60 protein-coding genes and 1 pseudogene (1 of these 61 cut by a window edge) are annotated in these 55,282 nt (G+C 62.7%); 51 read left to right on the top strand and 10 right to left on the bottom strand.

Annotated elements, in window-relative coordinates; translation table 11 throughout:
- The 26 genes from rplB to dsbD form a co-directional block, all read left to right on the top strand.
- Nucleotides 1–474: the 3' portion of a 50S ribosomal protein L2 gene (gene rplB, locus AC3WOS_RS20395; protein ID WP_492718026.1), read on the top strand. It extends 354 nt beyond the left edge of the window; only the last 474 of its 828 coding nucleotides appear in the window; its start codon lies off the left edge, out of view; its stop codon occupies nt 472–474.
- Nucleotides 475–483: 9 nt separating this feature from the next.
- Nucleotides 484–759: a 30S ribosomal protein S19 gene (gene rpsS, locus AC3WOS_RS20390; RefSeq protein WP_008444295.1), complete on the top strand. Its 276-nt coding sequence runs from the start codon at nt 484–486 to the stop codon at nt 757–759.
- Nucleotides 756–1,088, top strand: coding sequence for a 50S ribosomal protein L22 (rplV, locus tag AC3WOS_RS20385; RefSeq protein WP_182151929.1), 333 nt, complete (start codon nt 756–758; stop codon nt 1,086–1,088). Before rpsS ends, rplV begins: the two co-directional genes overlap by 4 nt.
- 9 nt (nt 1,089–1,097) lie before the next feature.
- A complete protein-coding gene (gene rpsC / locus AC3WOS_RS20380; protein WP_492718024.1) occupies nt 1,098–1,913 on the top strand; it encodes a 30S ribosomal protein S3 in 816 nt (271 codons plus the stop codon).
- A gap of 2 nt (nt 1,914–1,915) precedes the next feature.
- The gene (rplP, locus tag AC3WOS_RS20375) at nt 1,916–2,335 is read left to right on the top strand and encodes a 50S ribosomal protein L16 (RefSeq protein ID WP_056404292.1); all 420 of its coding nucleotides are present in this window, start codon (nt 1,916–1,918) and stop codon (nt 2,333–2,335) included.
- 12 nt (nt 2,336–2,347) lie between these two features.
- Nucleotides 2,348–2,539, top strand: coding sequence for a 50S ribosomal protein L29 (gene rpmC / locus AC3WOS_RS20370; protein ID WP_182151373.1), 192 nt, complete (start codon nt 2,348–2,350; stop codon nt 2,537–2,539).
- Nucleotides 2,536–2,808, top strand: a complete 273-nt coding sequence (gene rpsQ, locus AC3WOS_RS20365) for a 30S ribosomal protein S17 (RefSeq protein ID WP_182151372.1) — start codon at nt 2,536–2,538, stop codon at nt 2,806–2,808. Before rpmC ends, rpsQ begins: the two co-directional genes overlap by 4 nt.
- A gap of 264 nt (nt 2,809–3,072) precedes the next feature.
- A complete protein-coding gene (rplN, locus tag AC3WOS_RS20360; RefSeq protein WP_008444317.1) occupies nt 3,073–3,441 on the top strand; it encodes a 50S ribosomal protein L14 in 369 nt (122 codons plus the stop codon).
- A 9-nt stretch (nt 3,442–3,450) separates the two neighbouring features.
- Entirely contained in the window at nt 3,451–3,765 is a 315-nt protein-coding gene (gene rplX / locus AC3WOS_RS20355; protein ID WP_176655252.1) for a 50S ribosomal protein L24, read from the top strand.
- A gap of 6 nt (nt 3,766–3,771) precedes the next feature.
- Nucleotides 3,772–4,311 carry a 50S ribosomal protein L5 gene (gene rplE / locus AC3WOS_RS20350; protein ID WP_492718020.1) on the top strand — a complete coding sequence of 180 codons (540 nt, stop codon included), beginning with the start codon at nt 3,772–3,774 and terminating at the stop codon, nt 4,309–4,311.
- Between the two features lie 7 nt (nt 4,312–4,318).
- Nucleotides 4,319–4,624 (top strand): 30S ribosomal protein S14, encoded by a 306-nt coding sequence (gene rpsN / locus AC3WOS_RS20345; protein ID WP_008444324.1) that lies wholly within the window; start codon nt 4,319–4,321, stop codon nt 4,622–4,624.
- A 14-nt stretch (nt 4,625–4,638) separates the two neighbouring features.
- A complete protein-coding gene (rpsH, locus tag AC3WOS_RS20340) occupies nt 4,639–5,034 on the top strand; it encodes a 30S ribosomal protein S8 (protein ID WP_093556907.1) in 396 nt (131 codons plus the stop codon).
- A 10-nt stretch (nt 5,035–5,044) separates the two neighbouring features.
- Nucleotides 5,045–5,578 (top strand): 50S ribosomal protein L6, encoded by a 534-nt coding sequence (gene rplF / locus AC3WOS_RS20335; RefSeq protein ID WP_492718018.1) that lies wholly within the window; start codon nt 5,045–5,047, stop codon nt 5,576–5,578.
- Between the two features lie 13 nt (nt 5,579–5,591).
- Nucleotides 5,592–5,954, top strand: coding sequence for a 50S ribosomal protein L18 (gene rplR, locus AC3WOS_RS20330; protein WP_492718016.1), 363 nt, complete (start codon nt 5,592–5,594; stop codon nt 5,952–5,954).
- Nucleotides 5,955–5,963: 9 nt separating this feature from the next.
- Nucleotides 5,964–6,482 carry a 30S ribosomal protein S5 gene (gene rpsE / locus AC3WOS_RS20325; RefSeq protein ID WP_492718015.1) on the top strand — a complete coding sequence of 173 codons (519 nt, stop codon included), beginning with the start codon at nt 5,964–5,966 and terminating at the stop codon, nt 6,480–6,482.
- Nucleotides 6,483–6,492: 10 nt separating this feature from the next.
- Nucleotides 6,493–6,672 (top strand): 50S ribosomal protein L30, encoded by a 180-nt coding sequence (gene rpmD, locus AC3WOS_RS20320; RefSeq protein WP_492718013.1) that lies wholly within the window; start codon nt 6,493–6,495, stop codon nt 6,670–6,672.
- Between the two features lie 27 nt (nt 6,673–6,699).
- Entirely contained in the window at nt 6,700–7,131 is a 432-nt protein-coding gene (rplO, locus tag AC3WOS_RS20315; protein ID WP_492718012.1) for a 50S ribosomal protein L15, read from the top strand.
- Nucleotides 7,132–7,163: 32 nt separating this feature from the next.
- On the top strand, nt 7,164–8,498 hold the full coding sequence (gene secY / locus AC3WOS_RS20310; protein WP_492718011.1) for a preprotein translocase subunit SecY: 1,335 nt from the start codon (nt 7,164–7,166) through the stop codon (nt 8,496–8,498).
- Nucleotides 8,499–8,519: 21 nt separating this feature from the next.
- Nucleotides 8,520–8,738: a translation initiation factor IF-1 gene (gene infA, locus AC3WOS_RS20305; RefSeq protein ID WP_005663428.1), complete on the top strand. Its 219-nt coding sequence runs from the start codon at nt 8,520–8,522 to the stop codon at nt 8,736–8,738.
- Nucleotides 8,739–8,770: 32 nt separating this feature from the next.
- Nucleotides 8,771–8,884, top strand: a complete 114-nt coding sequence (gene rpmJ / locus AC3WOS_RS20300) for a 50S ribosomal protein L36 (protein ID WP_005663407.1) — start codon at nt 8,771–8,773, stop codon at nt 8,882–8,884.
- A 27-nt stretch (nt 8,885–8,911) separates the two neighbouring features.
- A complete protein-coding gene (gene rpsM / locus AC3WOS_RS20295; protein WP_008444337.1) occupies nt 8,912–9,277 on the top strand; it encodes a 30S ribosomal protein S13 in 366 nt (121 codons plus the stop codon).
- A gap of 14 nt (nt 9,278–9,291) precedes the next feature.
- Complete coding sequence (rpsK, locus tag AC3WOS_RS20290) at nt 9,292–9,696, top strand: 30S ribosomal protein S11 (protein WP_008444339.1); 405 nt, start codon at nt 9,292–9,294, stop codon at nt 9,694–9,696.
- Nucleotides 9,697–9,949: 253 nt separating this feature from the next.
- A complete protein-coding gene (gene rpsD, locus AC3WOS_RS20285) occupies nt 9,950–10,573 on the top strand; it encodes a 30S ribosomal protein S4 (RefSeq protein ID WP_492718008.1) in 624 nt (207 codons plus the stop codon).
- Between the two features lie 207 nt (nt 10,574–10,780).
- On the top strand, nt 10,781–11,758 hold the full coding sequence (locus AC3WOS_RS20280) for a DNA-directed RNA polymerase subunit alpha (RefSeq protein ID WP_008444343.1): 978 nt from the start codon (nt 10,781–10,783) through the stop codon (nt 11,756–11,758).
- A gap of 240 nt (nt 11,759–11,998) precedes the next feature.
- Nucleotides 11,999–12,394 carry a 50S ribosomal protein L17 gene (gene rplQ / locus AC3WOS_RS20275; RefSeq protein ID WP_492718005.1) on the top strand — a complete coding sequence of 132 codons (396 nt, stop codon included), beginning with the start codon at nt 11,999–12,001 and terminating at the stop codon, nt 12,392–12,394.
- Nucleotides 12,395–12,539: 145 nt separating this feature from the next.
- Nucleotides 12,540–14,558 carry a protein-disulfide reductase DsbD gene (gene dsbD / locus AC3WOS_RS20270; RefSeq protein ID WP_492718004.1) on the top strand — a complete coding sequence of 673 codons (2,019 nt, stop codon included), beginning with the start codon at nt 12,540–12,542 and terminating at the stop codon, nt 14,556–14,558.
- 52 nt (nt 14,559–14,610) lie between these two features.
- On the opposite strand, the gene AC3WOS_RS20265 is transcribed toward dsbD, so the two are convergent.
- The gene (locus AC3WOS_RS20265) at nt 14,611–15,090 is read right to left on the bottom strand and encodes a Spy/CpxP family protein refolding chaperone (RefSeq protein ID WP_492718003.1); all 480 of its coding nucleotides are present in this window, start codon (nt 15,088–15,090) and stop codon (nt 14,611–14,613) included.
- Nucleotides 15,091–15,287: 197 nt separating this feature from the next.
- Here AC3WOS_RS20265 and AC3WOS_RS20260 point away from each other — a divergent pair, with 197 nt between their 5' ends.
- The 7 genes from AC3WOS_RS20260 (at nt 15,288) to AC3WOS_RS20230 (ending at nt 25,442) form a co-directional block, all read left to right on the top strand.
- Nucleotides 15,288–16,016 (top strand): response regulator, encoded by a 729-nt coding sequence (locus tag AC3WOS_RS20260; protein ID WP_492718001.1) that lies wholly within the window; start codon nt 15,288–15,290, stop codon nt 16,014–16,016.
- Nucleotides 16,013–17,371 (top strand): ATP-binding protein, encoded by a 1,359-nt coding sequence (locus tag AC3WOS_RS20255; RefSeq protein ID WP_492717999.1) that lies wholly within the window; start codon nt 16,013–16,015, stop codon nt 17,369–17,371. The genes AC3WOS_RS20260 and AC3WOS_RS20255 overlap by 4 nt, the downstream gene beginning before the upstream one ends.
- 120 nt (nt 17,372–17,491) lie before the next feature.
- The gene (locus AC3WOS_RS20250) at nt 17,492–18,655 is read left to right on the top strand and encodes an efflux RND transporter periplasmic adaptor subunit (RefSeq protein ID WP_492717998.1); all 1,164 of its coding nucleotides are present in this window, start codon (nt 17,492–17,494) and stop codon (nt 18,653–18,655) included.
- A complete protein-coding gene (locus tag AC3WOS_RS20245) occupies nt 18,652–21,783 on the top strand; it encodes an efflux RND transporter permease subunit (protein ID WP_492717997.1) in 3,132 nt (1,043 codons plus the stop codon). Before AC3WOS_RS20250 ends, AC3WOS_RS20245 begins: the two co-directional genes overlap by 4 nt.
- Before the next feature lie 77 nt (nt 21,784–21,860).
- A complete protein-coding gene (locus AC3WOS_RS20240) occupies nt 21,861–23,831 on the top strand; it encodes an FAD/NAD(P)-binding protein (protein WP_492717995.1) in 1,971 nt (656 codons plus the stop codon).
- A 207-nt stretch (nt 23,832–24,038) separates the two neighbouring features.
- A complete protein-coding gene (locus AC3WOS_RS20235; protein WP_492717993.1) occupies nt 24,039–24,908 on the top strand; it encodes a hypothetical protein in 870 nt (289 codons plus the stop codon).
- 402 nt (nt 24,909–25,310) lie between these two features.
- On the top strand, nt 25,311–25,442 hold the full coding sequence (locus tag AC3WOS_RS20230) for a hypothetical protein (RefSeq protein ID WP_492717991.1): 132 nt from the start codon (nt 25,311–25,313) through the stop codon (nt 25,440–25,442).
- A 259-nt stretch (nt 25,443–25,701) separates the two neighbouring features.
- On the opposite strand, the gene AC3WOS_RS20225 is transcribed toward AC3WOS_RS20230, so the two are convergent.
- Nucleotides 25,702–26,787 (bottom strand): hypothetical protein, encoded by a 1,086-nt coding sequence (locus AC3WOS_RS20225; RefSeq protein WP_492717989.1) that lies wholly within the window; start codon nt 26,785–26,787, stop codon nt 25,702–25,704.
- Nucleotides 26,788–28,395, bottom strand: a complete 1,608-nt coding sequence (locus AC3WOS_RS20220) for a DUF3696 domain-containing protein (protein WP_492717987.1) — start codon at nt 28,393–28,395, stop codon at nt 26,788–26,790.
- A 285-nt stretch (nt 28,396–28,680) separates the two neighbouring features.
- Between AC3WOS_RS20220 and AC3WOS_RS20215 the strand changes: the two genes are divergently transcribed.
- Genes AC3WOS_RS20215 through AC3WOS_RS20205 form a run of 3 tightly spaced genes read left to right on the top strand, consistent with a single transcriptional unit; the run spans nt 28,681 to nt 29,591 of the window.
- The gene (locus tag AC3WOS_RS20215; RefSeq protein WP_492717985.1) at nt 28,681–29,190 is read left to right on the top strand and encodes a hypothetical protein; all 510 of its coding nucleotides are present in this window, start codon (nt 28,681–28,683) and stop codon (nt 29,188–29,190) included.
- Nucleotides 29,153–29,350: a transposase gene (locus tag AC3WOS_RS20210; RefSeq protein ID WP_492717983.1), complete on the top strand. Its 198-nt coding sequence runs from the start codon at nt 29,153–29,155 to the stop codon at nt 29,348–29,350. The genes AC3WOS_RS20215 and AC3WOS_RS20210 overlap by 38 nt, the downstream gene beginning before the upstream one ends.
- A gap of 46 nt (nt 29,351–29,396) precedes the next feature.
- Nucleotides 29,397–29,591: a hypothetical protein gene (locus AC3WOS_RS20205; RefSeq protein WP_492717981.1), complete on the top strand. Its 195-nt coding sequence runs from the start codon at nt 29,397–29,399 to the stop codon at nt 29,589–29,591.
- 737 nt (nt 29,592–30,328) lie between these two features.
- Here AC3WOS_RS20205 and hemB read toward each other — a convergent pair.
- Nucleotides 30,329–31,345, bottom strand: coding sequence for a porphobilinogen synthase (hemB, locus tag AC3WOS_RS20200; RefSeq protein WP_492717979.1), 1,017 nt, complete (start codon nt 31,343–31,345; stop codon nt 30,329–30,331).
- A gap of 24 nt (nt 31,346–31,369) precedes the next feature.
- Nucleotides 31,370–32,128 (bottom strand): ribosome biogenesis GTP-binding protein YihA/YsxC, encoded by a 759-nt coding sequence (yihA, locus tag AC3WOS_RS20195; RefSeq protein WP_492717977.1) that lies wholly within the window; start codon nt 32,126–32,128, stop codon nt 31,370–31,372.
- A gap of 169 nt (nt 32,129–32,297) precedes the next feature.
- On the opposite strand from yihA, the gene AC3WOS_RS20190 reads away from it, so the two are divergent.
- From AC3WOS_RS20190 to msrQ, 5 genes are all read left to right on the top strand, one after another.
- Nucleotides 32,298–32,978 (top strand): c-type cytochrome, encoded by a 681-nt coding sequence (locus tag AC3WOS_RS20190; protein ID WP_492717975.1) that lies wholly within the window; start codon nt 32,298–32,300, stop codon nt 32,976–32,978.
- Between the two features lie 141 nt (nt 32,979–33,119).
- Complete coding sequence (locus AC3WOS_RS20185) at nt 33,120–35,201, top strand: cytochrome c biogenesis protein ResB (RefSeq protein WP_492717973.1); 2,082 nt, start codon at nt 33,120–33,122, stop codon at nt 35,199–35,201.
- Nucleotides 35,202–35,227: 26 nt separating this feature from the next.
- Nucleotides 35,228–36,385, top strand: coding sequence for a c-type cytochrome biogenesis protein CcsB (gene ccsB / locus AC3WOS_RS20180; protein ID WP_492717971.1), 1,158 nt, complete (start codon nt 35,228–35,230; stop codon nt 36,383–36,385).
- A gap of 134 nt (nt 36,386–36,519) precedes the next feature.
- Nucleotides 36,520–37,497: a protein-methionine-sulfoxide reductase catalytic subunit MsrP gene (gene msrP, locus AC3WOS_RS20175; protein WP_492717969.1), complete on the top strand. Its 978-nt coding sequence runs from the start codon at nt 36,520–36,522 to the stop codon at nt 37,495–37,497.
- Between the two features lie 4 nt (nt 37,498–37,501).
- On the top strand, nt 37,502–38,179 hold the full coding sequence (msrQ, locus tag AC3WOS_RS20170; RefSeq protein WP_492717967.1) for a protein-methionine-sulfoxide reductase heme-binding subunit MsrQ: 678 nt from the start codon (nt 37,502–37,504) through the stop codon (nt 38,177–38,179).
- Nucleotides 38,180–38,227: 48 nt separating this feature from the next.
- Here the strand turns inward: msrQ and lysA are convergent, their stop codons facing one another.
- Both lysA and lptM read right to left on the bottom strand, forming a co-directional pair.
- Nucleotides 38,228–39,505 (bottom strand): diaminopimelate decarboxylase, encoded by a 1,278-nt coding sequence (gene lysA / locus AC3WOS_RS20165; protein ID WP_492717965.1) that lies wholly within the window; start codon nt 39,503–39,505, stop codon nt 38,228–38,230.
- A 3-nt stretch (nt 39,506–39,508) separates the two neighbouring features.
- Nucleotides 39,509–39,691, bottom strand: a complete 183-nt coding sequence (gene lptM / locus AC3WOS_RS20160) for an LPS translocon maturation chaperone LptM (protein WP_492717963.1) — start codon at nt 39,689–39,691, stop codon at nt 39,509–39,511.
- Between the two features lie 41 nt (nt 39,692–39,732).
- Here lptM and cyaY point away from each other — a divergent pair, with 41 nt between their 5' ends.
- Nucleotides 39,733–40,068 (top strand): iron donor protein CyaY, encoded by a 336-nt coding sequence (gene cyaY / locus AC3WOS_RS20155; protein WP_492717962.1) that lies wholly within the window; start codon nt 39,733–39,735, stop codon nt 40,066–40,068.
- Between the two features lie 79 nt (nt 40,069–40,147).
- On the opposite strand, the gene AC3WOS_RS20150 is transcribed toward cyaY, so the two are convergent.
- The gene (locus AC3WOS_RS20150) at nt 40,148–42,493 is read right to left on the bottom strand and encodes a penicillin-binding protein 1A (protein ID WP_492717960.1); all 2,346 of its coding nucleotides are present in this window, start codon (nt 42,491–42,493) and stop codon (nt 40,148–40,150) included.
- A 352-nt stretch (nt 42,494–42,845) separates the two neighbouring features.
- Between AC3WOS_RS20150 and AC3WOS_RS20145 the strand changes: the two genes are divergently transcribed.
- From AC3WOS_RS20145 to AC3WOS_RS20105, 9 genes are all read left to right on the top strand, one after another.
- Entirely contained in the window at nt 42,846–43,922 is a 1,077-nt protein-coding gene (locus AC3WOS_RS20145) for a pilus assembly protein PilM (RefSeq protein WP_492717958.1), read from the top strand.
- A complete protein-coding gene (locus AC3WOS_RS20140) occupies nt 43,922–44,599 on the top strand; it encodes a PilN domain-containing protein (protein WP_492717957.1) in 678 nt (225 codons plus the stop codon). Before AC3WOS_RS20145 ends, AC3WOS_RS20140 begins: the two co-directional genes overlap by 1 nt.
- A gap of 13 nt (nt 44,600–44,612) precedes the next feature.
- A complete protein-coding gene (locus AC3WOS_RS20135) occupies nt 44,613–45,275 on the top strand; it encodes a type IV pilus inner membrane component PilO (RefSeq protein ID WP_492717955.1) in 663 nt (220 codons plus the stop codon).
- The gene (locus tag AC3WOS_RS20130; RefSeq protein WP_492717954.1) at nt 45,272–45,817 is read left to right on the top strand and encodes a pilus assembly protein PilP; all 546 of its coding nucleotides are present in this window, start codon (nt 45,272–45,274) and stop codon (nt 45,815–45,817) included. The genes AC3WOS_RS20135 and AC3WOS_RS20130 overlap by 4 nt, the downstream gene beginning before the upstream one ends.
- Complete coding sequence (locus AC3WOS_RS20125) at nt 45,814–48,000, top strand: type IV pilus secretin PilQ (protein ID WP_492717953.1); 2,187 nt, start codon at nt 45,814–45,816, stop codon at nt 47,998–48,000. The genes AC3WOS_RS20130 and AC3WOS_RS20125 overlap by 4 nt, the downstream gene beginning before the upstream one ends.
- A gap of 57 nt (nt 48,001–48,057) precedes the next feature.
- Nucleotides 48,058–50,265: an Ig-like group 1 domain-containing protein gene (locus tag AC3WOS_RS20120; RefSeq protein ID WP_492717951.1), complete on the top strand. Its 2,208-nt coding sequence runs from the start codon at nt 48,058–48,060 to the stop codon at nt 50,263–50,265.
- Nucleotides 50,266–50,273: 8 nt separating this feature from the next.
- Nucleotides 50,274–51,920, top strand: a complete 1,647-nt coding sequence (aroKB, locus tag AC3WOS_RS20115) for a bifunctional shikimate kinase/3-dehydroquinate synthase AroKB (protein ID WP_492717950.1) — start codon at nt 50,274–50,276, stop codon at nt 51,918–51,920.
- Entirely contained in the window at nt 51,920–53,056 is a 1,137-nt protein-coding gene (locus AC3WOS_RS20110; RefSeq protein ID WP_492717949.1) for a deoxyguanosinetriphosphate triphosphohydrolase, read from the top strand. The genes aroKB and AC3WOS_RS20110 overlap by 1 nt, the downstream gene beginning before the upstream one ends.
- Nucleotides 53,057–53,148: 92 nt before the next feature.
- Nucleotides 53,149–53,445: a hypothetical protein gene (locus tag AC3WOS_RS20105; protein ID WP_492717947.1), complete on the top strand. Its 297-nt coding sequence runs from the start codon at nt 53,149–53,151 to the stop codon at nt 53,443–53,445.
- Here the strand turns inward: AC3WOS_RS20105 and mutY are convergent.
- The gene (mutY, locus tag AC3WOS_RS20100) at nt 53,442–54,614 is read right to left on the bottom strand and encodes an A/G-specific adenine glycosylase (RefSeq protein WP_492717945.1); all 1,173 of its coding nucleotides are present in this window, start codon (nt 54,612–54,614) and stop codon (nt 53,442–53,444) included. The genes AC3WOS_RS20105 and mutY overlap by 4 nt on opposite strands.
- Nucleotides 54,615–54,622: 8 nt before the next feature.
- Nucleotides 54,623–55,282, bottom strand: a pseudogene (locus tag AC3WOS_RS20095) (GTPase); the annotation flags it as partial.

Here is a 55,282-nt window from a genome sequence, read left to right as displayed (position 1 = left end):
GGTTCGGAAGCGCCTATCAAGTCGGGCAACTGCCTGCCGATCCGCAACATCCCGGTCGGTACCGTGATGCACTGCGTGGAAATGCTGCCAGGTAAGGGTGCGCAAATCGCCCGTACCGCCGGCGCCGGCGTGGTCCTGATGGCCCGTGAAGGCACCTATGCTCAAGTGCGTCTGCGCTCGGGCGAAGTGCGCCGCGTGCACATCGAGTGCCGTGCAACCGTGGGTGAAGTCGGCAATGCCGAACACAGCCTGCGTAAGATCGGTAAAGCTGGTGCCATGCGCTGGCGCGGTGTTCGTCCTACCGTGCGCGGTGTGGTCATGAACCCGATCGACCACCCGCACGGTGGTGGTGAAGGCCGCACTGCAGCGGGCCGTCACCCAGTGTCGCCATGGGGCCAGCAGACCAAGGGTAAGAAGACGCGCAGCAACAAGCGCACTTCTTCGATGATCGTCTCGCGCCGCGGCAAGAAATAAGGATAAATCATGACTCGTTCATTGAAAAAAGGGCCGTTCTGTGACGCCCACCTGGTGAAGAAAGTCGAAGCCGCGCAAGCTGCCAAGGACAAGAAGCCAATCAAAACCTGGTCCCGTCGTTCGACCATCATGCCTGACTTCATCGGCCTGACGATCGCTGTGCACAACGGCAAGCTGCACGTGCCAGTGTACGTCTCCGAGAACATGGTTGGTCACAAGCTTGGCGAATTCGCGCTGACCCGCACGTTCAAGGGCCATGCCGCTGACAAGAAGGCGAAGAAATAATGGAAACTAAAGCTATCCTCAAGGGTGTGCGCTTGTCGGATCAGAAAGGCCGCCTGGTGGCGGACCTGATCCGCGGCAAGAAGGTTGACGCTGCGCTCAACATTCTGCAATTCAGCCCGAAAAAAGGCGCGACCATCATCAAGAAAGTGCTGGAGTCCGCGATTGCGAACGCCGAGCACAACGATGGTGCCGACATCGACGAACTGTTCGTGAAAACGATCTACGTCGAAAAGGGCCCGATCCTGAAGCGCTTCACCGCGCGTGCAAAAGGTCGTGGCGATCGTATCTCGAAACAATCGTGTCACGTTTACGTGACCGTCGGTAACTAAGGAGCCACGATGGGTCAGAAAATTCATCCAACTGGTTTCCGCCTGGCGGTTACCCGTAACTGGGCCTCGCGTTGGTACGCGGGCAACAGCAACTTCGCTTCGATGCTGAACGAAGACTTGAAGGCACGCGCCTACCTGAAGACCAAGCTGAAGAACGCTTCGGTCGGCCGCATCGTCATCGAGCGTCCAGCCAAGAACGCGCGCTTCACCATCTACAGCTCGCGTCCAGGCGTCGTGATCGGCAAGAAGGGCGAAGACATCGAAGTGCTGAAGTCGGCCCTGACCAAGATCATGGGCGTGCCGGTGCACGTCAATATCGAAGAGATCCGCAAGCCGGAAATCGACTCGCAGCTGATCGCCGACTCGATCGCCCAGCAGCTGGAAAAGCGTATCATGTTCCGCCGCGCCATGAAGCGTGCGATGCAAAACGCCATGCGTCTGGGTGCCCTGGGCATCAAGATCATGTCGTCGGGCCGTCTGAACGGCATCGAAATCGCCCGCAAAGAGTGGTATCGCGAAGGCCGCGTGCCACTGCATACCCTGCGCGCTGACATCGACTACGGCACCAGCGAAGCGTCGACCACCTACGGCATCATCGGCGTCAAGGTGTGGGTCTACAAGGGCGACCGCAACGCCGCCGGCGAAGCGCCAGTCATCGAGACTCCAGCTGACGAGAAGAAGAGCCGCGGTCCACGCCGCGACGACGGCAAGCCTACCGGCCGCCCACGTCCAGCCGGTGCGAAACCATCCACAGCACCAGGTGCTGCCCGTCGTGCCGCCAAACCGGCCGCCGCTGCTGCGCCAGCTGAGAAAGCAGGAGAATAATCATGCTGCAACCAGCACGCAGAAAGTATCGTAAAGAGCAGAAGGGCCGTAACACCGGTATCTCGCACAGCCGCGGCACCGCCGTGTCGTTCGGCGAGTTCGGTCTGAAAGCCGTTGCCCGCGGCCGTATCACGGCCCGTCAAATCGAGGCAGCACGTCGCGCCATGACCCGTCACATCAAGCGTGGTGGCCGGATCTGGATCCGCGTGTTCCCGGACAAGCCGATCTCGAACAAGCCTGCCGAAGTCCGTATGGGTAACGGTAAGGGTAACCCCGAGTACTACGTCGCCGAAATCCAGCCAGGCAAAGTCCTGTACGAGATGGATGGTGTCGCAGAAGAGCTGGCGCGCGAAGCGTTCCGTCTGGCTGCTGCCAAACTGCCGCTGGCTACCACCTTCGTGGTGCGCCAGGTTGGCCAATAAGAGGAGTGAAATATGAAAGCATCTGAACTCCGCGGCAAAGACCAGGCAGCTCTGCAACAAGAGCTGAACGATCTGCTGAAGGCCCAGTTTGGTCTGCGTATGCAAGTGGCAACGCAACAGCTGAGCAACACTTCGCAGCTCAAGAAGGTACGCCGCGACATCGCGCGTGTAAAAACGGTAATGAACACCAAGGAAGCCAAATGACCGAACCAGTGAAAAAGCCGCTCAAGCGCACGCTGATCGGTAAAGTGGTGTCCGACAAAATGGACAAGACCGTAACCGTTCTGATCGAACGTCACGTCAAGCATCCTTTGTACGGCAAGATCATCGTGCGCTCCAATAAGTACCATGCGCACGACGAGACCAACCAGGTGAAAGCCGGTGACACGGTGGAAATCGTGGAAGGTCGCCCGATCTCGAAGACGAAGGCATGGACTGTGACGCGTGTGGTGCAAGCCGCACAAATCGTTTAATTAGAAAAACCTCCCGGCCGGCAACGGTCGGGGGGTGTTTTTAATTAGTTCTTGCAAGCCCGCAAATTGTATGTAATACTTGCGGGCTTCGTTCATGTAACGCCGCAAAGTGTCTGGCCACAGACGCAGAACGCGCGGTCAGTGCAGTACGAAGGTCAAGCACCCAAACATCGGGGCCCGGCATGGGCGCCGCTGGCGGGACCAAGACTGACCGCGGGTCCGCATTGTGTGGATTCTTCGGCTTAAGTTGGGAAAGAGAATACTATGATTCAAACTGAAAGCCGGCTCGAAGTGGCCGACAATACCGGTGCCAAAGAAGTCATGTGCATCAAGGTATTGGGCGGCTCCAAGCGCCGTTATGCTGGCATCGGCGACGTGATCAAGGTAACCGTCAAGGTTGCTGCGCCACGCGGCCGTGTCAAAAAAGGTGAAATTTATAACGCCGTGGTTGTGCGCACCGCCAAAGGTGTGCGTCGCCAAGACGGTTCCCTGGTCAAGTTCGACGGCAATGCCGCCGTACTGCTGAACGCCAAGCTGGAACCGATCGGTACCCGTATTTTTGGACCAGTGACGCGCGAACTGCGCACTGAAAAGTTCATGAAGATCGTGTCCCTGGCACCGGAAGTCCTGTAAGGAGTCGTAATGGATAAGATTCGTAAAAACGACGAAGTCATCGTGCTGACCGGGAAAGACAAGGGCAAGCGTGGCGTCGTGCAGCAGCGTATCGATGCTGAACACGTCGTGGTTGAAGGCATCAACGTCGCCAAGAAAGCGACCAAGCCTAACCCAATGACTGGCGTACAAGGTGGTATCGTCGATAAGACTATGCCGATTCACGTGTCCAACGTTGCATTGTTCAATGCAGCGACTGGCAAGGCAGACCGCGTCGGTTTCAAGGAAGTGGATGGCAAAAAAGTCCGCGTCTTCAAATCGTCCGGCGAAGTAGTGAAGGCTTAAGAAATCATGGCACGTCTCCAAGAATTCTATAAAGAAAAAGTCGTCGCCGACCTGACCGCGAAATTCGGTTACAAGTCGGTGATGGAAGTTCCTCGTCTGACCAAGATCACCCTGAACATGGGTGTCGGTGAGGCGATCGCCGACAAGAAAGTGCTCGAGCACGCTGTTGGCGACCTGACCAAGATCGCTGGCCAAAAGCCAGTGACCACCAAATCGCGCAAGGCTATCGCGGGTTTCAAGATCCGTGAAGGCTACCCGATCGGTACCATGGTCACCCTGCGTGGCGCTCGCATGTACGAGTTCCTGGATCGCTTCATCACCGTGGCCCTGCCACGCGTGCGCGATTTCCGCGGTGTGAATGGCCGTTCGTTCGATGGTCGTGGTAACTACAACATCGGCGTGAAAGAGCAGATCATCTTCCCGGAAATCGAGTACGACAAGATCGATGCGCTGCGTGGTTTGAACATTTCGATCACCACCACCGCCAAGACCGACGACGAAGCGAAAGCTCTGCTCGCCGCCTTTAAATTCCCGTTCAGGAACTAAGAAGATCATGGCAAAACTCGCACTGATTAACCGTGAGCAGAAACGTGTCGACCTGGCAAACAAGTTTGCCGCCAAGCGCGCTTCGCTGAAGGCCATCATTGATGACCAGTCGAAATCGGAAGAAGAGCGTTACGAAGCGCGCCTGAAACTGCAGGCACTGCCACGTAACTCGGCTCCGACTCGCCAGCGTAACCGCTGCGCCGTCACCGGTCGTCCACGCGGCACTTTCCGTAAATTCGGTCTGGGCCGTATCAAGCTCCGTGAATTCGCCATGCGTGGTGAGATCCCGGGTATGACTAAAGCAAGCTGGTAATAGGAGAATAAGCAATGAGTATGAGCGATCCTATCGCCGATATGCTGACCCGCATTCGCAACGCCCAAGGCGTTCAAAAAACGACCGTGGCCATGCCATCGTCGAAAGTCAAAGTAGCGATTGCCAACGTCCTCAAGGACGAGGGTTACATTGAAGATTTCGCAGTTGCCGAAGCTGGTGGCAAAGCGGAACTGAAAATCGGTTTGAAGTATTATGTTGGCCGTCCCGTCATCGAGCGCCTTGAGCGCGTGTCCCGTCCGGGCCTGCGCGTCTACAAGGGCAAGGACGAGATCCCTACTGTGATGAATGGCTTGGGTGTGGCGATCGTGTCGACTCCGCAAGGCGTCATGACTGACCGCAAAGCACGCGCTACCGGTGTCGGCGGCGAAGTTATTTGCTACGTCGCATAAGGAGTTAGACATGTCTCGTGTAGCTAAAATGCCAATCGCTGTGCCAGCTGGCGCTGATGTCGCCATCTCCGCACAAGCGATCACCGTCAAGGGCCCGCTGGGCGTGCTGACCCAGGCCCTGAACGGCCAGGTCACGGTGGAAAACAATGCAGGAACCCTGACTTTCGTCGCCGCCAATGACAGCCGTGAAGCCAATGCCATGTCCGGCACGCTGCGCGCCCTGGTCAACAACATGGTGACCGGCGTCACCAAGGGTTTCGAGAAAAAGCTGAACCTGGTCGGTGTGGGTTACAAGGCGCAAGCGCAAGGCGACAAGCTGAACCTGTCGCTGGGCTTCTCGCACCCTGTCGTGCACTCGATGCCAGCCGGCGTCACCTGCGCTACCGCAACGCCAACGGAGATCGTCATCAAAGGCATCGACCGTCAGCAAGTGGGCCAAGTGGCTGCTGAAGTTCGCGCTTACCGCTCCCCTGAGCCTTACAAGGGCAAGGGCGTCCGTTATGCGGACGAAGTGGTTAAGATTAAAGAAACCAAGAAGAAGTAACTAGGGGCTGACGATGGACAAGAAAGAATCACGTCTGCGCCGCGGACGCCAAACCCGGATCAAGATCGCGCAACTGAAAGTAAATCGCCTGTCGGTGCACCGCACCAACCTGCACATTTACGCGAACCTGATCTCGCCGGATGCCAAAATTCTGGTATCGGCCTCCACGGCAGAAGTCGAAGTGCGCAACGAACTGGCTGGCAAATCGGGCAAGGGCGGCAACGCTGCCGCTGCCGCGATCGTCGGCAAGCGCGTCGCAGAGAAAGCACTGAAAGCAGGAATCACCGAAGTCGCGTTCGACCGCTCCGGTTTCCGTTACCACGGCCGTGTGAAGGCGCTGGCAGAAGCCGCGCGCGAAGCCGGTCTGAAGTTCTAAGGAACGATCATGGCAAAAATGCAAGCAAAAATGGCAAGCGACAAGCCGGATGACGGCATGCGCGAAAAAATGATCGCGATCAACCGCGTGACCAAAGTGGTCAAGGGTGGTCGTATCATGGGTTTCGCCGCGCTGACCGTGGTTGGTGACGGCGATGGCCGCATCGGCATGGGCAAGGGCAAGTCGAAGGAAGTACCGGTCGGTGTGCAGAAGGCAATGGAAGAAGCCCGTCGCAACCTGATCAAGGTACCACTGAAGAACGGCACCCTGCAGCACACGGTATCGGGTCGCCACGGCGCCTCGAAAGTGATGATGAGCCCAGCCAAGCCTGGTACGGGCGTCATCGCCGGCGGCGCAATGCGCGCAATCTTCGAAGTAATGGGCGTGACGGACGTGGTGGCGAAATCCACCGGTTCCTCCAACCCTTACAACCTGGTGCGTGCCACGCTGGACGGTCTGGCAAAAATGAGTACTCCTGCTGACATCGCCGCCAAGCGCGGTAAGTCGGTAGAAGAGATCCTGGGCTAAGGTGGACATCATGACGAAAACTGTCAAAGTACAATTGGTCAAGGGCTTGATCGGCACGCGTGAAGATCACCGTGCCACCGTACGCGGCCTGGGCCTGCGTCGTGTCAACTCGATTCGCGAGTTGCAGGACACCCCATCCGTGCGCGGCATGATCAACAAAGTCTCGTACCTCGTTAAAGTTGTTGCGTAAGCCCCCCGGCTTACGTACGGAGAAAACATGGAACTGAATACCATACAACCAGCCGAAGGCGCCAAGCACTACAAGCGTCGCGTCGGCCGCGGTATCGGCTCCGGTCTGGGTAAAACCTCGGGCCGTGGTCACAAGGGTCAAAAATCGCGTTCGGGCGGCTTCCACAAAGTCGGCTTCGAAGGCGGTCAGATGCCGCTGCAACGCCGTCTGCCTAAGCGCGGTTTCAAGTCGCTCAACGCCACCTTCAAAGCTGAAGTGCGTCTGTCCGACCTGAACGCCCTGGCCGTTGGCGATGTCGACATCCTGGTGCTCAAGCAAGCTGGCGTGCTGAACGTGCTGGCCCGCGACGTGCGCGTCATTCTGTCCGGCGAGATCACCAAAGCGGTGAACCTCAAAGGCCTGAAAGTGACGGCCGGCGCGAAGGCAGCCATCGAAGCAGCTGGCGGCTCGGTAGCCTGAGTTGACCGCTAACAGCTTGATCGGAGCGAAAATTGGCGACTAATCCACAACTTGCTAAAAGTGCAGCAGCCGGGTTCCCCTGGGGCCGGCTCTGGTTCTTGCTTGGCGCATTGGTGGTTTATCGTATCGGCGCTCACGTCCCGGTCCCCGGGATCGATCCGGTACAATTAGCCGCACTGTTCAAGTCGCAAGAGGGGGGCATCCTGGGCATGTTCAACATGTTCAGCGGTGGCGCGCTCTCGCGCTTCACGGTGTTTGCGCTGGGTATCATGCCTTACATCTCGGCCTCGATCATCATGCAATTGCTGTCGATCGTGTCGCCGCAGATGGAAGCGCTCAAAAAAGAAGGCGAAGCAGGCCGGCGCAAGATCACCCAGTACACCCGGTATTTCACGGTGGCACTGGCGATGTTCCAGGCGTTCGGTATCGCAGTCGCCCTGGAATCCCAAGCCGGCCTGGTGCTGGATCCGGGCCTGGGGTTCCGCTTCGTGACGGTCGTGACGCTGTTGACCGGCACCATGTTCCTGATGTGGCTGGGGGAGCAAATTACCGAGCGCGGCTTGGGTAATGGCATCTCCATCATCATTTTCGCCGGTATCGCCGCCGGTCTGCCGAACGCTCTGGGGGGCTTGTTCTCCCAGGTGGCCAACGGTTCGATCGGCAGCTTCTCGGCGATCGTCATCGTGATATTGGTGGCGGCGGTAACGTTCTTCGTGGTCTTTGTGGAACGTGGCCAGCGCAAGATTCTGGTGAATTACGCAAAACGCCAGGTCGGTAACAAGATCTACGGTGGTCAAACGTCGCACCTGCCATTGAAGTTGAACATGGCTGGCGTGATTCCACCGATCTTCGCTTCGTCGATTATCTTGTTCCCGGCAACGATCCTGGACTGGTTCGCCAAGGGTGCCAATCCGGCCAACCCGGTGATCCGCTTCCTCAAGGATGTGGCAGCATCGATGGGTCCAGGCGAGCCTATGCACGCCCTGTTGTACGCCATTGCAATCGTGTTTTTCTGCTTCTTCTACACCGCTCTGGTGTTCAACAGCAAGGAAACCGCGGACAACTTGAAGAAGAGCGGGGCCTTCGTGCCAGGGATACGTCCCGGTGAGCAGACAGCCCGTTACATCGACAAGATCCTGACCCGATTGACACTGGCTGGCGCAATCTACATCACGTTGGTGTGTTTGTTGCCGGAATTCATGCAAGCCGAGTGGAAAGTGCCTTTCTATTTTGGCGGCACTTCTCTGTTGATTATTGTGGTTGTGACCATGGATTTCATGGCGCAAGTGCAAAACTACGTGATGTCGCAGCAATATGAATCGCTGCTGCGCAAAGCAAACTTCAAGGGCGGAATTCCGACGCGATAAGCGCGGTTTCAAACATACCGAATGGCAAAAGACGACGTCATACAAATGCAGGGCGAGATTCTCGAGAATCTGCCTAATGCAACATTTCGAGTGAAGCTGGAAAACGGACACGTGGTGCTCGGCCATATTTCGGGTAAAATGCGGATGAACTATATCCGCATTCTTCCTGGCGACAAGGTGACGGTAGAGCTGACACCTTATGACCTGAGCCGAGCCCGCATCGTGTTCCGGACCAAGTAACATAAAACATTGAACCAAGAAGAGAGTGCAAAATGAAAGTTAACGCCTCAGTCAAGCGGATCTGCCGCAACTGCAAGATCATCAAGCGCAAGGGTGTCGTTCGCGTAATCTGCGTCGAACCACGTCACAAGCAGCGTCAAGGTTAATAACCGTTATTTATCGAGGAATAACGAATGGCACGTATTGCAGGGGTTAATATCCCAAATCATCAGCACACCGTTATCGGCCTGACGGCCATCTACGGTGTAGGCCGCCCGCGCGCAAAGTTCATCTGCGCCGCAACGGGCATTGCGACCAACAAGAAGGTCAAAGACCTGGACGATAGCGAACTGGAAAAGCTGCGCGATGAAGTAGCAAAATTCATCGTTGAAGGCGATCTGCGTCGCGAACTGTCCATGAACATCAAGCGTTTGATGGACCTGGGTTGCTACCGTGGTATGCGTCACCGTAAGGGCCTGCCGGTCCGCGGCCAGCGTACTCGCACCAACGCACGTACCCGCAAGGGTCCGCGCAAAGCCGCACAATCGCTCAAGAAATAATCTAGGGAAATCACATGGCTAAGCAACAAAGCAGCGCAGCAGCAGCTCGCGTTCGTAAGAAGGTCAAGAAGAACGTTGCCGAAGGTATCGCACACGTTCACGCTTCCTTCAACAATACCATCATCACCATCACCGACCGTCAGGGCAACGCTCTGTCGTGGGCAACCTCCGGTGGTGCTGGCTTCAAGGGTTCGCGTAAATCGACCCCGTTCGCAGCGCAGGTTGCGGCTGAAGCAGCTGGTAAAGTCGCCGTCGAATGCGGCGTGAAGAACCTGGAAGTGCGTATCAAGGGCCCAGGTCCTGGTCGCGAATCCGCAGTGCGCGCACTGAACAACCTGGGCATCAAGATCACCGAGATCCAGGACGTGACCCCAGTACCGCACAACGGCTGCCGTCCTCCGAAGCGTCGTCGTATCTAAAGCACAGTCGGCGGCGGCGGGCATGCCCGTTCGCCAGCCTTCTGTCCTGCAGGAGCCGTTTCACCAGCCGTAAAAAAATCGCTGGAGCAGGGAGCCGGAAACGGTTATACTGCCCGGCTATTGACGCCTGTCGAACCCGTTCGGCGGGTTTTTCGTTTTCAGCCACCGTCTGGCCAATCGCGGACCAGACTAGCGCCTAACTGCATGCCAGTCGTGTAGCTGGGGCGTTATTATTTTAAAAAAAGGATGCATCGTGGCACGTTATATCGGACCAAAAGCAAAACTGTCCCGCCGTGAAGGTACGGACCTGTTCCTCAAGAGCGCACGCCGCTCGCTCGACAGCAAGTGCAAACTGGACGTCAAGCCAGGCCAGCACGGCGTCAAATCGGGTGCCCGCACCTCGGACTACGGCAACCAGCTGCGCGAAAAACAGAAGGTCAAGCGCATGTACGGCGTCCTCGAGCGTCAGTTCCGCCGCTACTTCGCTGAAGCCGACCGCCGCAAGGGCAACACCGGCGAAACGCTGCTGAAGCTGCTGGAAACCCGTCTGGACAACGTCGCTTACCGCATGGGCTTCGGCTCGACCCGCGCTGAAGCGCGTCAGCTGGTATCGCACAAAGCCTTTACCGTGAACGGCCAGGTGGTCAACATCGCTTCGTACTCGGTCAAAGTGGGCGACGTCATCGCCGTGCGCGAAAAGTCGAAGAAGCAGACCCGTATCATCGAAGCGCTGTCGCTGGCTGAACAAGTCGGTATGCCAGCCTGGGTGTCGGTCGATGCCAAGAAAATGGAAGGCACCTTCAAGTCCCTGCCAGAGCGTAACGAAATCGCTAACGACGTCAACGAATCGCTGATCGTCGAACTGTACTCGCGTTAATCGCAGTCGGTAGTATCCCCGCCCACTCCTCGGAGTGGGCGTTTTCACTAAGAAGTCGTTTCAAAATGACCGTGGCCAGGCGTGGCGCCGAAGACAGTGCGCCTGCACGGCAAGGCGCCACAACGACGCCATGGGCTTTTTGAAACGACTTTTAATGCCATCAGCCTTATCGGCGTAACGAGCCGAGGGTATTGAAAAGGACATTTCATGCAAAACAGTTTGTTGAAGCCACGTATTATCGATGTCGAGGCGCTGGGCGCCGGCCATGCAAAAGTCGTCATGGAGCCGTTCGAGCGCGGCTATGGCCACACATTGGGTAATGCGCTGCGCCGCGTGCTGCTGTCGTCGATGGTGGGCTACGCGCCGACCGAAGTGACGATCGCCGGTGTCGTGCACGAATACTCGTCCCTCGACGGCGTGCAGGAAGACGTCGTTGACCTGCTGCTGAACCTGAAGGGCGTGGTCTTCAAAGTCCACAACCGTGACTCCGTCACCCTGACCCTGAAAAAGGAAGGCGAAGGCGCCATCCTGGCTTCGGACATCGATCTGCCACACGATGTGGAACTGATCAATCCGGACCACGTGATCGCTCACCTGACCGCCGGCGGCAAGCTGGACATGCAGATCAAGGTCGAAAAAGGCCGCGGCTACGTGCCTGGTAACGTGCGCCGCCTGTCCGAAGACACCAACAAGACCATCGGCCGCATCATCCTGGACGCTTCGTTCTCGCCAGTGCGCCGCGTGTCGTACTTCGTCGAGTCCGCCCGCGTCGAGCAGCGTACCGACCTGGACAAGCTGATCATCAATATCGAGACCAACGGCGTGATTTCGCCGGAAGAAGCGATCCGCCAGTCGGCCCGCGTACTGGTCGACCAGTTGAACGTGTTCGCTGCCCTGGAAGGCACGGAAGCGGCCGCCGAAGCGCCATCGCGCGCCCCGCTGGTCGATCCTATCCTGCTGCGTCCAGTGGACGACCTGGAGCTGACCGTGCGTTCGGCCAACTGCCTGAAGGCGGAAAACATCTACTACATCGGCGACCTGATCCAGCGTTCGGAAAACGAACTGCTGAAGACGCCGAACCTGGGCCGCAAGTCCCTGAACGAAATCAAGGAAGTGCTGGCATCGCGCGGCCTGACCTTGGGCATGAAGCTGGAAAACTGGCCGCCTGCCGGTTTGGAAAAATAACAAATTGGGTGACAGCGCTGGACATCGCGCAGCGATGTTCTGCCCTGTTACCAACTGATTGGAATTGGGTGACAGCGCTGGACATCGCGTAGCGATGTTCTGCCCTGTTACCAACTGATATGCAGTACCCGCCCGGTGCATGTTGCGCCGGGCGTTTATCCCCCTAGAACCGGTCCGCGCTCCCGCCCTGGCGGCAGCGATCGAAGAACTCGGATTTAAACACCATCGAAAGGAAGTACCATGCGTCACCGTCACGGCCTCCGTAAGCTGAACCGTACCTCGTCCCACCGCCTGGCTATGCTGCGCAACATGACCGTTTCCCTGCTGCGTCATGAAGCCATCAAAACCACGCTGCCTAAGGCAAAAGAACTGCGCCGCGTCGTCGAGCCTATCCTGACCCTGGGTAAGACCGACACCCTGGCCAACAAGCGTCTGGCCTTCGCCCGCCTGCGCGACCGCGAAATGGTTCTGAAGCTGTTCGCAGAACTGGGCCCACGCTACGCTGCCCGTAACGGCGGCTACCTGCGTATCCTGAAAATGGGCTTCCGCGTTGGCGACAACGCTCCAATGGCTTACGTCGAGCTGCTGGACCGTCCAGAAGTCACCGCTGTGGAAGACGCTCCAACCGCCGAGTAATACCGGTCGTTGTATCGCCAGAAAAGCCAGGTTCCGCCTGGCTTTTTTGCATTCTGAACGCAAGCTTTAAGCCCGCCCTCAGGCGTTGCCACACGGGCAGGTGTACTATTGCCCGTTGAGCTAAAACTGCCGTCATCCGAAACTTATGCGCCGACTTGCCGCCTTTCCCCTTGCCGCGTTCTTCTTCCCGTCCGGGCGCCGTTTCGCGCTGCCGGCCCTGGGGCGGGCCCTGCTGCCGTCGCTGCTGTTGCTGGCCGCGCTGCTGGCCCTGGCCGCCGGCCGTCCGGCCCGCGCCGACGAAGACTATCTGGAACCGGACGCCGCCTTCCGCTTCTCGGCCCGCATGGCCGATAGCCATACCGTGGCCGTCACCTACCAGATTGCCAACGGTTACTACATGTACCGCGAGCGTTTCAAGTTCGCGGCCCAGGGCGCCATGCTGGGCGCACCAAAAATCCCGCCGGGCAAGGTGCACTTCGACGACACGTTCAAGAAGAACGTGGAAACTTACCGCGGCAGCGTCACCATCACCATTCCCGTCGAGACGGGCGGCAGCTTCACGCTGATCTCCACCGGCCAGGGCTGCTCCGACAAGGGCCTGTGCTACGCGCCCCAGGAAGCCAAGGCCACGCTGACGGCCAGCGGCGGCCCCGGCTTGGCCGCCCTGGCCCTGGGCCAGGCTGCGCCACCGGGTGGCATGAGCCCATCGGCTCCGGCCGCGCAGTCGGCCATCCTGGCGGCCAATCCGGCCGCCAAGGCATCGGCCAACTTGGGGGGCGCCCCGTCCGCCGGCCCATCGGCCCCCGTCTCGCCCGGCGTCACCGTCAATGCCGTGCCCACGCCGGAAACGACGGTGCTGGCGGCGCCCGCCACCGTTCCGGCCGCCGCCCCCGCGCCGGCCGAACCGGGCAGCGTGGAAGCGGCCCTCAAGGGCGGCAAGCTGCTCGTCATCGTGCCGCTGTTCATGCTGCTGGGCCTGGGACTGGCCTTCACGCCTTGCGTGCTGCCCATGGTGCCCATCCTGTCCTTCATCATCGTGGGCGAGGGCGCCAAGGCCAGCCGCGCCCGCGGCCTGCTGCTGTCGGTCACCTACTCGCTGGGCATGGCCATCGTCTACACGGCGCTGGGCGTGGCCGCCGGCCTGATCGGCGAGGGCCTGGCCGCCACCCTGCAGAACCCGTGGGTGCTGGGCGCGTTCGCGCTGCTGATGGCCGCCATGTCGCTGTCCATGTTCGGCTACTACAACCTGCAGGTGCCGGCCGCCCTGCAGACCCGGCTCAGCGCCATGTCGCACCGCCAGGCGGCCGGCAAGCTGGCCGGCGTGTTCGTCATGGGCGCCATCTCGGCCCTCATCGTCGGCCCCTGCGTGGCCGCGCCGCTGGCCGGCGCCCTGGTCTACATCAGCCAGACGCGCGACGTCGTCATCGGCGGCAGCGCCCTGTTCGCCATGGCGGTGGGCATGAGTGTGCCGCTGCTGCTGGTGGGCGTGTCGGCCGGCACCTTGCTGCCCAAGGCCGGCTTGTGGATGGATGCCGTCAAGCGCTTCTTCGGCGTGCTGCTGCTGGCCATGGCGTGGTGGCTGGTGTCGCCGGTGCTGCCGGCCGCCGTGCAGATGCTGGGCTGGACGGCACTGCTGACCGGTTATGGCGTCTACCTGTTGCGCAACAAGACGGGGCGCGGGCTGGCCAAGACGTGCGGCGTCCTCTTTGCCGCGCTGGGCCTGGTACAGCTGGTGGGCGTGACCACGGGCGGACGCGACGTGCTGGCCCCGCTGGCCCATTTGCGGGCGCAAGGGGCGGCGCAGCCGCTGGCGTTCCAGCGCGTCAAGACGGTGGCGGAGCTCGATGCCGTGCTGGCGCAGACGGGCGGCAAGAGCGTCCTGCTGGACTTCTATGCCGACTGGTGCGTGTCCTGCAAGGAAATGGAAAAACTGACCTTCGTGGCGCCGGCCGTGCGCGCCAGGCTGGCCAACACCGTGCTGCTGCAAGTGGACGTGACGGCCAACGACGAGGCCGACAAGGCCATGCTCAAGCGCTTCCACCTGTTCGGCCCGCCCGGCATCATCCTGTTCGACGGCCAGGGCCAGGAGCTGGCCGATGCGCGCGTGATCGGCTTCCAGGACGCCGACAAATTCCTGCAGTCGTTGGCGCGCCTGCCCCAATAACGCGACCAGTCAGGCGGACGCGCCCGGGCCTGGCCCCGGGCGTTGCCCGCCATCAGCCGCCGTGGTGGCGCATCCCCATCATATGCTGCGGGCCGTGGGCGCCGCCCATCACGTGGTCATCGAAGACGGCTTTCTGCTCCGCCGTCAGCTGGCCGTAGAAGGTGTTCAGCGCGCCCAGGTGGGCTTCCATGGTCAGCGTACGCTGCTTGCTCATATCGATCATCTTGGCCAGCCGGTCCGGGGCCGGCAGCTTGGCCATGGCCGCGTGGTCGATGCGCTCGGCCGGCAGGCTGGGCTTGATGGCGGCCTGGTAGGCCGTCCAGGCCGGTTCCTGGGCCGCCGTCAGCTTCAGCAGCTCGTGCAGCTTGGCCTGGTGCTTGGCGAACATGTCGGCCATGCGGGCCTGGCGCTGTTCGCTGTTGGCCTGGTAGCCGTGGCGGCCGGCCGTGTCGTCGGCCAGGGCGGCGGCGCTGGCGCCGGCCAGGCCCAGTACGGTCATGCCGATCAGGATGCTTTTGCGTACGGTATTCATGGTGGTTCCTTTATCAAGTCGTGAGGGAGACGCGGCGCGGTCGCCCGTCCCATGCAGCCCATGATGGCAGGCACGTGTTTCGCTCAAGTGTCCCCGTTGCCGGGTTTTGTATCAATTTGTTTCCCCGGCAAGGGAGCACTACAAGCCGATACAAATGCCCCTTGGTCAGGGCGCGCCAAAGTGGCGATAATGGGCATATGGAATCCCTCTCTACTATTCTGATCGTCGACGACGACCGCGAGATCCGCTCGCTGCTGGCCGATTACCTGGAAACGAACGGCTACCGCACCTTGGGCGCGGCCGATGGCACGGCCATGTGGAAGGTGCTGGACGATGCGCGTCCCGACCTGGTGGTGCTGGACCTGAACCTGCCCGGCGACGACGGCCTCACCCTGTGCCGCAAGCTGCGCGCCCACTCGACCCTGCCCGTCATCATGCTGACGGCCCGCAACGAGCCGCTGGACCGCATCCTGGGCCTGGAAATGGGCGCCGACGACTACCTGCCCAAGCCGTTCGAACCGCGCGAGCTGCTGGCCCGCATCCGCAGCGTGCTGCGCCGCAGTAACGCCATGCCGTCCAGCCATGGCACGGACAAGGCCGAGCGCATCCGCTTTTCCGGCTGGACGCTGGACTTGACGGCGCGCCACCTGCTCAACCCGGCCGGCCTCGTCATCATGCTGTCGGGCGCGGAGTTCCGCCTGCTCAAGGTGTTCCTGGAGCACCCCAACCGCGTGCTCAACCGCGACCAGCTGCTCAACCTGACCCAGGGCCGCGACGCCGACCCGTTCGACCGCTCGATCGACATCCAGATCAGCCGCCTGCGCCAGAAGCTGGGCGAGGATGCCCGCCTGCCGCAAATCATCAAGACCGTGCGCAACGGCGGCTACGTGCTGGCCGGCCAGGTCGCCGTGGAGCCGCAGGCGTGAAAGCGTTCATTGGCTCGATGACCGGGCGCGTGTTCCTGGTGCTGCTGCTGGGCGTTATCGCCTCGGCCGCGCTGACCCAGTGGCTGGCCGTGAACGAACGTACCCGCGCGTTGGAACGCTACCGCGATTTCCACGCGCTCGAGCGGGCCGAACAGCTCATCACGACGGCCGACGTGGTGCCTGTCGCCTCCCGTCCGCCCTACCTGCGGGTGGCCAGCCGGGGCAGCGTGCGGCTGGAGCCGGCCGGCACGGCCGCCGCCGCGGTCGCCTTGCCGCCCACGGAGTTCACCCAGAGCCTGCAAGCGCGGCTGGGTACGGGCTTCACGCTGCATGCGCTGGGCGAACGGCCCGCCGAATGCGACCGCCCGCGCCGGCCCGTCACCCTGTTCGGCCCCAAGCAATGGCGGGGCACGTGCGAAACCATGCTGGTGCGCATGCACGACGGCGCCGTGATGAAGCTGTCCGTGCTGCCGCCGCGCCTGCCGCCCGGCGGTGGCCGCAACGAGCCGCTGACCTTGCTGCCTTTCCTGGTCAGCATCGCCATGCTGGCCTATCTCGTGGCGCGCATGGCCATGCGTCCCCTCAAGCAGCTGGCCCAGGCGGCCAAGGATCTGGGCAACGACATCAACCGTCCGCCGCTGGCCGTGAGCGGCGCGTCGGAAATTCGCCAGGCGGCGGCCGCCTTCAACGCCATGCAGGCCCGCATCCGCCAGCACATTTTCCAGCGCACGGAAATGCTGGCCGCCATCACCCACGACCTGCAGACGCCGCTGACCCGCCTGCGCCTGCGGCTGGAGAAGGTGAGCGACCATGAGCTGCAGCAGCGCCTGGTGGACGACCTGTCGGCCATGCAGCAGATGGTCAAGGAAGGCCTGGACCTGGCGCGCAGCATGGACACCACCGAATCGATGCAGGCGCTGGACCTCGATTCCCTGCTCGACAGCGTCTGTTCCGACGCGGCCGACAGCGGCCAGCAGGTGGACTTGAAAGGGCGCGCCGCCATGGCCCTGATGGGCCGGCCGATGGCGATCCGGCGCTGCCTGGTCAACCTGCTCGACAACGCCGTCAAGTACGGCCAGTACGCCCACGTGACGGTGGAACGCATGGTAGGCGCCTCGCGCGTGCGCATCCGCGACGGCGGCCCCGGCATTGCGCCGGAACAGATGGCGCGCGTGTTCGAACCGTTCTACCGGATCGAATCGTCGCGCTCGCGCGCCTCCGGCGGCACCGGCCTGGGCCTGACCATTGCGCGCAACATCGCCGAGCAGCACGGCGCCAGCCTGATGCTGGCCAACCATGCCCAGGGCGGGCTGGAAGTGACGCTGGTGCTGCCCGAATACTTCGCCGGCGCCTGAGCCATCCCGTCCCCGCTGCGGCATGGGCGGCGTGGCGGCAGGGCCCGCTTTTTCCTGCAGGGAATATGCGACAATGCTTCGCCCTATGTCCTGCGGTAATATTTTCGACAGCACAACACAATGAAAAAAACCACCCTCGCACTCCTGGCCGGCGCGGTCGTCCTGGCCGGCTACGGCGCCTGGCACCTCAGCCACCAGGCTGACGCGCCGGCGGCCGCCAAGTCCGGCAGCCCCACGACCGTCAACGTGGTCACGCCGCGGCGCCAGGATGTGCCCGTGATTTACCAGGCCAACGGCACCGTCACGCCGATCAGCACGGTGGACCTGCATCCGCAGACCACCAGCACCGTGGCCAAGGTCCACATCAAGGAAGGCCAGTTCGTGCGGGCCGGCGAGCTGATGTTCACACTGGATGACCGCAGCGCCCGCGCCAACGTGGACAAGGCGCAAGCCCAGGTGGCGCGCGACCAGGCCGCGCTGGCCGACCTGCAGCGCCAGTACCAGCGCAGCCAGGAACTGTTGGCCAGGAACTTCATCGCCCAGGGCGCCGTCGACACGCTGAAAAGCCAGGTGGAATCGGCCCGCGCCCTGGTGCAGGCCGACGCGGCCGCGGCCCGTTCGGCCGGCGTGGACGCCAGCTACACGGCCATCCGCGCCCCGATGGCGGGGCGGGTGGGCGCCATCAACGTCTATCCGGGCAGCCTGGTGCAGCTGAACACCTCGCTCACCACCATCACCCAGCTCGACCCCATCACCGTGGCCTTCACCTTGCCCGAAAGCGCGCTGGCCGACGTGCTGGCGGCCCAGCGCGCCGGCAAGGTGCCGGTGCAGGTGACGGCCGGCGCCGCCGGCCCGGCCGTCGATGGCGCGCTCAGCTTCGTCGACAACACGGTCGATCCCGTGGCCGGCGTGATCCGTGTAAAGGCCCAGTTCGCCAATGCCGACACCAAGCTGTGGCCGGGCCAGTACGTCAACGCCCGCCTGACCGTGCGCACGCTCAAGGATGCGCTGGTGGTGCCGCAGAACGCCATCATCAGCAACACGCGCGGCACCTTCGTCTACACGGTGGCGCCGGACCAGACGGCCAGGACCAGTCCCATCGCGCGCCTGTACGCGTTCGGCGCCAACGCGGCCGTATCCGGCCTGAGCGGCGACGAACTGGTGATCGTGGAAGGCAAGCAGAACCTGCGTCCGGGCGGCAAGGTCAAGCCCGTGTCGGCCAGTGGACGCGACAGCGCGTCGGCCCAGGCCGGCCCGGTGGCAGGGAAGGGTAAAGCGGAATGAACCTGTCCGAACTGTGCATACGCCGCCCCGTGATGGTGGTGCTGCTGTCGCTGTCGCTGATCCTGGCCGGCGTGCTGGCCTACACCAGCATCCCGGTGGCGGCGCTGCCCAGCTTTAACACGCCCGTCATCAACGTCAACGCCGACCTGGCCGGCGCCAGCCCGGACACCATGGCCTCGTCCGTCGCGCTGCCGCTGGAAAAGCAATTTTCCACCATCGCCGGCCTGAACCTGATCACCTCGACCAGCTCGCTGGGCACGACTTCGCTGACGCTGGAATTCGACCCCACCATTGACGTCAACGCGGCCGCCGTGGACGTGCAGGCGGCCCTGCTGCGGGCCCAGCGTTCGCTGCCGCAGGAAATGACGGAACTGCCGTCCTACCGCAAGGTCAACCCGGCCGACGCGCCCGTGCTGTTCATGACGATGACGTCGCCTTCGCTGAGCCTGTCGGAACTGAACGACTACGCGGAAAACCTGATCGCGCCCAGCCTGTCGACCCTGCCCGGCGTGGCCCAGGTGAGCGTCAACGGCCAGAAGCGCTTTGCCGTGCGCATCCGGGCCCACGCCGACCTGATGAACGCGCGCAACCTGACGCTCGACGAGCTGGCCACGGCCGTCAAGGCCGCCAACGCCAACAGCCCGCTGGGCATCCTGGACGGCCCCAGCCAGACGCTCACCATCCAGGGCAACGCCCAGCTGATGAAGGCCTCCGAATTTGCCGAGCTGATCGTGGCCGTGCGCAACGGCCAGCCCGTGCGCCTGAAGGAAGTGGCATCGGTGGAAGACAGCTACCAGTCCGTCAAGACGGCCGGCAGCTACAACGGCGAGCGCTCCATCGTGCTGCTGGTGCAGCGCCAGCCCAACGCCAACACGGTGCAGGTGGTGGACGGCGTGCGCCACCTGCTGCCCCGTTTCCTGGCCCAGCTGCCCAGCTCCATCAAGATCAACCTCGTCAATGACCGCTCCGTCTCCATCCGCGACGCCATCCACGACGTCAACGTCACGCTGGCCCTCACGGTGGGACTGGTGGTGCTGGTGATCTTCCTGTTCCTGCGCCGCGCGGCCGCCACCTTCATTCCCGGCATCACCATGCCCATTTCGCTGCTCGGCGCGCTGGCCCTGCTGTACGCTTTCGGCTACAGCCTGGACAACGTGTCGCTGCTGGGCATCACGCTGGCCGTGGGCCTGGTGGTGGACGACGCCATCGTGGTGCTGGAGAACATCGTGCGCCACATCGAACTGGGCAAGAAGCCGCTGCAGGCATCCCTGGTCGGCGCGCGCGAGATGGGCTTCACCATCGTCTCGATTTCCATTTCCCTGGTGGCCGTGTTCATCCCCATCTTCTTCATGCCGGGCACGATAGGCTTGCTGTTCCATGAATTCGCCGTCGTCGTGTCGCTCTCCATCCTGGTGTCGGCCGTCGTCTCGCTGACGCTGGTGCCCATGCTGGCCAGCCGGCTGCTGCCGGCCGATTCGCACGACGCCGAGGGCGACGACACCTTCATCGGCCGCTGGTTCGAGGCCGGCTTCTCGCGCCTGCGCCACGGCTACGCGGCCACGCTGGACGTGGCGCTGGCGCACCGCTACGTGGTGCTGCTGATCGCGCTGGCCACTTTCGCGCTGACGGCCGTGCTGTACGTCACCATCCCCAAGGGTTTCTTCCCGGAAGAGGACCTGGGCCAGATCCGCGTGACGACGGAAGCGGCGGAAGACATTTCCTCGGCAGCCCTGATGGCCCTGCAGGAACAGGTGGCCAACGTCATCAAGGCCGACCCCAATGTGCAGGACGTGACTTCCTTCGTCAGCGGCGGCAACAGCGGCCGCATGTTCCTCGTGCTCAAGCCGCGCGACCAGCGGGCCAGGATGCCGCAGGTGCTCGACAGCCTGCGCAAGGCCACGCGCGCCATTGCCGGCGTGTCCGTCTACCTGAGTCCGATCCAGAATTTGCAGCTGGGCGGGCGCCCCAGCAAGAGCCGCTACCAGTACACGCTGCAGTCCGTCAGCCCCGATGCGCTGGGCGACTGGGCCACGAAATTCCTCGACCAGATGCGGGCCGATAACGACTTTCGCGACGTCACCAGCGACGCCCAGAACCGGGGTCTGCAAGCGTCGCTCAAGATCGACCGCGACAAGGCCAACAACCTGGGCGTGCAGATCGCCGACGTGCGCAGCGCGCTCTACCTGGCCTTCGGCGAGCGCCAGGTGTCGACCATTTATTCCTCGGCCGCCAGCTACTTCGTGATACTGGAAGCGGCCAACGAAGACCGCCAGTTCGACGATGCCCTGACCCGCATCTCGGTGCGCAACAAGGCCGGCCAGCTGGTGCAGCTGTCGGGCTTTGCCAGCGTCGAGCGCACGGTGGGCCCCACGGCCGTCAACCACCAGGGCCAGCTGCAGGCCATCACGCTGTCGTTCAACCTGGCGCCGGACGTGCCGCTGGGCGTGGCCACGGCCAAGATCGACAAGATGGGCGCGGCCATGCGCCTGCCGGCCTCCATCATCACCAGCTACGGCGGCGATGCGGCCGTGTTCCAGAGCTCGCAGGGCAGCCAGCTGATCCTGATCGTGGCCGCGCTGGGCGTCATCTATGTGCTGCTGGGCGTGCTGTATGAAAGCTTCATCCACCCGCTCACCATCCTGGCCGGCTTGCCGTCGGCGGCCGTGGGCGCGCTGCTGACCTTGCGCCTGTTCAACCTGGACCTGACCATGATCGCCATCATCGGCATCCTGATGCTGATCGGTATCGTCAAGAAGAACGCCATCATGATGATCGACTTCGCCCTGCACGCGCAGCGCAACGAGGGCATGACGCCGGCCGCCGCCATCCGCGAAGCGTGCATCCTGCGCTTCCGCCCCATCATGATGACCACCATGGCGGCCCTGATGGGCGCCTTGCCCATCGCCCTGGGCCTGGGGGCGGGCGCCGAGCTGCGCCAGCCGCTGGGCCTGGCCGTGGTGGGCGGCCTCGTGTTTTCGCAAGTGATCACGCTCTACATCACGCCCGTCATCTACCTGTTGCTGGACAAATACAGCGGCAGCGGCCCCATGGCCGACAGCGTGCTGGCCGGCGCAGCGGAATCCGGTAACACTGTTGCATTAAAAGCTGTCAATACCGTCAAGCATTGAGCGGCCACAAGCTGCCGCCCTGAGCCCCTCCGTATCATAGGCAAGGACTTTTTTCCTTGCAGCAAGGAGGGGCGCAGATGAAGCGATATACCGTCACCATCATCGGCATGGGGCCGCGCGGGCTGAGCGTACTGGAACGGCTGGCCGCCATGCTACGCGGGCGCGAGCTGCTGATCGACCTGATCCTGATCGAGCCGGGCGAGTGCGGGCAGGGCGTGCATTCCGCGCGCCAGCCCCAGCACTTGCTGATCAATACCATCGCCAGCCAGGTCACCCTGTTTCCCGCGCCGGGCGTGGTGCAGCAGGGGCCGGCCTGCGCCGCGCCGTCGCTGACGGAGTGGGCGCGCCACAGCGGCTACCGGCGGGTGGGCGAGCAGTATTACCGCATCGGCGCCACCGGGGCCGGGGCCGAGATCAGCGAGCTCGACTACCTGCCGCGCCGCCTGCTGGGCGAATACCTGACCTGGGCCTACGAACAGCTGGTGGCCAGCCTGCCGGCCGGCGTCACGCTGACCCACCACCGGCTGCGCGCCTACGACCTGTGGCAGCAGCCGGACGGACGCTGCGTGGTGGAGCTGGAAAGCGGCTTCATCATCCTGAGCGACTTCGTGTTCCTCACCACGGGCCACGGCAACAACGTGCTCAGCGACCACGACGCCTGGTGCCGCAAGTTCGCCCAGGACCATGCGCGCTACAACAGCCGGCTCGGCTACTACCGCCACATCTACCCGCTCGAGCAGCTGGTCAAGATCGGCGCCGACGCCCGCGTGGCCATCCAGGGCCTGGGCCTGAGTGCGCATGACGTGATCGCGGAACTGACGGTGGGGCGGGGCGGCGTCTTCGTGCGCGACGCCCAGGGCTTGCACTACGAAAAATCGGGGCGGGAACCGCAGTTGCTGCTGTGCTCGCGCCTGTGCCTGCCGTACGCGGCCCGGGGCGTCAACCAGAAGGGGCTGGACGGCCGTCACCGGCCCCACTTCTTCACGCCGGAAGCGATCGAAGCCTTGCGCCACCGGGCCCAGCGCGAGCGGGGCAGCCGCCAGCTTGATTTCGACGCCGAACTGCTGCCCCTGCTCAAGCAGGAAATGGGTTACGTCTACCGCAGCACGGTGGATGGCCACGCGCCCGACCCGGCCCGCTACGTGCTGGGCCAGCCGGAAGCGGACATCATCGACGGCCTGCTGTTCCCGCTGCGGGGGCGGGAATTCGCCACGCTGGGCGAGTTCCGCGCTTATTTCCGCCAGTGGCTGGTGGACGACCTGGCGGAAGCCCACAAGGGCAACGTGGACAGCCCCGTCAAGGCCGCCACCGACGTGCTGCGCGACGTGCGGGCCAGCTTGCAGGCGGCGCTGGAATTTGGCGGCCTCACGCCGGCCTCGCACCGCAAGTTCCTCAACGTCTACCACCCCATCATCAACCGCATCGCCTTCGGCCCGCCCCGGCACCGCAACGAGGAACTGCTGGCGCTGCTGGACGCGGGCGTGGTGCGGCTCGCTTCCGGCCCCAACGGCGTGATCGGTGTGGACGAGAACGAATCGACCTTCGTGCTGCAAACCCGCTTCGGCACGCAACAGGAGCGCCACCCGTTCGACGTGCTGGTGGTGGCCCGGCTGGACGTGTTCTGCCCGGAAACGGACGATTCCCCATTCACCCAGAACCTGATGCGGCGCGGCGTGGTGCGGCCGTATTACAACGGCGTGTTCCACCCGGGCGGCATCGACATCGACCCGGACGGCCACCCGCGCAACGCCAGCGGCGAGGCGGTCGGCAATATCTGGGCCCTGGGCTTCCCCGTCGAGGGGCCGCACTACTACACCCACGCGTTGCCGCGGCCCCTGATGCGCTCGCGCCAGGTGCTCGATGCCGACCGTTGCGTGTCCGCCATGTTTGCCCTGATCCCGGATGCGCCCCGCCGCAACCCGCGCCGCCGGCCCGACGCCAAAGTTGAAGCCGGCGCCGGTATCCATGTCGGACCCGGCGCCGAACGCAACGCCGATGCGAGTCCCGATTTCACCCCCCAGCCGGCCCTGCCGCGCGTCACCATGTAGCGGTACTGATACATACCGTAACATTCATCAAGACCAAGCTCTTGTAAGCTACCGGAACTCAGGCTGGCCCGCCTCCGCGCTCCCCGCGCGGCGCGGCGGACGGCTTGCCGACGCGGTTCCCAAAATGGCGGGACTCTGGCACTATGGCCGCATTTTGACGATTACGCACCACGAAGGCTTGCTATTTTGCACGACGATACGCATACGATGTCAGCAGATTCAGAGTATTGCCACAGCTGCGGCCAGCGCCTGCCGGCCCGCGACGGCTACGGCTATGGCCGGCGCAAGCGTCTGTCGGACCGGATCGGCATCGCCATCTCGATCGGCCTGCACTTGCTGGCCGTGCTCTACTATTTCCTGAAGCCCAGCGAACCGTTCCACCGCACGCCGCCGCGCGGGGGCGGGGAGATGGTCTACATTTCGCCTCTGCCCAGCAAGAAACCGAACCAGCCCGAGAAGAAGACGGAACTGGCCAAGGCCAGGCCGCAGCCCCAGCCCAAGCATGCCGTGGCCAGCATCACGCCGCCGGCCGCCGCCCGGCCCAAGCTGGAAACCTATGTGCCGCCCGTGGTGGCCAAGATGCAGCCACCGCCCGAGCAGGACATGTCGGAAATGATCGCCAAGCGCCGTGCCCAGCGCGCGGCCGAGAACCCGCAGCCGGCCGAGCCGGCGCCGGAAAGCGAGAACGACCGCGCCATGCGCATCGCCAAGGCCAACATCGCCGGCGCCCAGGGCGGCCGCTCCAACGGCCGCGACCGCGACGACACGGGCGGCCTGTTCTCCATCGCCGACCGCACCTACCACGGCGCCGACGTCAAGTTCCGTGGCTGGAACACGAACTTCCGCCGCAACTGGACCCAGCAGGTTCATGTGGAAGTGGGCGACTGGCCCGACCTGGAAACGGCCATCGTGAAGAAGATGATCGAAATCATCCGCAAGGACCACCCGGCCGACTTCCCGTGGGAATCGCAGCGCCTGGGCAAGGTCATCACCATGAGCGCCCGCAAGCAGGATGAGCCGGAACTGACGGCGTTCTTGTTGAAGGAAATGTTCCCGGAATACCGGCGTAGCCGGTAGGGGCGATTTGCGCACCGCCCCAGAAATATTGGCAGGCCAAAATACCTTTTGGCCCCGGCGATTACCGAAGCGTTTGTGGATGCCCCTGGATGCTCAGCGTTCGCCCGCCGAACAACGCCGCACGGCTGGGAAGCATACCTTCCGCTAACCTGACCGGTGCGCCTCGCGCTACCTTCTAACGATGGCTTGATGCGACGCAAGCGGCCTGCGCACTTTGCGCCGGCGCAACGCCTTGCCGAAAAGGGCCGCCAAGGTGCCGGTTCCTGTCATCGTTTTTGCTCCAAGGAGAACAAACATGGATCTGATACAGGATGCCGCAGCGCTCTTTGCCGGAATGGTCGGCGATCCGCAAGGCCAGTGCCCGCTGCAGCTGACCTTTCCCCGCCGCGACGGCCCGCCGGCTTGATGTTGACCAACACCATCTGCGCTGACGAGGCCATGTCGTGTGATTACTGCTTCGAGGTGGGAGTGCTGTCGGACGATGTACTGATCCCGCTCAAGGCCGTGATGGGCAAGATGCGCCCATCTCGCTGATGCGCAGCGACGGCACGCTGCGCTACCTCAACGACTGTAGGTTCGACTTCCGGTTCTTCAAGACGGACACCGGCTTCGCCTTCTACGGAATGACGCTTAAGCCCTGACCAGCCTTCCTGCGGCAGCGCGGGACAGCCGCGTATTTCAGACCCTCAAAGTGACGGAACTGTGTAAGCAAACCTTCGAAAACTACCTGCCGTGCGACTAAGTGTGCCGAAAAACTTAAGCTGTGGAAGCTCGATGGAAAATAGGTATTTTTCTAAGAATACGCCGGTTTATCAGCAATAGTCCAGTGAAAGATATTTAATCCAAGCTCGCACCATGTGGAGTTCAAATTCACACGTTGAGCTATTTTATGTGCCGTCGTCATTCCAAAGTAATTCACCACTTGTTTTAATATTCCGCCCCCTAAGCCGTTTACAATGATACATTCGGCACAATTGTTCTCACTGCATTTTGGCGGCTTTTTCGACATTTCTTCATATTTTGATTTGAGTTTATGTTTTTCTATTTTCGACCACCAAAATCTGTAACGTTCTGTACCAATTTTCATTTTCGCAATTCCACAATACTTCAGGCCTTCTTTAACATCAATGTATCTTGCAGTTTCTTTGTCCGTTTCATATATGTTCTTGTAAATATGGAATGATTTTGGAGGCGGAACGTTACCGTAGGAATCCTCAACTAATTCTAACGGAATTATATTTTCTATCGACCTAGCATCAAAGTCTGTCGCGAAGGCTGGCCATATCGTTTTTTCGATAAGCTGCTCGCAAGAGGATGTGACTGCACTCTTTGCGCCATTTGGTTCTCGATAGTCGCCATCGGTAATACAAAAGCAATATCCATTTGCCAAGGTGAGGTAACCTTGCAGTTTTACTGCCGTTTGCGACCCCCCACCTGCATCTGGAACAGTATTACAAGCCTCTTTGCGTCCGTGTTTAACACGAGCCTGTTGCGCGGCCGAGAAATACGCCTTAGCATCCAGCATATTTTCTCCAAGTACAATGCTGGGAGGAAACGCTTTGTTTTTAAATTCTGTGACAGGTATTAACCAGTGCCGAGAATTTTGTTTTGAAGACGTTCCTTTAGCAATAATTTCGACAACAAAACTTTCTGGATAGGGAAGATGACCATGAAGCGCAATGCTTCCTCTAATTCTTTGAAGTACGGACCTGCCCTTGGCGCTCAAATGCAATTTCAGAAGCGCATGAATCACTCGGAACGATGAAGTTAAAAAATGTTCGCCATTGTGAGAAGCTGCCAATACACTCTCCAACCCAGCGATAGATGCATGATCGGTAGGATTTATTTCTGCGAGTGAATCATTTAATATTACCAGCACTTATTGGCCCTCCAACATTGAATCAGTTTCATATTCGTCTAGGGCCTCGAAAAATCCGTAAGGCCAATTCTTAAGGCGACCATCATTTCCATATTCAGCTATTCTGGTTGTAGTTGTCCCAGATTTTTCATCCTTTTCAAACAATATGACTTGAACTTGAGTGGGGTCAATTTCCCCCAGAGAAACTAGTTCCCCAACCCTATTTATAAGGGAGGGACTGTGAGTCTCAACGATAATTCTTAAGTCATAGCTGAGATGGCGATATTCCGGGGTGACTTGGATACAGGCCGCGAAAATGTCGGCGAGTTTTGATTGTAATGCTGGATGTAAATGAAGTTCAGGTTGTTCCATTACTACAATTTTCTGATCAAATGCTTCGGATGTTGTTCGACCATAAATACTTCCTTGGGTAAGTCTCCATAATTGAAGAGCAATTGGAAGCACTTGCGAATACCCGAAGCCCGCATCAGCAAGGTTTACCGCTTTTTGCGAACCAGCAATTTTTAAACGAATAGCAATATGGCCGCCGCTACTTTCAGTTTCAACTGAAATTCCAAAATTTTTCACAAGCCAATCATCAAGAATTGCTTTTTCAAAATCATGCAAATTGTCAAGAAAAAACGGTACATTTTCGCCACGGGAATCTAATTCATCTACTGCTAGCTCTTGCCTGCGATAGTATCGTTGAGCGGTTGCTCGTAATGGCTCAAGGTAACTTACATTCTTCGCAAGTGCAGAAATTGTTTCATCAATCGAATCAATCAATTCTGGCAAATTTGCCATAATTATCGAATTACGAATCCTTTCGAATCCCGGTGTTTTTTCATTAAGCGATTTGCAAAAATTTATCCATTTTGGAGGACCATCCGAATTTCCATTTAAATGAATTAGTATTTCCTGATCAGTCCCATACGAGGATTTTTTAATAAATGAATCAATGCCTTCCGAAGTTGCATTGCTTTTTGTCATTGATAAAATATCTCGAACAAGTGGGCCATTAAAAACTTCCGTTCTAGATGGCATGCGGAATTCTTGGTCGCCGACCTTAACTTTATCATATTTGAAAAAATCAATTTTGGGCAGCAATCCAGTGAAGGTAATCGATTGATGCAACGCCGGATTAATAAGTTCTAATAAATCACCGACCTTGATCGAGTAAAGTTTTCCATCCTCAAAGCTAAGTTCACATTTAATACCTTCAAAGGTAATCCCAAGTTTTGAAACAATAGTTTCAGCAGATTTTTTTTCATCAGTTAACGAAATTTCCGTTAACACATCATAAAAATCATGATCTTCAGTTATTGTGGCGACAGGGCGCCCGTTTTTTTTGTCAAATGCAAGGCGGAACGAAAGTTGAATTTCATTTGATGAGTCAGAATCGCGAACGCTATCTCGAAAACTTCCGAAATCGACCAACCTTCCGTACCACAACACCGGACTTCTCTTTCTAACTTCGGTACTTTGTCGTATAAGTGGAAGCACGCGAGCGAAGGTGCTTTTTCCGCCGCTGTTGCGCCCAACTAACAAGTTGAGTTTTTTGATTGGCAACTCATTAGTATCCATCAGGCTGCGAAGATTCTTAATCCGCATGGCGTTGATTGTGCTCATGAATTCCTTTAGTTGGTAGAGAGTATAAGTTTCCTGATTGGATCATAATTTTAGACGGAGTGCAAACTTTTCGTATCGAAGTTTGCGTGGAAATTTGTTAATTCCGGTTTCTGAAGAATAAGATGGGGTGTGACCGTTGTGACTTAAATACGAAGTGATTTTAAAGAAGAAGGGGGGGCGAGTTACGGATGCTCCACGTTAGTTAGGGGCTCTATGCCGTTTCGTGTGGTATTTGCCATCGGATATTATGTCAACAATGCCCCTATTTGAGTCCAAGAGTCGCTGATGAGTATCGCCGTCGGAGCCCTGTTCACCACCGCGCTGGGTCTGCAAGCGCCGTGTGTTGTCTCCAAAGTTGATCTCGATACGGCCAAGCGCTGGATCGATTTCGAGGTGTCATGCGACGCCAGGCAGTTGCCTTGTCCAGCCTGCAGCGTGGACGGTCAAGGCATCCACGACTGCATCAAGTGCAGCAGTCGGCGGCATCTGGACTTCTTCCAGTTTGAAGCCAGGCTGCATGCCGAGGTGCCACAGGGCGACTGCGATGTGTGCGGCAAGACGTCGCTGGTCGAGGTGCCATGGGCGCGGCCGGGCAGCGGTTTCACGCTGCTGTTCGAAGCCCGTGCCTTGTCGTTGTACCAAACCTTGCCGGTGGTGCGGGCTGCGGCTGCGGGTGGTATCGAAACGGTTGTGGCGGCGCATCGAGCGTTACGTGAGCATCGCGCGCGGTCGCGACGACATGACGGGCGTGTGCGTGATGGGTATCGCCGAGACTCGTCACAAAAAGCGGCATAACTACGTCACCGTGGTGCATGACCTGGAGGTTTGGCGGCTGTTGTTCATGACGTCGGGATGGGATCGCGAAACGGTGGACGCCTTCAAGCGAGAACTGGCGGCGCACGGTGGCGTGGCGGACGAAATCAAGCATGTTGGCATGGCCATGAAGGGCGCCTAGGCCAAAGGTATGGCCGCAAGCCCAGATCTGCTATGAGCGCTTTCATGTGATCGCGCTGACCAACACCGCCATGGATCAGGTGCGGCGCGAGGAAATGCGCGGTCGGCCGAAAGCGGTGCGGGCGGCGCTGGGAGAGGACCACAAGGAGGTCAGGCCGATGATGTGGGGCATGCGTAAAAATCTCGTCAGCTGGACCTATCGCAGACCAATCCCATGTACTGGCAGCATCGCTCCAATCTGAAAAGCGCGCGGGCCTGGCGCTTGAAGCAGGCGCTGCGCGAGGTCTATCGCGGCGCCGTGGCCGCCAACTGCGCCACCTAGGCCAGATAGGATCTGCTGGGCTGGATATCCTAGGCCAGCCGTTGCAAACTTGAACAGGTCAAACGTCTGGCTACCCCCCTCATGGAGCGACTGCCCGGCGTGGTGCTCGGCTTGCTCGATGGACGCAGCAACGCCTATGTCGAGGCCATGAACGGCATGCTTCAATAGATCATGCGTGCAGCGCGTGGCAATACCGCGCGATTTGGGCATTACACGGCATGCCGCCTGACGTCAAATTCCACATGAAACGGCATAGAGCCGAATTTAATTAGTGTTCATGCAAGAACGTTCGGGAGCCTGGCGGGTTCCCAGATTGGATTGATTTGGGCTATTTCGCAGCAACCTTGAAGGCATCGACTTTGCTTGAAACCGTACCGTTGAAATTAGCATGCTCAAATGTCGGTTTGTCAGAGACTTGGTAACATTGCCGCAGTTGCTGCAATGTTTGGTGGTTGGTTGAGCCCGACTCGCCATTCGCGGGGTAAAAGTACCTTAAATTTTCATAGCTATCGGATCAGCGATGCTGAATAGTTGGCTTCCTGCTGCCCAACGTTGCGATGTCGGCCGTAGTTGCAGGAATAGCGAGACATAAGCGAACCCGTGATAGATACGCAGTCGGAAGGGGCGGGCGCACAGTTGTGCGCCCGATGACTGAGCTTAAGCGCGCGCCTTGAGCAAGCGCGCCACATCCAGCGCGAAGTAGGTCAGCACGCCGTCGGCGCCGGCCCGCTTGAACGACATCATGGCCTCCATCATCACCTTGTCGTGGTCCAGCCAGCCGTTCTGGGCGGCTGCCTTCAGCATCGCGTACTCGCCGCTGACCTGGTAGGCGAAGGTGGGCACCTTGAATTCATCCTTCACGCGGCGCACCACGTCCAGATAGGGCATGCCGGGCTTGACCATGACCATGTCTGCCCCTTCGGCCAGGTCCAGGCCCACTTCGCGCAGCGCTTCGTCGCCGTTGGCCGGGTCCATCTGGTAGGTATTCTTGTCGCTCTTGCCCAGGTTCTTGGCCGAGCCGACGGCGTCGCGGAACGGGCCGTAGAAGGCCGACGCGTACTTGGCCGAGTACGCCATGATGCGGGTGTGGATGTAGCCGTTTTCTTCCAGCGCAGCGCGGATGGCGCCGATGCGCCCGTCCATCATGTCCGACGGCGCCACCACGTCCACGCCCGCCTCGGCCTGGGTCAGCGCCTGGCGCACCAGCATGGCGGTGGTGGCGTCGTTGATCACGTAGCCGTTGTCGTCGATCAGGCCGTCCTGGCCGTGGCTGGTGTAGGGGTCCAGCGCCACGTCCGTCAAAATGCCCAGTTCCGGAAACGCTTGCTTGAGGGAGCGCACGGCGCGCGGCACCAGGCCGTGCGGATTGGTCGCTTCCACCCCGTCCGGCGTTTTCAGGGCGCTGTCGATCACGGGGAACAGGGCCAGCACGGGGATGCCCAGCGCCACGCACTCTTCGGCCACCTTCAGCAGCAGGTCCACCGACACCCGCTCCACGCCCGGCATGGACGCCACCGGCTCGCGCTGGTTGACGCCGTCCAGGATGAACACGGGGTAGATCAGGTCCGACGCGGTGACCGTGTTTTCGCGCATCAGGGCGCGCGAGAACGGATCACGGCGCATGCGGCGCATGCGGATGGCGGGAAACTGGGCGGTAACGTGAGGAGTGTGCATTGCGGGCATTCCACTTTCTACAGTTTAGGGTTGGGCGCTGCCGGTGTCGGCATCGGTGTCGTCATCGGCCTCGTCATCGTCTTCCATCTCGATCAGGCCGGTCTGGACGGCCGCTTCGTCTTCCGTCAGGCCGGCCAGCGCCATGATCTTGTCGTTGGCTTCGTCGATGCCGATGCGCTTGAGCGCGGAGAACAGTTGCACGGTGAAGGGGAAGCCTTCGCCGTCCTCGTCCACGTAGCTGTCGAGCTTGGCCTTGGCCTGGCGCAGCACGTTGACGGATTCGTTGCGGTTGAGCTTGTCAACCTTGGTCAGGATGCAATGGATGGGCTTGCCCGTGGGGGCGAACCATTCCAGCATCTGGATGTCGAGCTCGGTGAACGGGCGGCGCGAATCCATGATCAGGATCAGGGCCGCCAGCTGTTCGCGCCGCTGCACGTAGTCGCCCAGCAGGCGCTGCCAGTGCAGCTTGGCCGAGCCGGACACTTCCGCATAGCCGTAACCGGGCAAGTCCACCAGCAGGCATTCGATTTCCTCAACGATGGTGGGGTCTTTCCGGTGCTGGGCCACGTGGGCGCCGCCGATCGAGAAGTAGTTGATGTGCTGGGTGCGGCCCGGGGTCTTGGAGGCGAACGCCAGACCCTTCTGGTTACAAAGGATGTTGATGGCGGTCGATTTACCGGCATTGGAACGGCCTGCAAAGGCGATTTCCGGCACCGTGGTATCGGGCAGGTCGCGCAATTGGTTGACGGTCGTGAAGAAACGAGCTTGCCAGAGTTTTGACATGGGATAGGTAGAAAATGCAACAAGAGGGGCGAAAGCGCTAGAAAGCTATTGTACAATAAGGGGTTACGAATTGTTGCCAAGCATATTTCGTGCTAGATCAGGAAAGTGCTGCAGGGCGTCGTCGGCAACGGTTACCCACCAATTTATTGACTAGTCTCAGGGTGTCTGAATGAATCGTGCGTTTTCACCATTTGTAAAATCCTTGATCGTCGCTCTGCTGGCTGTGTCGGCTACCGCGTCGGCGTCCGAAGAGAAGAAGCCGGCCCATGCCGAAGCAGTGGTGGTCAAGGCCGATGCGGCCAAGGGCGCCAAGCTGTTTACGGAAGGCGATGCGGGCCGCGGCCTGCCGGCCTGCGTCTCGTGCCACGGCGAGGCGGGTAACTCGACCATCTCCGTCAACCCGAAACTGGCCGGCCAGCACGAAGGCTACATCTACAAGCAACTGGCCAACTTCGCCAGCCCCGAGCGCAACCAAGCCATCATGACCACCTACGCCAAGGTGCTCACGGACGAGGAAAAGCACAACATCGCCGCCTACCTGGCCGCCCAGACCCAAAAGCCGGGCGCCGCCAAGAACAAGGACACGGTTGACCTGGGCAAGAAGATCTACCGCGGCGGCATCGCCGAGAAGAACGTGCCGGCCTGCGCCAGCTGCCACGGCGCCGGCGGCGCCGGCGTGCCGGTGCAGTACCCGCGCATCGGTGGCCAGCACCAGGATTACACGGTGGCCCAGCTGGACCTGTTCCGCACGGACGCGCGCAAGAACAGCGCCCAGATGAGCACCATCGCCAAGCGCATGTCCGCCGATGAAATCAAGGCCGTGGCCGATTACGTCGCTGGCTTGAAATAATCGATTGTTGTCCCGCACCGGGCAATACCCGGCGCGGCGGCGGACACGGAAGTGAACAGGGCGGCAGCGTAAAGCGGGCTGCCCTTTTTGTTGGTATGCTGCGTCCTTCCGATCCCGCTCCTCCCTTACAGATTGAAGCGCATGAGTAGCCCCAGCACCACCGGTATAGAACTGAAAACCCGCCGCCCCGTCGTGGCCGAAGCCGTCGAGCTGGTCTCGTCGATGCGCTTTGCCATTGCGCTGCTGACCCTGATCGCCATCGCCTCCATGATCGGCACGGTGATGAAGCAGAACGAGCCCATGCCCAACTATGTGAACCAGTTCGGGCCGTTCTGGTTCGACGTGTTCAACAAGCTGAGCCTGTACGCCGTGTACTCGGCCTGGTGGTTCCTCACCATCATGGGCTTCCTGGTCGTGTCCACCTCGCTGTGCATCATCCGCAATACGCCCAAGATGCTCAAGGACATGCGCAGCTGGCGCGAGCACGTGCGCGAGCAGTCGCTGCACAACTTCCACCACAAGCACCAGTGGCAGACGGCCCTGGCCCGCCACGCCCTGGTGCAGCAGACCATGGACCGCCTGCACGACGCCGGCTACCGCAGCAAGGCCGTGGAAAAGGACGGCGCCACGCTGGTGACGGCCAAGAAGGGCGCCGCCAACAAGTTCGGCTACATTTTCGCCCACTCGGCCATCGTCATCATCTGCATCGGCGGCCTGCTCGATTCGGACATGCCGATCCGCCTGCAGGAATGGTTCATGGGCAAGACCCCGTTCGCCGGCAACGGCGTCATCGCCGACATCCCCAAGCAGCACCGCCTGGGCCTGGGCAACCCCACCTTCCGCGGCAACACCATGATCCCGGAAGGCTCGGCCAGCGACAGCGCCATCATTCCCCGCGCGGACGGCGTGCTGATCCAGGACTTGCCGTTCACCATACAGCTCAAGAAGTTCCACATCGAGTTCTACACGACGGGCATGCCCAAGCTGTTCGCCAGCGACGTCGTGATCCGCGACCACGACACGGGCCAGACTTTCCCCGCCACCATCGAAGTGAACAAGCCGTTGATCTACAAGGGCCTGGCCGTGTACCAGTCCAGCTTCGAGGATGGCGGCAGCAAGCTGCGCCTGACCGGCTACCCGATGGCCGGCGGCAGCAAGCAGACCTTCCAGATCGGCGGCGAAGTGGGCAGCAGCACCGGCATGGGCGACGCCTACACGGTGGAGTGGACGGGCTTCCGGCCGTTCAACGTGGAAAACCTGGCCAGCACGGACGCGCGCGCCGTCACCAAGGGCCAGAGCTTCAACGAGCAGTTCGCCGTGGGCCTGGACAAGCACCTCGGTTCGGCCGCCAAGAACGCCAACAACAAGGACTTGAAGAACGTGGGCCCCAGCGTGCAGTACAAGCTGCGCGACAAGACGGGCCAGGCCCGCGAATACCAGAACTACATGCAGCCGGTGACGGTCGATGGCGCCACCGTGTTCCTGGCCGGCATGCGCGTCAGCCCGGGCGACCCGTTCAGCTACCTGCGCATCCCGGCCGACGACGGCCACAGCGTCAACGAATGGATGCGCCTGCGGGCCGCCATCCACAACCCGGCCCTGCGCACGGCCGCGGCCCAGAGTTACGCCCGCCGCGCCATGCCCACCGGCACCGACGCCCTGCGCCAGCAGCTGCAGCAGTCGGCCGAGCGCAGCATGGCCATCTTCGCCGGCAGCGACAAGGAAGCGGGCTTCGTCGCCATTTCCCACTTCCTGGAAAAAGTGCCCCAGGCCGAGCAGGAGAAGGCGGCCGACATCTTCATGAAGATCCTCAACGGCGCCCTGTGGGACCTGTGGCAGGCGGCCCGTGCCCAGGACGGCCTGGCGCCGGCCCCGGCCGACGAAGCCCATGGCCGCTTCCTGCAGCTGGCCACCAATGCCCTGTCCGACAGCTTCTTCTACGGTGCCCCCGTCTACCTGCAGCTGGACGACTTTACGGAAGTGAAGGCTTCCGTGTTCCAGGTCACCCGTTCGCCGGGCAAGGCCGTCGTCTACCTGGGTTGTTTGTTCCTGGTGCTGGGCGTGTTCGCCATGTTCTACATCCGCGAACGCCGGGTCTGGGTCTGGGTCAAGGAGGAGGGCGGCGGCACGGATGCCGTGATGGCCATGAGTACCCAGCGCAAGACGCTCGATTTCGAACATGAATTCGCGAGCCTGAAAGAAAAACTGCCGCAATCGGCGTAAGCTGTCTAAAAAAGCCGGAGATGAAGATGGAACTGTCGCAAAGCAACACCTCTACCTATACCCAGGCGCCGGGCTATTTCAAGCGCCTGGGCCTGTTCGACTGGCTGTTCGCGGCCGGCCTGCTGGCCGCCGTCCTGTACGGCCTGAACCGCTTCGGCAACTACATGGATGTCTATGAAAAAGGCATCCTGCTGGCCGCCGCGCCCGCCTTCGCGGCGCTGGGCTGGCACTGGAAACCGGTGCGCTGGCTGATGCCGCTGGTGGCCGTGCTGGCGCTGTGGGCCATTTCCCTGTACGGCGGCGAGCTGGACATGGGCACCAAGAAATTCCTGTTGCGTAACATGCTGTCGAGCCAGTCGGCCATCCTGTGGATGAGCGTGATGTTCTTCCTGTCCACCCTGTTCTACGGCATCGGCCTGGCCACGCGCTCGGCCACGGGCGCCGTCATCGGTTCCAAGCTGTGCTGGACAGCCGTCGTGCTGGGCCTGACGGGCATGATGGTGCGCTGGTACGAGTCCTACCTGATCGGCGCGGACGTGGGCCACATCCCCGTCTCCAACCTGTACGAAGTGTTCATCCTGTTCTCGCTGATCACGGCCATGTTCTACCTGTATTTCGAGCAACGCTACGCCACCCGCCAGATGGGCGCCTTTGTGCTGCTGGTGATCTCGGCCGCCATCGGTTTCCTGCTGTGGTACACGGTCACCCGCGACGCGTCCGACATCCAGCCGCTGGTGCCGGCCCTGCAAAGCTGGTGGATGAAGATCCACGTGCCGGCCAACTTCATCGGTTACGGCAACTTCGCGCTGGCGGCCATGGTGTCGGCCGCCTACCTGCTCAAGAGCTCGGGCCGCCTGGTCGACCGCCTGCCGTCGCTGGAAGTGCTGGACGACGTCATGTACAAGGCCATCTCGGCCGGCTTCGCCTTCTTCACCATCGCCACCATCCTGGGCGCCCTGTGGGCGGCCGAAGCGTGGGGCGGCTACTGGTCGTGGGACCCCAAGGAAACCTGGGCCCTGATCGTCTGGCTCAACTACGCGGCCTGGCTGCACATGCGTTTGATGACGGGCTTGCGCGGCCGCGTGGCCGCCTGGTGGGCGCTGACGGGCCTGATCGTCACCACTTTCGCCTTCCTGGGGGTGAATATGTTCCTGTCCGGCCTGCACTCCTACGGCAAGCTCTAAGCCAGCGCATCTAAGCTGACGCATCTAAGCTGACGCATCTAAGCTGGATGTAAGTATCGGCAACAACAGAATGGTGTAAGGTTTGCCCTTGGTGGACAGACCAAGTCTCAATCCTGCCCCTTTCTGGAGTTGCCATGCTGATCAAACGTTCCCCCAACGGCATCGATATGCCGTTTCCCTCCGAAATCACGCCCCGTGCCGTGTTCGAATCGCGCCGCAGCTTCATGAAGCAGCTGGCCGCCGGCACCCTGGGCAGCGCCGCCCTGCTGGAACTGGCCAGCCGCGAAGCGTTCGCGCAGGGCACTAATCCCAAGCTGGCCGGCAAGCTCAATCCCGCCTATTCCGCGATGGACAAGCCCACCGCCTACAAGGACGCCACCAGCTACAACAACTTCTACGAATTCGGCACCGACAAGGCCGACCCGGCCCAGTACGCCCACACGCTCAAACCGCGGCCATGGACCGTCACCATCGACGGCGAAGTAAAGAAACCCATGACGCTGGACCTGGACGCGCTGCTCAAGCTGGCGCCGCTGGAAGAGCGCCTCTACCGCCTGCGCTGCGTGGAAGGGTGGTCGATGGTGATCCCGTGGATGGGCTACTCGTTCTCCGAAATCATCAAGCGGGTGGAGCCCACCGGCAACGCCAAGTACGTGGAATTCACCTCGCTGGCCGACAAGAAGCAGATGCCTGGCGTGGGCAGCCGCGTGCTCGAGTGGCCCTATGTGGAAGGCTTGCGGCTGGACGAGGCGCGCCACCCGCTGGCGCTGCTGACCCTGGGCATGTATGGCGAAACCCTGCCCAACCAGAACGGCGCCCCCGTGCGCATCGTGGTGCCGTGGAAGTACGGCTTCAAGTCGGCCAAGTCCATCGTCCGCATCCGCTTCGTCAAGGACCAGCCGCGCACGGCGTGGAACGTGGCCGCGCCGCAGGAATATGGCTTCTATTCCAACGTCAACCCGGAAGTGGACCACCCGCGCTGGTCGCAGGCCAGCGAGCGCCGCATCGGCGAGGACAGCTTCTTCACCCGCAAGCGCAAGACGCTGATGTTCAACGGCTATGCCGACGTGGCCTCGCTGTACGCCGGCATGGACTTGAAAAAATACTTCTGACGCCATGGACTACCACCCCAACCCCCGCCAGCTCGGCCTCATCAAGGGCGCCATCTTCGCGCTGGCGCTGCTTCCTTTCCTGCGCATGGTCACCCTGACCGTGACGGGGCAACTGGTCGAACCGCTGGAATTCATCACCCGCGGCACGGGCGACTGGACGCTGTACTTCCTGTGCATCACGCTGGCCGTCACGCCGCTGCGCAAGCTGAGCAAGTGGAACTGGCTGATCAAGCTGCGCCGCATGCTGGGGCTGTACGCCTTCTTCTACGCGGCCCTGCACTTCACCACCTTCCTGTGGTTCGACCACTTCTTCGACGTGCAGGAAATGTGGAAGGACGTGCTCAAGCGGCCCTTCATCACGGTCGGCTTCACGGCCTTCCTGCTGCTGGTGCCGCTGGCCGTGACCAGCACCAACGCCATGGTGCGCCGCCTGGGCGGCAAGCGCTGGCAGTGGCTGCACCGGCTGGTGTACGTGGTGGCGCCGTTGGCCATCCTGCACTTCTGGTGGATGAAGGCGGGCAAGCACAACTTCACCCAGCCCATCCTCTTCGGTGTGATCGTGGCGGTGTTGCTGGGCTCGCGCCTGCTGTGGCGGCGCCGCCAGGCGGCCGCGCCGGCGTGCGCCTGCGCCATGCCGGCCGCCAAGGTGGCGGCCAAGCGGGCAGGTTCCGTACAGGGGTAGGGAAGGTAAAGACGGACCGCCGCGCAACGGCAGCGGCCCGGTGGGGACTTACTTGATGACGGCTTCCAGCGCGTACAGCTCGGCCGGGGTCTCGCGCCGGCGCACCAGGTGGCATTGCGTGCCGTCCACGATCACTTCGGCCGCGCGGCCGCGCGTGTTGTAGTTGGACGCCATCGTCAGGCCGTAGGCGCCGGCCTGCATCATGGCCAGCAGGTCGCCCGGCTGTACGGCCAGCTTGCGGTCGCGCGCCAGCCAGTCGCCCGATTCGCAGATCGGACCCACCACGTCGTAGGTCTGGGCCGGCGCCTGGCCGGGCGCCACGGCCTGCATGTCCATCCACGCCTGGTACAGGGCGGGGCGCATCATGTCGTTCATGGCCGCGTCCACCACGCAGAAGTTCTTTTCTTCGCCGTGCTTGAGGAATTCCACCCGGGTCAGCAGCACGCCCGTGTTGCCCACGATGGAGCGGCCCGGTTCGAAGATGACCTTGATAGTCGCGCCCGCATGGCGCGCGGCGCGCCAGGCGTCCACCTTGGCGAATACGCGGCCCAGGTAGTCGGCCACGGCCACGGGAGGCGCTTCGCCGGCCTCGCCGTAGTTGATGCCGATGCCGCCGCCGATGTCGAGGTGGTGCAACACGATGCCTTCCGCGCCCAGTGTGTCGATCAGCTCGATCAGGCGGTCCAGCGCTTCCAGCAGCGGCGCGTCGTCCAGCAGCTGGGAGCCGATGTGGCAGTCGATGCCCGTCACGTCCAGGTGCGGCAGGCGGGCGGCCGTGCGGTAGGTGGCCAGCGCGTCGTCGAAGGCCACGCCGAACTTGTTGGCCTTCAGGCCGGTGGCGATGTAGGGGTGGGTCTTGGCGTCCACGTTGGGGTTCACGCGCAGCGAGATGCGGGCCCGCTTGCCCATGCTGCCGGCCACCTCGTTCAGGCGGTGCAGCTCGGGGATCGATTCCACGTTGAAGCACAGGATGTCGTGGGTGAGCGCCAGGCGCATCTCGTCCACGCTCTTGCCGACGCCGGAGAAGATCACCTTGCCTGGGTCGCCGCCGGCCGCGATCACGCGCAGCAGCTCGCCGCCGGACACGATGTCGAAACCGGCGCCCTGGCGCGCCAGCAAGTCCAGGATGGCCAGGTTGGAATTGGCCTTCATCGCGTAGCACACCAGGGCGTCGCGGCCCTGGCAGGCGTCGGCGTAGGCGGCGAAGTTGGCCAGCAGGGTGGCCTTGGAATAGACATAGGTCGGGGTGCCGAACTGCTCGGCGATGGCGCTCAGGGCGACGCCTTCGGCGTGCAGCACGCCGTCATGGTAAGAAAATTGCGACATGGATTATGGTTGGGTAACAGGTGGGGTGGGGGCCGGGGCGACGGGTGCCAGCTCTTTGCTCGTGGCAGGCTTGGCGGGTGCCTTGGGCAGGTACAGCGGGCCGGGTTGGCCGCAGGCGCTCAGCAAGGCGGACAGGCACAGGATGGTGCCAAAAACACGGGGAATGCGCGCGACGGAGGACTTCACGATTAGAATCATGGTTTGACTAGAGAAGATGGGAGTGTAGCATGGGCGAATCGGAATTCCTGGCGCAGGCGGAAAGCGCGCTGAACGCCATCGAGGCGGCGCTGGACCGCTTGAACGACGAGGACATGCTCGACGTCGAGTGCAGCCGCAGCGGCAACGTGCTGGAGATCGAGTTTATCAACAACGGCTCCAAGATCATCGTCAACAGCCAGGCGGCCATGCAGGAGCTGTGGGTGGCGGCCCGGGCCGGCGGTTTCCACTACAAGCAGCGCGACGGCCAGTGGTGCAACACGCGCGACGGCTCGGAGCTGTTCGCTACCCTGTCCGAACTGGTCACCGCCCAGTCCGGCTCGCCCGTCGTCATCACACCGGACTGACGGCCCGGCCGGCCAGGCGGCCGGCGGCGTTGCCGTGTGCGCCGCGCCCCCCGCCGGCCGGGACGGCGGCGCGGGCCGGTCAGAACAGCTCGTTCTTGACCGTGTCCCGGGTCTTTTCCTCGGCCGGGGTGCCATGGCCGGGGCCGTCCAGGCTGTGCACGCCCGTGCCGGGCGGGTTTTCCGCGTAATAGTATTCATCGCCCACCAGCATCATGCCTTCGGGCACGGCCCGCTCCTCGATGGGGATGCTTTTCAGGGCCTTCTGCATATAGCCTATCCAGATCGGCAGGGCCAGGCCGCCCCCCGTTTCCTTGTTGCCCAGGTTCTTGGGCTGGTCGTACCCGATCCACGCGATGCCCACCAGCTTGGACTGGTAGCCGGCGAACCAGGCGTCGATGGAATCGTTGGTGGTGCCCGTCTTGCCGGCGATGTCGGGCCGCTTGAGCACCAGGGCCTTGGTGGCCGTGCCGTAGCGCACCACATCCTTGAGCATGGAATCCATCAGGAAGGCGTTGCGCTCGTCGATCACGCGGTTCTTCTCGTCGCCGGCCAGGTCGGGCGCGGCCTGCGACAGCACCTTGCCGTCCGCGTCCGTCACCTTGGCGATCAGGTAGGGGCTGACCTTGTAGCCGCCGTTGGCGAACACGGCGTAGGCGCCCGCCATCTGCAGCGGCGTCACGTTGCCGGCGCCCAGGGCCAGCGTCAGGTAGGGCGGGTTCTTGTCGGCGTCGAAGCCGAAGCGGGTGCTGTATTCCTGGCCGTATTTGGCGCCTATCTTGTGCAGGATGCGGATCGAGATCATGTTCTTGGACTTGGTCAAGCCGCGGCGCATGGTCATCGGGCCTTCATACTTGTTGTCGTAGTTCTTCGGTTCCCAGGCCTGGCCGCCCGTCTGGCCGGCGTCGAACGAGATGGGGGCGTCGTTGATGACGGTGGACGGCGACAGGCCCCGCTCCAGCGAGGCCGAATAGATGAAGGGCTTGAACGAGGAACCGGGCTGGCGCCAGGCCTGGGTCACGTGGTTGAACTTGTTGCGGTTGTAGTCGAAGCCGCCCACCATGGCCTTGATGGCGCCGTCCTGGGTGCTGGCGGCGATGAAGGCCGATTCGATCTCCGGCATCTGCGTCACCAGCCAGTCCTTGCCCTCCTGCATGACGCGGATCACGGCGCCGCGGCGGATGCGCTTGTTGGGCGCGGCCTTGTCCGACAGCCACGAGCGGCCCATCTCCAGGCCGGCGCCCGTGATGGCGATTTCCTCGCCGGAGGCGGTGACGGCCGTGATCTTCTGCGGCGTCGCCTGCAGCACCATGGCGGCCACGATGTCGTCGCTGTCGGGGTGGTCGGCCAGTTCCGTCTCGATGGCGTCGTCCGCCTCTTCCTTGTTGCCGGGGATGTCGATGTATGCTTCCGGGCCCCGGTAGGCGTGGCGCTTCTCGTAGTCCATCACGCCGCGGCGCAGGGCCAGGTAGGCCGCGTCCTGGTCGGCCTTGGTGATGGTGGTAAATACGTTCAGGCCGCGCGTGTAGGTGTCTTCCTTGAACTGCTCGTAGACCAGCTGGCGCGCCATTTCCGCCACATATTCCGCGTGCACGCCAAATTCGCTGCTGTCGGTCTTGACCTTCAGTTGCTCGGCCCTGGCTTGCTCGAACTGCTGGTCGCTGATGTAGCCCAGCTCGTGCATGCGGATCAGGATGTATTGCTGGCGCGCCCGGGCCCGCTTGGGATTGACCACCGGGTTGTAGGCCGACGGCGCCTTGGGCAGGCCGGCCAGCATGGCCGCCTCGGCCACGGAAATATCCTTCAGGTTCTTGCCGAAGTAGATCTGGGCCGCCGACGAGAAGCCGTAGGCGCGCTGGCCCAGGTAGATCTGGTTCATGTAGACCTCGAGGATCTGGTCCTTGCTGAGGTTCTGCTCGATCTTCCACGCCAGCAGCGCCTCATAGGCTTTGCGCTTGAGGGTCTGCTCGCTCGACAGGAAGAAGTTACGGGCCACCTGCTGGGTGATGGTGGAGGCGCCCTGGCGCGCGCCGCCCGTCAGGTTGTGCACGGCCGCCCGCAGGATGCCCGTGTAGTCGATGCCGCCGTGCTCGTAAAAGCGGTCGTCCTCGATGGCCAGCACGGCCTTCTTCATCACGTCCGGGATATCCTTGAAACGCACCAGGTTGCGCCGCTCTTCGCCGAACTCGCCCAGCAGCACGTTGTCGGCGGAAAAGATGCGCAGCGGCATCTTGGGGCGGTAGTCGGTCAGCGTGTCCAGCTCCGGCAGGTTGGGGTAGGCCAGCGCCAGGCCCAGCACCACCAGCAGCAGGGCGCCCAGGCCCAGGCCCACCATGGCGATGGCGGCCATCAGGAAGAAATGCCGGGGTTGGCCGCCTTTGCCGGCGGAAGGAGTCGGGGTCGGTGGAGCCGTAGGGGAGGAAGTCATGCGCGCGTCAGCTTTCGGTAGGAATTGCGGGCCATTATAAGCGAGCGGCCGGGGCGGCGGCGCGATGCTGGCGCGGGCCAGGAAATTTCCACGTGAACAACAAAACAACTTAGTTATTCAGGGTGCCACAGCCTGGTGCGCGACTGTGGCGTCAGGGGCACACCAAGCCAATTGTGCACAATAGAAATACCTTTACACATATATTGCCAGCATTTAATGTACGGTCTTATATTGGCAGTCTAAACGCTGGTTTTCAAACGAGTTCCCCTATGCAAACAGTTCCAGTGTACGTCGGGCAGCACCGCAGCGGCAGCGCCAGCCGTGGTGGCGTCCTTGGCCGTGGGGCACCGTCATGATCGACCTGCAGACGCTGCTGGGCCAGGGCAATCCGCCGCTGGTCGGGGTCGACATCAGCACCTCCAGCGTGCGCCTGGTGGAACTGGCGCCGGCCGGCAAGGACGGTATCCGGCTCGAGCGCTACGCGGCCGAACCGCTGCCGCGCGGCGCCGTGGTCGACGGCAATATCGAGAACCTGGAGCAAGTGGTCGAGGCCGTGCGCCGGGTGTGGAAAAAGAGCGGCACGCGCGCCAAGCATGTGGCGCTGGGCATGCCGCCGGCGTCCGTCATCACCAAGAAGATCATCCTGCCGGCCGGGCTGTCGGAAGACCAGCTGGAAGTGCAGGTCGAATCGGAAGCGAGCCAGTACATCCCGTTCGCGCTCGACGAAGTGAGCCTGGACTTCGACGTGATCGGCCCGGCCGCCGGCTCGGCCGAAGACATCGAAGTCATGCTGGCCGCCTCGCGCCGCGAAAAGGTGGAGGACCGGGTGGCGATCGCCGAAGCGTCCGGCCTGAAGGCGTCCGTGATGGACATCGAATCGTATGCGGCGCGCGCCGCGCTCGACCGCGTGATGGCCCTGCTGCCCGACGCCGGCGCCGGCCAGGTGGTGGCCCTGTTCCAGCTCGGGGCCCAGGTTACCCATATTTCCGTGCTGCTCGACGGCGCCACCATCTATGAGCGCGAGCAAGCGTTCGGCGGCAACACCCTGACCCAGGACATCGTGCGCGCCTACGGCATGGCGTGGGACGAGGCCGAGGCGCGCAAGAAGTCGGGCGAACTGCCCGACAACTACGTCAACGACTTGCTGACCCCCTTCCTGGAAAGCGCGGCGCTGGAAGTGACGCGTGCCATCCAGTTCTTCTTCACGTCCACTCCCTACACCAAGGTCGACCAGCTGTACCTGGCCGGCGGCTGCGCCCTGATCCCCGGCCTGCTGGACCTGGTGGCCAGCCGCACCAAGATATCCAGCGCCGTGGTGTCGCCGTTCAAGGGCATGCAACTGGCGCCGTCCGTGCGCGAATCGCAGTTGCGCCTCGACGCGCCTGCCTATCTGGTCGCCTGCGGCCTGGCCTTGCGGAGGTTTGGCTGATGATCAGAATTAACCTGCTGCCCCACCGCGAGGAAAAGCGCAAGCAGAAGAAGGCCGCCTTCTTCGCCCTGCTGACCCTGGGCGCCATCGCCGGCGCCGCCATCGTGCTGCTGGTGGGGGCGTACAACGCGCGCCGCATCTCGATCCAGAACGAACGCAACCAGGTGATCAAGGGCGCCATCGTCGTGCTCGACAAGAAGATCGCCGAGATCGCCACCCTGAAGCAGGAAATCGAAGCGCTCAAGGCGCGCCAGCAAGCGGTGGAAGACTTGCAGGGCGACCGCAACCAGCCCGTCTACCTGATGGACGAGCTGGTCAAGCAGACCCCGGCCGGCGTCTACCTCAAGGCCTTCAAGCAGGAAGGCCAGAAGGTCACCGTCAACGGCTATGCCCAGTCGCAGGAGCGGGTCTCCGAACTGTTGCGCAACCTGGCCGGCGCCTCGCCGTGGCTGGAGCGGCCCGACCTGATCGAAGTGCGCTCGACGGGGCTGGGCCAGGGCAAGACGGCCAAGAAAGTGGTGGAATTCAATCTCACGGTCAACATCAAACGGCCGCGCGACAAGGACCAGCCCGCCGCTGGCGGGAAATTGGGCGCCAAGCCTGGCGCCAAACCCGGCGCCAATCCCGGCGCCGGCGCCAGCGCGCCTGCGACCGGCTTGCCGCCGGCCCAGCCTTGAATACGGAACCGATATGGCCGATCTGAAAAACATGGGAGCGTCGCTGGCGGCGCAGTTTCGCGGCCTGAACGACCGGCATCCGGGCCAGTGGCCGCTGGCGCCGCGCCTGCTGTGCGCCTTCGGCGTGCTGGCCGGCGTCGTCGCGCTCGGCTATTTCGCCTACTGGGACAGCCAGTTCGAGGAGCAGGACGCGGGCGCCCAGGCCGAACTCAAGCTGCGCGACGAATACCGCTTCAAGGAGGGCCAGGCCGTCAACCTGGACGCCTTGCGGGCCCAGAAGGTGCAGGTCGACCAGTATGTGGACCGGCTGCAGAAGCAGCTGCCGAGCAAGGCGGAAATGGCGGCCCTGCTGTCGGACATCAACCAGGCCGGCCTGGGACGGGGCTTGCAGTTCGAACTGTTCAAGCCGGGCCAGGTGGTGGTCAAGGATTACTACGCCGAATTGCCGATCGATATCAAGGTCACGGGCAGCTACCACGACATCGGCGCCTTCACGGGCGACATGGCCAACCTGCCGCGCATCGTCACCCTCAACAACATGGCCATCACGGCCGGCAAGGATGGCGGGCTGACGCTCGACGCCGTGGCCAAGACCTTCCGCTACCTCGATCCGGAAGAAGTGGCGGCCCAGCGCAAGGCCATGGCCGACAAGAAAAAGGCGGCGAAAAAATCATGAGACAGCTCCTGAAACAGGGCTTGCCGGCACTGGCCGTCGCCGTGCTGCTGGCCGGCTGCGGCGACAGCGACGAACAGGAAGTGCGGCAGTGGATGAAGCAGGTCGACGCCGAGTCGCACGTGGCGGTACCGCCGCTGGCGCCGCCCAAGACCTTCATCCCCTTCGTGTACGCGTCCAACGACGCGGTCGACCCCTTCAACCCCAACAAGCTGCTGGTGGAGCTGGCCAAGGCGGCCAACCGCGGCGGCGGCGTGCGGCCCGACATGGAGCGGCGCAAGGAATTGCTCGAGAGCTATCCGCTGGACACGGTGAAGATGGTGGGCACGCTGCAGAAAGGGGGCGTGATCTACGCCCTGCTGCAGATCGACCGGGCCGTGCACCAGGTCCGGGCCGGCCAGCACGTGGGCCAGAACTTCGGCCTGATCACCGGCGTGAGCGAGAACGCCGTCAATATCAAGGAAATCGTACAGGATGCGACCGGCGATTGGGTCGAACGCATGTCGAAGTTGGAGCTGCAGGAAAGCAAGGAGACCACCAAATGATCGCATTCATCCCCACCGCGCTGGCCGCCCGCGCGCGCCAGGCCGGCCTGTTGCTGGCGCTGGCCTGCGGCGCCGTCTGGCCGGGCGCCGTGCCGGCCCAGCCGGTGGCCGCCGCCACCGCGGCCAACGCCATCGAATCGATCAGCGCCAACCGCCAGGGGGCCAACGTGATCGTCAAGATCACCCTGCGCCAGGCGCCGGAAAAACTGCCGATCGGCTTTGCCATCACCAACCCGCCCCGCATCGCGCTCGACTTCGGCGCCACCGTCAACGCCACCGGCAAGAACACGGAGGAGCTGAACCTGGGCGACCTGCACAGCGTGAACGTGGTGCAGGCCGGCGAGCGCTCGCGCCTGGTGTTCAACCTCAAGCGCAGCCTGAACTACGCCACCGCCATCGACGGCAACGCCATCATCCTCACCATCGACGGTTCCGGCGGCGTGGCCACGGCCGTCGACGCCAGCGGCCTGCCGGTGGCCAAGGCCCAGCCCGTCGCCAAGGGACGTCAACTGCTGCGCGACATGGACTTCCGGCGCGGCGCCAACGGCGAGGGCCGGGTCGTGGTCGACCTGCCCAACAGCCAGGTGGCCGTCGACGTGCGCCAGGTGGCCACCGGCGTGGTGGTCGACTTCCTCAAGACGGGCGTGCCGGAATCGCTGCGGCGCCGGCTCGACGTGGGCGACTTCGGCACCCCCGTGCACCTGATCACCACCGTGCCCCAGGGCGAGAACACGCGCATGACGATCGAGGCGCGCGGCCTGTGGGAACAGACCGTGTACCAGAGCGAGACCCAGCTGGTGATCGACGTCAAGCCGATCAAGGAAGACCCCAACAAGCTGACCCAGGGCACCCAGGGCTACCGTGGCGAGAAGCTGTCGTTCAATTTCCAGAACGTGGAAGTGCGGGCCGCGCTGCAAGCGATCGCCGACATTTCCGGGCTCAACATCATCACCAGCGACAGCGTGTCGGGCAACCTGACGCTGCGCCTGAAGGAAGTGCCATGGGACCAGGCGCTGGACGTGGTGCTGCAGGCCAAGGGCCTGGACATGCGCAAGAACGGCAGCGTGCTGTGGATCGCGCCCAAGGAGGAATTGCTGACCAAGGAGAAGCTCGAGCTCGAGCAGCGGGCCCAGATCGCCGACCTCGAGCCGCTCAAGTCCGAGATCTTCCAGCTCAACTACCAGAAGGCCGAAGCGTTCAAGACCGTGTTCGGCCTGGAAGGCGGCAGCGACAGCAAGAACCGCATGCTCTCCAAGCGCGGCAGCGCCATCATCGAGCCGCGCACCAACCAGCTGTTCGTGACCGACATCGCTTCCAAGCTGGACGATATCCGCAAGCTGATCGCCAAGACCGACATCGCCACCAAGCAGGTGCTGATCGAGGCCCGCATCGTCGAGGCCAGCGACACCTTCACCCGCAACCTCGGCGCCAAGCTGGGCTTTGCCGACCTGCGCACGCTGCGCGGCGGCGATTCCGGCTACCAGATCGGCACCAGCAACACCCGGGTCGCCATCGGCGGCAATATCACGGGCGTCGGCCAGGTGACGGGCCAGACCCCGGACAAGGGCGACGGCTACACCAACAGCCAGCTGATTAACTTGCCGGCCGCCAACATCAACGGCGTGTCGGCCGGTAACCTGGCCGTCAGCCTGTTCTCGTCGGCCGCCAACCGCTTCCTCAACCTGGAGCTGTCGGCCCTCGAGGCGGACGGCACCGGCAAGATCATTTCCAGCCCGCGCGTGATCACGGCCGACAAGGCCGTGGCCCTGATCGAGCAGGGCATCGAACTGCCCTACCAGGTGGCCACCAGCAGCGGCGCCACCTCCATCGTGTTCCGCAAGGCCAACCTGCGGCTGGAAGTGACGCCCCAGATCACCCCCGACGGCAACGTGGTGGTGGACGTGGATGTCAACAAGGACAGCGTGGGCCAGGAAACGCGGGCCGGCTTCGCCATCGATACCAAGCACGTCAAGACCCAGGTCATGGTCGAGAACGGCGGCACGGTGGTGCTGGGCGGCATTTACCAGCAGGTCGAGCGCAAGGAAGTGAGCAAGATCCCGTTCCTGGGCGACGTGCCGGTGCTCGGTTATCTGTTCCGCACCACGGGCCGTACCAACGACAAGACGGAATTGCTGGTATTTATCACGCCAAAGATTGTCGCCGACCGGCTCTCGACGCGATAATGACAAGATTGTGTGGCAAACAAGGGTAATACGATGATCACTAAGGAAAGAAGCGTCATGAAAAAAATCACCGGATGGCTGGCGCTGCTTGCCTGTTCGACCCTGCTGGCCGCCTGCGGCGGCGGCGGCGGTTCGCCTGGCACCAACAGCAACGGCGTGGCCCCGTCCAAGGCGGCCTCCGTGCTGCTGATCGCCAGCGCCAGTACCATCGACTCGTCCGGCGTCGATGGCACGGAAGTGACGCTGACGGTCATCGTCAAGGATGCCAACAGCAATGTGCTGCCGGGCGAGACGGTCAGCTTCACTGCCGATTCCGGTAACATCACCAACACCGTGCGCCAGACCAATACCAGCGGCACCGTGGTGGAAAAACTCAACACCAAGGGCAATCCAACGCCGCGCACCATCACCATCACGGCCAGCGCCGGCAACGCCACCTCGGCCCCCATCAAGGTGGTGGTGGTACCGGCCACCCCGACCCTGGTGCTGACCACCGATTCGGGTGTGCTGCAGTCGGCCGGCGCCTCGGGCAACGAGGTCAACCTGGTGGCCCTGGTCAAGGATGCCAACAATTCCGTCGTGCCCGGGGTGAAGGTGGACCTGTCGGCCGACTCGGGCAGCCTGTCGCTGACCAACCGCATCACGGACGCCAGCGGCAAGGTGACGGAGAAGCTCAGCACCGGCGGTGACCCCACTTCGCGCACCATCACCGTCACGGCCACGGCGCCCGGCGCCCATGCCGTCACGGCCGTCGTCAACGTGGTCGGCAACAAGCTCGTCATCAACAACAGCAGCACGGTGCGGGTCGGCGCCAGCACCGACGTCACCGTCAAGCTGGTCGACTCGGCCGGCAACGCGCTGGCCGGCCGCGCCGTGGCCTTCAGTTCCACCGCCAATACGCTGACCGTCAAGGGCGGCGGCGCCGCCGTCACCAACACGGCCGGCCAGCTGGTGCTGAGCTACTCGGCCAGCACGCCGGGCCCCGACACCATCGTCGTCAAGGCCATGGGCGAGACGGCCAGCTCGAGCATCACCATCAGCGCCTCGAACTTCAACGTGGCGGCCGTCGACGGCAAAGGCAATCCCGTCTCCAGCGCCGACATCAACACTTGCCAGACGGTGAGCATCCATTACGACGTGAGCGGGGTGAATCAAACGGGCCCCGTGGCACTGAGCGCGTCGCGCGGCAACGTCTACAGCGACCCGGGTTGCTCGGCCGTGCTCAACACGCCACTGACCTTGATCGATGGCAATGTGCTGGGCTATGTGAAAGCGGCCAGCCCCGGCATGGCCACGCTGACGGCCAACGCGGGTGGGCTGACCGTGCAGGGGACGGTGGAGTTCCTGGCACCGCTGACGGCCAGCGGCACCATCAGCGTGCAGGCCGATCCGGCCGTGGTGGGCGCCAACCTGCCGGGCAGCACCGTGCAGCAAACGACGTTGCGCGCCATCGTGCGCGACGGCACGGTCGAGAACAACCTGGTCAAGAATGCCCAGGTGGCCTTCTCCATCGTGACCGACCCCAGCGGCGGCAGCCTGACCCAGCCGTCCGTCGTCACGACGGGCAGCGACGGTTCCGCCTCCATCAGCTATATTGCCGGCACGGCGGACACCAAGCTCGACGGTGTGACCGTCAAGGCCCAGCTGCAAGGGGCCTCGACGGCCAGCGCCACGGTCAACCTGACGGTGGCCAAGAAGTCGCTGTTCATCAGCGCCGGTACCGGCGCCACCATCGGCACGCCATCGCCGGCCACCTACCAGGTCGACTATGCCGTGTTCGTGACGGACGCCTCGGGCAACGCCGTGCCCGGCGTGAACATTACCGGCTCCGTGCGTCCGCGTTACTACTACAAGGGCCAGCTGTACTTCCAGGGCATCCAGGGACCATGGGCCCTGAGCTCGGACCCCGACAAGGTGCCCACCGCTTGCCTGAATGAGGATACCAACAGCAACGGCATCATGGAGTCGGGTGAAGACGTCAACGGCAATGGCCGTCTCGACCCCGGCATTCCCATCACGGTGACCTCGAACGGCACCACCGATGCCAACGGCCAGGCTGTCGTATCGCTGATCTACCCGCGTGACCGCGCCAACTGGCTTACCATCGACCTGACCATCCGGGGCCAAGTGTCCGGTACCGAAGCGCGCTATGTGGGCTATACTCGCCTGCCCGGGTTGGCGACCGACTTTGCCTCGCTGACGACGTTGCCGCCGGGCCGGGTCAGCCCGTATGGCACGGCCACCGATTGCAGCAATCCAAACTAAGTTAGTCCATGCAAAATGTGTTTTTAGTGGGGCTGATGGGTGCCGGCAAGACGACGATAGGCCGCATCCTCGCCCGCAAGCTGGGCTTGAAGTTCATCGATTCGGATCACGAGATCGAGGCCCGCACCGGCGCCTCCATCCCGTGGATCTTCGAGATCGAGGGCGAACAGAGTTTCCGCCGGCGCGAGGCGGACGTGATCCGCGAGCTGACCGCCCAGCAGGGCATCGTGCTGGCCACGGGCGGCGGCGCCATCCTCAATCCGGACAGCCGCGCCTACCTGCAGGCGCGCGGCACCGTGATCTACCTGCGCGCCAGCGTCAACAGCATCCTGGCCCGCACCGCCCACGACAAGAACCGGCCCCTGCTGCAAACGGCCGATCCGCGCAAAAAGCTGGAAGAATTGATGGCCTTGCGCGACCCGCTGTATCAGGAAGTGGCGCACGTGGTGATCGATACGGGCCGACCTAACGTACAATCGATGGTTCAGACCATTTTGACCCATCTGGACAGCCTGGCATGCCAGGCTGCGCCGGACTGCGTCACACAAGCCGAGCCATCGATGAGCGAACAAACCACCATTCTGTTAAACGTAGACCTGGGCGAGCGCAGCTACCCCATTGCAATCGGTCCCCAATTGCTGCACGACGGCGCCCTGCTGGCGCGCCACGTGGGCGGCCGCAAGGTGGCCATCGTCACCAACACCACCGTCGCGCCGCTTTACCTGGCGCGGCTGGAAGAGGGCTTGCGCACGGCCGGCAAGGACGTGCTGTCCATCGTGCTGCCGGACGGCGAGGAGCACAAGAACTGGACCAGCCTGATGCAGATCTTCGACACCCTGCTGGCCAACAAGGCCGACCGCAAGACCACGCTGATCGCCCTGGGCGGCGGCGTGATCGGCGACCTGACCGGCTACGCGGCGGCCAGCTACATGCGTGGCATCGACTTCATCCAGGTGCCCACCACCTTGCTGGCCCAGGTCGATTCGTCCGTGGGCGGCAAGACGGGCATCAACCACCCCATGGGCAAGAACATGATCGGTGCGTTCTACCAGCCCCGTACCGTGATCGCCGACACCAGCACGCTGGAAACCCTGCCCGCGCGCGAACTGTCGGCCGGCCTGGCCGAAGTGATCAAGCACGGCGCCATCATCGACGCCGCCTTCTTCGACTGGATCGAAGCGAACATCGCCAAGCTGATGGCGCGCGACAAGGGCGCGCTGGCCTACGCCATCGCCCGCTCGTGCGAAATCAAGGCCGACGTGGTGCGCCAGGATGAACGGGAAGGTGGCTTGCGCGCCATCCTCAATTTCGGCCACACCTTTGGCCACGCCATCGAGGCGGGCCTGGGCTACGGCCACTGGCTGCACGGCGAAGCCGTCGGCTGCGGCATGGTGATGGCGGCCGACCTGTCGCACCGCATGGGCCTGGTCGACGCGGCCACCGTCGAGCGCGTGCGCGCGCTGGTGGCGGCGGCCGGCCTGCCCGTCAAGGCGCCCGACCTGGGCACGGCGCGCTGGCTGGAGCTGATGGAAGTGGACAAGAAGAACGAAGGCGGCGCCATCAAGTTCATCCTGCTCAAGCCGCTGGGCGCGCCCAGCATCACCAACGCGCCGCAGGAACTGCTGCTGGCCACGCTGGCCGCCTGCGTGCAGTGATGCAGCCGGAAGCCCACCTGGCCCCGTACGCCGCCCACAGCGAGGGCGGGGCCGGGCGGCGCTATCCGGAAACGGCACACGCCTCGCGCAGCCAGTTCCAGCGCGACCGCGACCGCATCATCCACAGCTCGGCCTTCCGCCGGCTCGAATACAAGACCCAGGTCTTCCTCAACCACGAGGGCGACCTGTTCCGCACCCGCCTGACCCACAGCCTGGAAGTGGCCCAGATCGGCCGTTCGCTGGCGCGCAACCTGCGCCTGAACGAAGACCTGGTGGAAGCCATTTCGCTGGCCCACGACCTGGGCCACACGCCGTTCGGCCACGTGGGCCAGGATGTGCTCAACGAATGCATGCGGCATCATGGCGGCTTCGAGCACAACCTGCAAAGCCTGCGCGTGGTGGACGAACTGGAGGAGCATTACGGCGCCTTCGACGGCCTGAACCTGATGTTCGAGACGCGCGAAGGCATCCTCAAGCACTGCTCGCTGACCAATGCCCGGCTGCTGGGGCCGGTGGCCGAGCGCTTCATCAAGAAAAGCCAGCCGTCGCTGGAAGCCCAGCTGACCAACCTGGCCGACGAGATCGCCTACAACAGCCACGACATCGACGATGGCCTGCGTTCGGGCCTGATCACCATCACCCAGCTGGAGCAGGTCGATTTCTTCGCCCGCCTGTGGCGCGACGTGCAGGCGAGCTACCCCGGCCTGGCCGGCCGGCGTGCCATCTACGAAACGCTGCGGCGCCTGATCACGGCCCTGGCCGACGACTTGATCGTCACCTCCGGCCAGCTGCTGGCCGACGCGGCGCCGGCCGATATCGAGGCCGTGCGGGCCAGTGCGCCGCTGATCCGTTTTTCCGACCCCATGCGCAAGGATGCCACCGAGCTCAAGCGCTTCCTGCGCGCCAACCTGTACCAGCATTACCAGGTCAACCGCATGCGGGTGAAGGCCAGCCGCATCGTGCGCGAACTGTTCGACGCCTTCATGGCCGAGCCCGTGCTGCTGCCGCCCGATTACCAGGACCAGTCGGGCGATCCCGACAAGCGGGCCCGCAAGATTGCCGACTACATCGCCGGCATGACGGACCGCTACGCCATCCGCGAACACCGCCGCCTGTTCTCGCTCGAGGAATTGTAGGCCTGCCTGACACGGCGCAATGGCTGCCCGTGCGCCGCTTGACCTTTGTCGCGTCGTGGATAAAGATGAAAGTCTCAGACGGGGAAATTGTCATGGATGAGCAGACCAGCGAGCGTATCTATGCGATGGACAATCGGATCGGCACGGTTGAAACCGAGGTGGCCGTGATCCAGTCCAATTACGTCAAACGGGACGAGTTTGCCGAGTTGCGTGCTGAGATGGCGGAGAATTTCCGTGGTGTCGAGCAGCGGTTCGGCGAGGTGCAGCGCCAGTTCGGCGAAGTGCGTGTCGAAATCAAGGAACTCGGCAACAGCATGCTGAGGTGGATGGTAGCCACCCACCTCGCGTTCTTCATCGCCATCGTCACCGTCGTCCACTACGTGCGTTAGAACATGCGCCGCTGCGCCGCAGCCCCAACCCCCAGCAATTCCACCAGCAGTTTCTTGACCGGCGCCGGCAGCGCCGCCTCGGCCAGCGTGGCGCCGTCATGCCACTGGTGGCCGTCGCCGGCGGCCAGCGCATGGCGCCGCGTCAGCGTCACCCGGTAGGGCGCGATGTGCAGCTTGTAATGCGTGAACACGTGGGTGATGGTCGACAGCTTCTCGTGCGACTCCATCTCGCCGAACGGCGCCACGGCCGCCATCAACGCCGCGTCGGCGGCCGGCGCCACCTGGTCGTCTTCGGCCAGCGTATGGCCGTCGAGCTCCGGCAGCGACAGCAGGCCGCCCCAGATGCCGCTGGCGGGCCGCTGCTGCAACAGCACCTGGCCCTGGTCGACGATGGCCAGCAGGGTGGCATGCTTTTCCGGGCTGGCTTTCTTCGGCTTGCGCACGGGCAGTTGCGCGGTGCGCCCCGTGGCCAGCGCCACGCAGCGCGCCTGCAGCGGACAGCGTTCGCACGACGGGCTGCTGCGCGTGCACAGCGTGGCGCCCATGTCCATCAAGCCCTGGGTGTAGGCCTCGATGCCCTGTTCCGGCAGCAGCGCCTCGGCGCGCCGCCACATGGCTTCCTCCACCTTCTTCTCGCCCGGATAGGCGGCTATACCGAAGGCGCGCGCGAACACGCGCTTGACGTTGCCGTCCATGATGGCGGCCCGCACCCCGCCGGAAAACGCGGCGATGGCGGCCGCCGTCGAGCGGCCGATGCCGGGCAGGTCAGCCAGCAGGCGCGGGTCGGAGGGGAATACGCCGCCATGCTCGGCCACCACGCGCTGGGCGCACTTGTGCAGGTTGCGGGCGCGGGTGTAGTAGCCCAGGCCGCTCCACTGCGCCATCACGTCTTCCACCGGGGCCGCGGCCAACTCGCGCAGGGTAGGGAAGCGCTCCAGGAAGCGGGCGTAATAACCGAGCACGGCGCTGACCTGGGTCTGCTGCAGCATGATCTCGGACAGCCACACCAGGTAGGCGTCGCGCGTGTTCTGCCACGGCAGCGCGTGGCGGCCGTGCTGGCGCTGCCAGGCGATGATGGCGGCGGAAAAAGTGGGGTCGGCCAGTTGCTCCGGGGCCGGTTCCAGGTCCGCCGCGCCGGCCGGCGCGCACGGGTAATCCAAACGTTTCATGCTGTTCCTCAGGCGGCCGCGTCGAGCGCGACGAATTCCGCGTTGATCGCGATGCTGATGTTGCCCGCCAATTCGTTGAGACGCGCCTTGCGCAGTTCCAGCTCGCGCTGGCCCGCTTCGAACGCGTCGATTTTCTGTTCCAGGCTGTCGGTCGCATCGTGGATGCGCTGGATCGATGCCAGCCGGTGCTTGAGCTGGTCCTTGTGCTGCCGTATCTGCGCCTCCAGCGGCGCCATGATCACCTTCAGCCACGCTTCGGCGTCGTTGTTGGCGGCCTTGAAGCAGGCCCGCACGCGCGAGGCGATGGTGTCGAAGAATTTCTCCATCAGCACCACGCGGCTGGTGGTGAGCAGGGTGGCCGTGCCGAACTGGCGGGCGTAGATGGCCTCGATGGCGGCGATCTCGTTGCGGTAGCGTTCCAGCGTGAACGGCATGGGCATGGCCAGCGTCAGCCCGTGTTCGTTGGAGAAGCGGCGGTACATCACGCCCATCATGTCGGCGATTTCCACCGTCTTGGCGTCGGCCGCGTCCAGGCTGGCGCGGATGCGCTCGAAATACTGGCGCACCGCTTCGCGCACGCCCGTGAAGAAGCGGCTGCGCTGCATTTCCGCGCGCACCAGCTCGATATCGTCGCGCACCAGGTCCATGCCCATGCAGGTGTAGAGCTC

It is taken from the genome of Rugamonas sp. FW305-51 (genome assembly GCF_058786935.1).
Note: the sequence above shows the minus strand (reverse complement) of the source record. Positions and strands in the feature narration are given on the sequence as shown.

Excerpts from the sequence above, each read along its gene's own strand:
- rpmC (WP_182151373.1), top strand. The coding sequence starts at position 2,348 with ATGAAAGCATCTGAACTCCGCGGCAAAGACCAGGCAGCTCTGCAACAA.
- rplP (WP_056404292.1), top strand. The coding sequence starts at position 1,916 with ATGCTGCAACCAGCACGCAGAAAGTATCGTAAAGAGCAGAAGGGCCGT.
- AC3WOS_RS20235 (WP_492717993.1), top strand. The coding sequence starts at position 24,039 with ATGTCAGCAGATTCAGAGTATTGCCACAGCTGCGGCCAGCGCCTGCCG.
- AC3WOS_RS20120 (WP_492717951.1), top strand. The coding sequence starts at position 48,058 with ATGAAAAAAATCACCGGATGGCTGGCGCTGCTTGCCTGTTCGACCCTG.
- hemB (WP_492717979.1), bottom strand. The coding sequence starts at position 31,345 with ATGCACACTCCTCACGTTACCGCCCAGTTTCCCGCCATCCGCATGCGC.
- AC3WOS_RS20150 (WP_492717960.1), bottom strand. The coding sequence starts at position 42,493 with ATGACTTCCTCCCCTACGGCTCCACCGACCCCGACTCCTTCCGCCGGC.
- rpsC (WP_492718024.1), top strand. The coding sequence starts at position 1,098 with ATGGGTCAGAAAATTCATCCAACTGGTTTCCGCCTGGCGGTTACCCGT.
- AC3WOS_RS20140 (WP_492717957.1), top strand. The coding sequence starts at position 43,922 with ATGATCAGAATTAACCTGCTGCCCCACCGCGAGGAAAAGCGCAAGCAG.
- AC3WOS_RS20260 (WP_492718001.1), top strand. The coding sequence starts at position 15,288 with ATGGAATCCCTCTCTACTATTCTGATCGTCGACGACGACCGCGAGATC.
- ccsB (WP_492717971.1), top strand. The coding sequence starts at position 35,228 with ATGGAACTGTCGCAAAGCAACACCTCTACCTATACCCAGGCGCCGGGC.
- AC3WOS_RS20125 (WP_492717953.1), top strand. The coding sequence starts at position 45,814 with ATGATCGCATTCATCCCCACCGCGCTGGCCGCCCGCGCGCGCCAGGCC.
- AC3WOS_RS20185 (WP_492717973.1), top strand. The coding sequence starts at position 33,120 with ATGAGTAGCCCCAGCACCACCGGTATAGAACTGAAAACCCGCCGCCCC.
- rpsH (WP_093556907.1), top strand. The coding sequence starts at position 4,639 with ATGAGTATGAGCGATCCTATCGCCGATATGCTGACCCGCATTCGCAAC.
- rplO (WP_492718012.1), top strand. The coding sequence starts at position 6,700 with ATGGAACTGAATACCATACAACCAGCCGAAGGCGCCAAGCACTACAAG.
- infA (WP_005663428.1), top strand. The coding sequence starts at position 8,520 with ATGGCAAAAGACGACGTCATACAAATGCAGGGCGAGATTCTCGAGAAT.
- AC3WOS_RS20210 (WP_492717983.1), top strand. The coding sequence starts at position 29,153 with ATGGGTATCGCCGAGACTCGTCACAAAAAGCGGCATAACTACGTCACC.
- lysA (WP_492717965.1), bottom strand. The coding sequence starts at position 39,505 with ATGTCGCAATTTTCTTACCATGACGGCGTGCTGCACGCCGAAGGCGTC.
- dsbD (WP_492718004.1), top strand. The coding sequence starts at position 12,540 with ATGCGCCGACTTGCCGCCTTTCCCCTTGCCGCGTTCTTCTTCCCGTCC.
- mutY (WP_492717945.1), bottom strand. The coding sequence starts at position 54,614 with ATGAAACGTTTGGATTACCCGTGCGCGCCGGCCGGCGCGGCGGACCTG.
- AC3WOS_RS20145 (WP_492717958.1), top strand. The coding sequence starts at position 42,846 with ATGATCGACCTGCAGACGCTGCTGGGCCAGGGCAATCCGCCGCTGGTC.
- rpsN (WP_008444324.1), top strand. The coding sequence starts at position 4,319 with ATGGCAAAACTCGCACTGATTAACCGTGAGCAGAAACGTGTCGACCTG.
- AC3WOS_RS20250 (WP_492717998.1), top strand. The coding sequence starts at position 17,492 with ATGAAAAAAACCACCCTCGCACTCCTGGCCGGCGCGGTCGTCCTGGCC.
- AC3WOS_RS20220 (WP_492717987.1), bottom strand. The coding sequence starts at position 28,395 with ATGAGCACAATCAACGCCATGCGGATTAAGAATCTTCGCAGCCTGATG.
- AC3WOS_RS20135 (WP_492717955.1), top strand. The coding sequence starts at position 44,613 with ATGGCCGATCTGAAAAACATGGGAGCGTCGCTGGCGGCGCAGTTTCGC.
- rplF (WP_492718018.1), top strand. The coding sequence starts at position 5,045 with ATGTCTCGTGTAGCTAAAATGCCAATCGCTGTGCCAGCTGGCGCTGAT.
- rplX (WP_176655252.1), top strand. The coding sequence starts at position 3,451 with ATGGATAAGATTCGTAAAAACGACGAAGTCATCGTGCTGACCGGGAAA.
- rpsQ (WP_182151372.1), top strand. The coding sequence starts at position 2,536 with ATGACCGAACCAGTGAAAAAGCCGCTCAAGCGCACGCTGATCGGTAAA.
- rpsE (WP_492718015.1), top strand. The coding sequence starts at position 5,964 with ATGGCAAAAATGCAAGCAAAAATGGCAAGCGACAAGCCGGATGACGGC.
- rpmJ (WP_005663407.1), top strand. The coding sequence starts at position 8,771 with ATGAAAGTTAACGCCTCAGTCAAGCGGATCTGCCGCAACTGCAAGATC.
- rpsM (WP_008444337.1), top strand. The coding sequence starts at position 8,912 with ATGGCACGTATTGCAGGGGTTAATATCCCAAATCATCAGCACACCGTT.
- AC3WOS_RS20110 (WP_492717949.1), top strand. The coding sequence starts at position 51,920 with ATGCAGCCGGAAGCCCACCTGGCCCCGTACGCCGCCCACAGCGAGGGC.
- rplN (WP_008444317.1), top strand. The coding sequence starts at position 3,073 with ATGATTCAAACTGAAAGCCGGCTCGAAGTGGCCGACAATACCGGTGCC.
- AC3WOS_RS20130 (WP_492717954.1), top strand. The coding sequence starts at position 45,272 with ATGAGACAGCTCCTGAAACAGGGCTTGCCGGCACTGGCCGTCGCCGTG.
- rpmD (WP_492718013.1), top strand. The coding sequence starts at position 6,493 with ATGACGAAAACTGTCAAAGTACAATTGGTCAAGGGCTTGATCGGCACG.
- rplQ (WP_492718005.1), top strand. The coding sequence starts at position 11,999 with ATGCGTCACCGTCACGGCCTCCGTAAGCTGAACCGTACCTCGTCCCAC.
- rpsK (WP_008444339.1), top strand. The coding sequence starts at position 9,292 with ATGGCTAAGCAACAAAGCAGCGCAGCAGCAGCTCGCGTTCGTAAGAAG.
- yihA (WP_492717977.1), bottom strand. The coding sequence starts at position 32,128 with ATGTCAAAACTCTGGCAAGCTCGTTTCTTCACGACCGTCAACCAATTG.
- rplE (WP_492718020.1), top strand. The coding sequence starts at position 3,772 with ATGGCACGTCTCCAAGAATTCTATAAAGAAAAAGTCGTCGCCGACCTG.
- rplR (WP_492718016.1), top strand. The coding sequence starts at position 5,592 with ATGGACAAGAAAGAATCACGTCTGCGCCGCGGACGCCAAACCCGGATC.
- aroKB (WP_492717950.1), top strand. The coding sequence starts at position 50,274 with ATGCAAAATGTGTTTTTAGTGGGGCTGATGGGTGCCGGCAAGACGACG.
- AC3WOS_RS20240 (WP_492717995.1), top strand. The coding sequence starts at position 21,861 with ATGAAGCGATATACCGTCACCATCATCGGCATGGGGCCGCGCGGGCTG.
- AC3WOS_RS20215 (WP_492717985.1), top strand. The coding sequence starts at position 28,681 with ATGAGTATCGCCGTCGGAGCCCTGTTCACCACCGCGCTGGGTCTGCAA.
- AC3WOS_RS20190 (WP_492717975.1), top strand. The coding sequence starts at position 32,298 with ATGAATCGTGCGTTTTCACCATTTGTAAAATCCTTGATCGTCGCTCTG.
- cyaY (WP_492717962.1), top strand. The coding sequence starts at position 39,733 with ATGGGCGAATCGGAATTCCTGGCGCAGGCGGAAAGCGCGCTGAACGCC.
- AC3WOS_RS20265 (WP_492718003.1), bottom strand. The coding sequence starts at position 15,090 with ATGAATACCGTACGCAAAAGCATCCTGATCGGCATGACCGTACTGGGC.
- AC3WOS_RS20280 (WP_008444343.1), top strand. The coding sequence starts at position 10,781 with ATGCAAAACAGTTTGTTGAAGCCACGTATTATCGATGTCGAGGCGCTG.
- AC3WOS_RS20245 (WP_492717997.1), top strand. The coding sequence starts at position 18,652 with ATGAACCTGTCCGAACTGTGCATACGCCGCCCCGTGATGGTGGTGCTG.
- msrQ (WP_492717967.1), top strand. The coding sequence starts at position 37,502 with ATGGACTACCACCCCAACCCCCGCCAGCTCGGCCTCATCAAGGGCGCC.
- msrP (WP_492717969.1), top strand. The coding sequence starts at position 36,520 with ATGCTGATCAAACGTTCCCCCAACGGCATCGATATGCCGTTTCCCTCC.
- rpsS (WP_008444295.1), top strand. The coding sequence starts at position 484 with ATGACTCGTTCATTGAAAAAAGGGCCGTTCTGTGACGCCCACCTGGTG.
- AC3WOS_RS20105 (WP_492717947.1), top strand. The coding sequence starts at position 53,149 with ATGGATGAGCAGACCAGCGAGCGTATCTATGCGATGGACAATCGGATC.